The organism is Pseudomonas sp. F220, assembly GCF_057813935.1.
This window is the reverse complement of record NZ_JBVASJ010000005.1, coordinates 57672-113973: the sequence shown is the minus strand read 5'-3', so window position 1 is coordinate 113973 and position 56302 is coordinate 57672. Positions and strand designations below refer to the sequence as shown.

The following is a 56302-nucleotide window of genomic DNA, read 5'->3' as shown; positions in this document are numbered from 1 at the left end:
AGTATCGATAAATCCGGCAGTCTGAGTGGTGCAGCACGCCAACATTCGCTGGCAACCTCGACAGTCAGTGTTGCCTTGCAGCAGTTGGAGCAGAACGCAGGGGTGCGGCTGATCACGAGGTCCACTCGGCGACTGAGCTTCACTCACGAGGGCCGACAATTTCTGTGTGAGGCAAGAAAGATATTGGCCGTGTGGGACGCCACACTTGAGGGCGTCAAAGAGGGGCCGTTGACAGGACTCATCCGCTTCACGACCACTCAGGATTTTGGCAGCGAAGTGGTTGCTCCCTTGATCGACAGGTTTTTGGAGTTGCATCCCGGCATTCGTTTCGACCTGCTATTGGCCGAAGACGTGCTTGATCTGGTTCAGAACCATCTGGACTTCGCGCTACGTCACGGCCCCTTGTCCGATTCTTCGCTCAGGGCTCGACTACTGGTTTCAGGACGTCGAGTGATTTCTGCGGCTCCGACCTATTGGGCCGCTCATGGCAAACCGACTTGCCCTCAGGATTTGGCGCGTCACAACTGCTTAGTGATCTCGCGACCAGACCGCTCATTTTCAACCTGGTCATTTACCGAGGGCGGTAAACGGCTCAGGGTGAAGGTGTCGGGGAATCGGATGGCCAACAATGGCGGAGTGCTCCGACAGTGGGCCATCAAAGGCTACGGTGTTGTCATGAGTCCGTTATGGACTATCCGCAAAGACCTGCAAGCCGGTGTGCTGTCGACTGCCCTGGAGGGGTTTCTTCCCGATGAGGCTAACCTGTATGCCGTTACCGCTGAAGGTGTGGCGAGTCGTCGGGTCACCGCGTTCCTCGACTTTCTCGCGAGGGAATTGGCAGGGTTTGCGTAGCCCGGCTCATTCCAGTCCGTGGATTCCATTTCCATTTGCTCGGTACTTTTTCTCACCATCAAAACTGGTTTTATTTCTCGCAAATCGCGAAAGGTGATATCGATTTTCACCGGCTTATCGTCCCTCCAAAAACACCTGAAACTGTACCTCTTTAAATCGGGTTAGCTCGTAACCCTACTGAGGAACATGATCATGCCAGTTACCGCCAAAGCCGCCGTTATCCACGGATACGGTGCACCAGAAGCCCTGAAGTTTGAAGAGATCGAGATTGCCGAACCGGGCGACGATCAAGTACTGGTGCGCAACACCGTAATCGGCGTGAATTTCGTTGACGTCTACTTCCGTCGTGGCACGCTGCCTGTACCGCAGTTCCCTATAATTATCGGTGACGAGGCCGCTGGGATCGTCGAAGCCGTTGGCCGCAATGTCACCTCGGTCAAGGTCGGAGGCCGAGTGATTTATGGCGATAGCCATGTCAACTTCGGCGCCTATGCCAGCAAAAAGCTGCACCTGGCCGATCGGGTGATGGTCATCCCCGAAGGCGTCACCGACGAGCAGGCCGCAGCCAGTTTTCTCAAGGGCCTGACCGCGCGTTATCTGGTGAAAGAAGTCGTGGCACTCAAGCCGGGCGACACCATTCTTTACCACGCGGCCGCTGGCGGCGTTGGGCAGATCTTCGTGCAGTGGGCCAAGTCATTGGGGCTGCGCGTGTTCGGCACGGTGTCCACTGACAGCAAGGCTCAAGTCGCGCGCGATGCGGGTTGCGATGAGGTCATCAACTACACCACGGAAGACTTCGTTGCCCGTGTTCTCGAGCTGACTGGCGGCGTAGGTGTGAACGCGGTATTCGATTCCGTGGGCAAGGACACCTTTCTCGGCTCACTGGCCGTACTCAAGCCACGCGGTACGCTGGTGCAGTTTGGCAAGGCGTCTGGTTTCCCGGAACCGTTCGACCCTTTCTTGCTGATGCCAAAAGCACTGTACCTGACGTGGGCGATCCTGCCGCACTACACCTCGTCAGTGGAGGATTTCAAAATGGCTGCCGCCGACCTGCTGGGGGGCATTCAATCGGGCATCCTCAAAGTCGATCCGAGCCACGTCTATGCGTTTGAACAGGTCGTGCAAGCGCACCAGGATCTTGAAGAACGACGCACGACCGGTGCTGTGGTGATGCGCGTTTAGCCGATTACGGATCACCCGCCAGTAAAGATGTGCAAACGACGCGGCAGCCCCTACTCAATCATGAGGCTGCAGCTACACCTTGAGTTATCTCCCAGAGGCGCCCATGAACACCGAACTGAACCAACTGATTTCGCTGGAAGCCATCAGAGGTTTACGAGTCCTCTACTGCCACCATTTGGACAGTGGCCGGATCGACTCGCTCACCAAGCTGTTCACCGAAGATGGCATTCTCCAAGTGGATCGAGGCTGCTGGAGAGGTCGTGAAGAGATCCACGCCGGCCTGTCCATAGCCTTCGCCGAGTACGACGTCGAACAGCGCGGCGCCTACCCGTTCGTTCACCTGGTTTCCAACCAGTGGGTTGAACTACTGGACGAAAACCACGCCGAGGGACGGTGCCACATGCAGTTCTTGGCGACCGAACGAGCCGTCGAGGTAAACCCACTGATACTCATGGGCATCTATGCCGACGAGTACCGCCGGGTCGATGGTCAATGGCTGATCAGCCGCACACGCCTGGACGTCATCTGGCCAAAGCCCGACATCGCTGGTGGTGAACCTGGCAACGGCCTCGTGCTGCCGTCCTGACCCCCTCCACGCTGCCTTTGTTATTTGGTGATTGACATGTCTGCACTCTTTTCACCCGTTCACATCGGCCCCTATGCCGTCGCCCATCGCGTCGTGATGGCCCCGCTTACCCGCCTGCGTGCAACGCAAAGCGGTGTCCCGGGCGACCTGATGGTCGAACATTATGCACAACGCGCCAGCCAGGGCGGTCTGATCATTGCCGAATCCACAGCGGTGTCGATTCGCGGTCGATCCTATCTGGGCGCGCCCGGCATCTATACCGACGAACAGGTCGCCGGCTGGAAGAACGTCGTTGATGCGGTTCATGCAAAAGGCGGCCGAATCTTCCTGCAAATGTGCCACTCAGGCCGTCAGTCGCACCGCGACCTCCAGCCCGGTGGCGATGAACCACTTGCACCTTCCGCCCTATCCTTTGACGGCATGGCTCTTACCAAGAGCGGCTGGCAGCCGGTTTCGATGCCTCGTGAGATGACCCTGGACGAAATCAGCGTCGCGATCGAAGAGTTTCGCCTGGGAGCCACGCGCGCGCTCGCTGCCGGCTTCGACGGCGTCGAGATCCACGGTGCGAACGGTTATCTGATTGATCAGTTCATCCAGGATGGTACGAACCTGCGTACCGACTCCTACGGTGGCCCGGTGGAAAACCGCGTCCGTTTCCTCCTCGACGTGACCAAGGCAGCCATCTCGGTGTTCGGTGCTGATCGCGTGGGTGTGCGTCTTTCGCCGGCCGGCGAATTCGGCGGCATGGCGGACAGCAATCCGATGGCGACCTTCGGCTATGCTGCCAGTCAACTCAACCCATTGGGCATCGCCTACCTGCACATTATCGAGCCCCGCATAAAAGGCGAGGTGGATATTCGCGAAGGCGGAGCGCCGGTGGCTGCACAGCATCTGCGAGTGATATTCAACGGCCCGATCATCGCCGCCGGTGGCTTTGATGCCGAGTCGGCTGCCGCTGCGGTCCGAGATGGAGACGCCGACCTGGTCGCCTTTGGCCGAGACTTCGTCGCCAACCCTGATCTGCCGCATCGCGTGCAGAACGGCCTGCCGCTAAATGCCTACGACCGCAGCACGTTCTACACCAGCGATCACCGCGGCTATAACGACTACCCGTTCGCTACGGTTTAAATCTTGCCTGCAGGCCGACTGACGCTGTGCAGGTCAGTCGGTAAGGGCATGACACTAGACCTGTAGATACCGTCTTGACCCTCATCGCGCAACAGCGATGTTTGGGTCAATTAAAGGTCAGCGTGTAGTCTCGCTGACTGCGCCTTTTTCCTGCTTCCATTACGTCCTCCTGAAAATAGATCAGAAGGTGTAAACCTTAATCAGGACGGCACCGTATCGATGGGTCTACTTGAGCATGCGCGCAGAACTTACGGCGTCACGGGTCATGTGCAGCTCTTCGCCCTTTAGCCACTGGCCGTAATAGTCCTTTAGCTCTTCTTCCCAGCCGGCCACCTCGTCCAGCAACTGCTCGGCTTGATCGCGGGAAAGCGCAAAGTGCGCGTGATGGCTGAGCAGATTAGAGCGGCTGATTTGGCTTCCGTCCCGCCCAACGGCCATGGCCAGGGTTTGAGCTGGCCCTTCGTCAAGCATCGGCAGCACGTCGTACATGGGCGAAAGACGCCACTGCCCTCCAACCCAAATCACGGCATGATTGCGCGGGTGGTCGTCGCCATTTCCCGCCAAGGCGTTGTAGCACATGCGCTTGAACAGCTCTTGCAAGTCATCGTCCGGAACACCGCGACGGCGCATTTCATCGGCCACAGCCGCGTACCTCCAATCACGGTGGTACTGCTCATTCCAATCCGAATCTAGCAAGGTCAATGCACTGAGCATGGGGATGCGCCTCGCGCCTTCAGCAAGGGGAGTACGGTCGAAGCGTTCGACCAATAGCGTTGACGGATCCTCGGCATGCAAGGCGGTATTGGCCACGTTCAATCCCTTCGATGCTGCGAAGGTCATGCAAGCAAATTCAATCGACGGAAAGTCGTACTGATCAAACCGGTCACGTGGTTTGGCCAGGATCAGCATTCCGTTATCTTGCAGCGTCCGTTTTGGTCGCACACCGCCGAGGGCGGAACGCTGCTGGCGAATGTTGAGCGTTGTGACTGATTCCTCATCTAGCTGACCGTCGTATACCGCTTCGCACGCCTCAACGAATTTTGCCAAACCCTTCAACGTTGGAATTTTACAGTCTCCCAAACCTGGTGTGGGTGCTGTCGCTGTCCCAGCCATGAGATTCCCAATGCGGTCGCTGTTTGGCGACTTGAGCAAATAGTCGATGGGCGCCAGCTCTTTGCCGTATGCGCGATGGAGCAAGCGTTCACCCCAGCCGTCCGGCATGGCGTCATTGATAAAGCCCGGTACTCCACGGTTCTTGACGATGCCGGTATAGGCTTCGGCGCGCAATGGGTAGTTAATGGGATCAGGCACCCACCCACCGCGCTCTACGTGGTCTGGAGCATAAATAAACTCGCCGAACTTACCCTTCAGGGTCAGCCTGCCAAGGGTCAGAACCTCTCCCGTGTCGGGATGTTCCATGTAGATGTATGCACGAGACATCAGAATTCCCCAGGCTTAGGTTTCGACAGCCGCACCCGCTTTGATGCGATGCTCTGGTGTGAGTTCTCATCGTTGGCATAGCGCGTGATTTCCGATGTGTTTTCGATCCCCTCCAAAGAGGTGAAAACCGTTTCGGTGATGCCCAGGCGCCACAGCACCAGCATGAAAGATCGAAGGTCTACGAGTTCCGACCCGCCCTCAATCTTGCGAAGTGTGTGTGCGGAGACGCCAAGTGTTAACTTCAAGTCGGCTTGACGCAAACCTAGAGCAAGGCGTCTTGCTTTGACCAGAAGCCCTATTTTGCTGAGTTTGTCGGAACAGGCGACAGGGAAAAAGCTATTCATAATACTCACCGGCATGAGCTTTAAATCAGATAAGGTTAACCATAGCACGCATTAAATCTGCGCTTAAAATTTTTAATACGCGAAGCGGTGAACATTAAGTGTCTTAAGGTTCACATGGATGAGTCTTATGATTTATGTCGCACAGAAAAATTAACGTTTACGCGAAGCCATGCTGCAGCTATCGTTGAAGGCAGCAGTTCACCGGTCAGCGCCTGCTGAAGGCCAGGACGACCACAACTGATTAGGGGTAAATCGAGAAGTGATTAGCCTAAGCGCATACCTCTCGGCGCCGGCTTAAGCCTGGAGAGAGAGAGCTGTAACGACTCTCATGTGGATCGTCTCTATTGTGACACCTGGCGTACCGAACACTGTCACCACCCGTGCCAATGCGGTTTAGGGTCACGCGAGATAGGCGCCAAATACAGAAGCACCTGTAGGAAGAAAAATTTGGACACAACCTCCCCCCTCACCGCCCGCGAGGTCTACCAAGTGCTAAAAGACGTCGCGCTCGGCACACGCATCATGACAAGACCTGCAGTCAGTCCTGGAACGAAACCTATAACGGCCTCATGCCCGTTGAGATCGATGGCTTGCGGCTCACGCGTTTCAATGACTGCAACACCCTAGATGTGGGTGGGCGCCGCTCAAGGCATGTACCAGGACAACCCGCAGTTTCAACGCGACGAAGCGATTCGCTCAGGCTCGCTGGCGGCAATGACCCTGATGCTGGCCGCGAAGGGCCAAGGACTGGTTTCGGCGCCCATGATCGGGTTCGACCAGTTGGCAGTGGCGCAAGCGTTTGGTCTCTCCGCGACGGAGATTCCAGTGATGTTGATCACCGTTGGCTATCCTGGCTCGGCCAACTGGCCACAAAAACCTCGTAAAGCCGTTAACGACGTTCTGCAGTTCGTGTAAGCGAATGCTGCCAGCGATAGCCAGGCAAGTCCCGCCTTCGCTGGCGGTTGCTGATCAACTCACAACCACGACATGCCTGGGGCTGTGAAGTAGTGAGCGCTATATCCAAATCATCCTCATCGTTACTCGCGATTCTGACCGCTGCCTGTTTGGGGTTTCTTGTCGTTCAACTTGACGTCAGCGTCGTTAACGTCGGCCTTGGCGCCCTTAAGAGCGCGTTCGGCACCGACCTCACAGGCCTTCAGTGGGTCATCAACAGTTATGCGCTACCTTTTTCTGCCTTGCTTATCCTGGGAGGCGCATGGGGTGACAAATGGGGAGCAAAATCCGTCTTTGCCGCGGGTTTCGCTATCTTTACCCTCGCCTCTATCGGTTGTGGTCTCGCCGACAGCATGACCATGCTGATCACGATGCGGGTCATGCAGGGCATCGGCGCGGCCTTCCTGATACCGACATCACTTACCCTGATTCGCGTGTCATTTCATGATCCCGATGCACGTCGTGCCGCTGTTGCGCTCTGGGGTGCCTGTGGGGGTATCGCACTGGCAGCCGGTCCGGTGATCGGTGGCCTGATGATCGAGTACTTCGGCTGGCGAAGCGTATTTCTGCTGAATATTCCGATCGGCCTGCTGGCTATCGGGCTGATCCTGCGCTACGCCCCCGCCTCCCCTCGGGTTGATAAGCAGGTCGATATTTCAGGCCAGATCAGTATTGCGATTTGCCTTGCTTCGCTGACCTATGGCTTGACCGAATCCAGTGAGGAAGGTTGGGTAATCGAAACACTCACCGCGATGGCAATTGCCGCAATCTGTGCGCTGGCATTTGTTCTGATCGAATGTCGGGTAAAACATCCGATGCTGCCCGCTCACCTGGCGAAAAACAAAGTGCTGGGGAGCATGGCGCTCGCAGGCGCCGCGATCAATTTGACATTTTATGGAACGGTCTTTGTTTTCAGCATTTATTTTCAAACATTCCTGCATTACGACGCGTTCAAAACAGGGTTGTCATTTATCCCGCTGACGGCGGTGCTGACACTTTCTACGATGCTCTCGTCAAGGTTCGCCAAGCGGTTCAGTGCCACTCGTATTATCACGACGGGTTTCACGATTCAGATCGTTGGATTCATCGCGCTGTCGCAAACCACGTCCAATACCTCGCTGTGGTTGCTCAATGGTGCGCTGATGCTGGTAGGAATTGGCAGCGCCATGTCAGTACCGTCCATTACCAACTCGATGCTGTCTTCGGTCACACAGCACGACGCGGGCATCGCCTCCGGCCTGATGGCCTCCACGCGGCAACTGGGTGGCGTGATCGGCGTCGCGGTCTTCGGCACGATGATCGCCCATTCGGATAAGGTAGCTTTTTCCGCTGGACTATCCACCGCGATGCTGTTTTCAGCGCTGGTCTTGGCACTCTGCATCGCCGTAAACCTGTACGCAGCCTCCGCTCGGCATCAATAAATGCCGGCATGGATGAAGAGCCGCTCCCTCGCGCCCTGAATCAACTGCACCATTTCTTCAACTGAATGGGATTGCACTTTGAAATACCCACTGAACAGTCAATCGCTTCTCTCGCTGCTCGGCGAAGACTTTCACTTTCCCCATGAAATCCCTGGCCAAGCCGCTCGGGTTTCTGACTTTGAAGGCCTGAAACTCAACAGCTTTATCACCAGCGACCAGGTTAACCTCGCCTATTGGGAAGCCGGTGCAGGCAAGCCGCTGATTTTTATCCCGGGTTGGTCAGCCAACGGCGCGCTGTACTTTCACCTCATGCACATCCTCAGCCAGCATTATCACGTGTACGTCCTGGATGTCAGGAACCAAGGGTTCTCCGAAAAGGTAGCCTTCGGCAACCGGATTTCCCGATATGCCATGGACGTAAAAGAATTTGCAGATCACCTGGGCGTGTCCCACGCAGATTACTGCGGATGGTCGATGGGCGCATCGATCCTGTGGGCCTATATCGACTTGTTCGGTACACAAGGCATCCGCACGCTGAGCATCATTGACCAGGCACCCTCGGTTTATTGTCATGCAGACTGGACGGAACAGGAGCGACTGCAAGCCGGGGCGTTCACCACCTCACCAGAGCGCATGATTGCGTCCTACACCAAAGGGGAGTCCACCAACCAATTGATCAGCGCGACTCGTGTGCTGGAACGGGCCGTGGCCCTGGACTCGCCCTACTTTCACAACGTCATCAGCCTGGCACAGGCCGTTGTGAAGGATGACATGGCGTTCCTGGAGCGCGTGCTATTCGATCACGTCACCAACGATTGGCGCGATGTCATCCAGACAAAGATTAACGTTCCAACCGCCATTTTCACCGGCGAATACAGCGACTGGCTGGACAGCCAACGCTGGATGAATTCGGTCATTGCGGGCTCTGTGCTGCAGGTGTACACCAAGGCCGAACAGGGCGATCACTTCCTGGCGTTGAAGAATCCGGAAAAATTCGCGACCGACCTGCGAGCTTTTCTGGATAAGTACTGAGTCAGACTCTATTCGGCGAAATCCCCTCTACTGTTCCCATTGTGGGTGGGCAAATCGCTCAGCCAGAAAATTGATCAGCACCCGGACTTTGGTCGCCAGGTGCTTGCGGGTGGGATAGACCACGTAGATGCCCAGTTCGACCGACTGGTACTCAGGCAGGATTTGCACCAGGCCCCCTGTCCGCAAATCCTCGGCCACCATGAAGCTGGGCTGCAAGGCAATACCGCCCCCCGCCAAGGCAATACTGCGGCAGGTATCGCCATTGTTGCAGCGAACGATCGAGCGGGTGCGCACACTTTCGCTGCCGTCAGGGCCCTGAAACTGCCATTCATTGCCGCTGGCGAAGTTGGTGTAGGCAATCACTCCGTGTTCTGTCAGGTCAGACAAAGTGCGCACTTGAGGGTGGCTGGCCAGATAATCGGGTGAAGCACACAGACACATCCGCGTGCCCGCCAGACGGCGACCTATCAGGGAAGAGCTTTCCATGCGGGCAATACGAACAGCGGCATCGAAGCCCTCCTCCACCAGATCCACCAACCGGTCGTTCAAGCTGATGTCCAACTCGACGTTGGGGTAGGCCTTCATGAAGTCGCCCCATATCGGCGCCAAGTGCAGCACACCGAAACTAACCGGTGCATTCACCCTTAAAACCCCACTGGGTTCCGGTGCGGTGGCCGATACGGCCTCCTCCGCCTGATTCATCAGCGCCAGAACCTCCCGCGCCTGGTGATAGAACTGCCGCCCCTCATCCGTCAACGACAGTCGGCGAGTCGTGCGGTGGAGGAGCCGTGCGCCCAGCCGTTCTTCAAGACTGCTCACATAGCGCGAAATGGCTGCCTTAGACATCTCCAGGGGCTCGGCCGCGCCGATGAAGGTGCCCTTATCGACAACCGTGCAGAAGACCTGCATCTCCAGCGCCCTATCCATTACTGTCTCACTTAGTGGAACTGTTCATCGCATTTGGCCTTATTTATCTCAAATTAACAACCTATAAGCTGACCCCATCGAAACGCAAATCAATGCAAATGAGGTAGCTATGAAAATAACAGTAGTTGGTACCGGAAACATGGGCTCGGCGTTCGCAAAACAGTTGTCCAGTGCTGGACATATCGTTCGCATCACTGGCCGTGACATCGAAAAGGCCAAAGCTGTGGCCGCTCAGTTTGAAAATGTCAGCGCCTATCCTGCTGCTCAAGCATTGGGTGACAGCGAAGTGGTTGTCGTTGCGACAGCCTACGCAGACGCCATAGCGGCACTGCAAAGCCTGGGAGATCTGGCGGGTAAAGTTGTCGTCGACATCACCAACCCACTGAGCGCCGACTACATGTCGTTGACCATCGGTCACGTGACAAGTGCTTCTGAAGAAATTGCCAAGGCGGTTCCACAAGCGCACGTGGTTAAAGCGTTCAACACCCTGTTCGCACAGGTACTCGCAGATGGCCCTCAATTCGCTGATAACCAACGTGGCAGCGTGTTTGTCGCCGGTGACAGTGAACGTGCCAAACAGACCGCGATCTCGCTTGCACAGAGCCTGGGCTGGAACACAGTGGACGCTGGTGGCTTGATCAATGCCCGTTACCTCGAGCCACTGGCAGGCCTGAACATTTATCTCGGCTATGGCGCAGGCCTGGGCACTTCCATCGCCCCCGTCTGGCTTAACAAGTAATTATTTCGGAGCACTCACCATGAACACTTCGTTCCCCCTGTTATTTGTGTCTCATGGTGCTCCGATGTTTGCCATCGAGCCCGGTCTGGCGGGTCAACGTCTGGCCGAGCTCGGTCGCGAACTGCCGCGACCTGATGCCATCGTCATCCTCTCCCCGCATTGGATGACCCGCGGCGAAATCAGCGTTACGGCGAGCACCGCCCCCGAAACCATTCACGATTTTGGTGGTTTCCCCGACGCGTTGTACCAGTTGCGCTACCCCGCACCGGGCGCTCCGGCCCTCGCCGCTCATATCGTGGGTCTGCTGCAGAATGCGGGATGGAAGTCCCGGCTTGACGACCGTCGAGGCCTGGACCACGGCGCCTGGGTGCCTCTGCTGTATCTGGCCCCTGAAGCAGACATACCCGTCGTTCAGGTATCGATGCCTGCCGGCCTCGATACCCACCAGGCCTGGAAACTGGGTGAAGCACTCAAGCCACTTCGGGATATGAATGTGCTGATCGTGGCCTCTGGAAGCCTCACTCATAACTTGTATGAGTTTCGTGGAGCGACCAGCCATGGGGCTGAGTACGTGAAAGAGTTTGCTGCCTGGACAGCCCAAACACTGCAGGCGGGTAACACCGATCACCTGCTGGACTACAAGCAAAACGCGCCTTCAGCTGAGCGCGCCCATCCAACCGATGAGCATTTCTTACCACTGCTTATCGCCTTGGGCGCGGCCGGCGAAAGCTATGAAACACGCGTCTTGGAGGGCGGTGTGACCTACGGGGTATTGGCAATGGACAGCTACCTTTTTTCCTCGACCAACAATGATGGATTCGAGTCAACTCAACCCAGCCAAGGCGTTGCATACCATGCGTGACATTACTTTTTCTGAACCGGTCCGGGAGCCGGAGTCGGGCCTGTTTTTCCGTAAGTCGAGCACCTCGGCCCCCAAGGCCCGTCTGCTTCTGCTGCATGGCGTAGGCTCGAATGAAGCGAACCTCGCGGCTCTGGCTGGATCCCTGCCTCAGGAGCTGGAGGTGATTCTGCTCCGCGGACCGCTGCAGGTTGGCCCACAAGGCTTCGCCTGGTATCAGGTGAACTTCACCAGTAATGGCCCCTCGTTCAATCAAGAGCAGGCGGAATCCAGTCGGAAACTCTTGCACAGTTTTATTGAAGCGCTGCCCAAGCTGCCGACAGTGATCGCAGGTTTCAGTCAGGGCGGCATCATGAGTGCGAGCCTAGGGGTCACCGAGCCGGAACAGGTAGCAGGCTTCGCGATATTGAGTGGACGGATGCTGCGGGAAATTGCTCCCCAGATCGCAACACCCGATCGGCTCAAGTCGATCGCGGCTTTCATCGCCCACGGTCATCAGGACAACGTCTTGCCTGTGGACTGGGCGAAAGAGGCTGACGCTTGGCTGGATCGAATTGGCGTCCCACACGAAACACATTTCTACAACATGGCCCACGAGATTGTCGCTGAAGAGCTGGCCGATTTTTCGCAATGGCTGACAAACACGCTGTCACTTTCTAACTAAACAAAAAGGAACCTCACCATGATTGACTCACGTACCGCTCCATATGCCGCATTCGTAATGCGCCTGGCATTAGGCATCATGTTCATCGCTCACGGTCTGACCAAGGTGTTCGTGTTCACCCCTGCAGGCACAGCCGGCTTTTTTGAATCCATCGGCTTCCCAGGCTTCCTGGCCTACCCGGTCATGGCATTTGAAGTGATGGGTGGATTGATGCTGGTACTGGGTATCTATGCGCGCTGGGTGGCCGCTCTGGCAGTGGTTCAGCTGTTCGTGGCCGCGACCGTCCACTTCGGCAATGGCTGGAGCTTCACCAACGCCAATGGCGGCTGGGAATATCCTGTCTACCTGTCCGTAACGGCACTGGTCGTCGCGTTGCTGGGTGACGGCGCCTTTGCGGCAAAGGCATCCAACAAAGCGTAAGTCACTGCAAAGTTAAGGCCTGTCGACGCTCTGAAAAACTCCAGCGCGTCGGCAGTTTGCGTTTGGGTCAACCGTAACGGTTCACGTGAGGCGCAATGTCATAAAGCTCACAAAGGCCTTTATCTTGGGTAACGGATGACGACTGGATGGCCAGAGAATGCTGAAGGTACGGTGGTCGCGAACGTAGCGATCCAACACAGGCACCAATCGTCCGTCAGCGATGGCGTCCTCGACAAAAAAAATCAGGGAGACAGGCTATTCCTTGCCCCGCCTCAGCCATTGCCAACAACGGTTCAATCGCGTTGGGGGTAGCTGACTGTCCCGGTTCAACACTGTCCTGCCCCTTTTTTGACACCAGAGGCCAAGGGTCGAGTTTACCGCTGGTGGGGTATCGGTAACGCAGGCATGAATGGCTGGACAGTTCCGATGGCCGTGAAGGTACACCTCGGGTTGAAAGGTAGTGTGGCGACGCGACCAGGCTTGAACCGATAGTCTGCCCCTTCCCTCCACCAACATCGTCCAAATGAGCAAGTCTAGAACCATTCTCCCAGAACTCGGAACGGCAATCAGAGATCAGCTAGAATTCACAGAGGGGCCACTGCAACACATCCCTCACATCAGGAGATCTGTATGAACAGAGTATCTTGGCTGGCGTTGGTGGTTGCGGTTGGGTGGATTTCGGGTTGCGCAACAAGACCTGATCAAATCGTCGATGTCCCCCTGACTGCTACACCGTACAATGCCGGGCATATTGCCCGGGCCGCATTTACCCCGGCCGGCAATGAGACCGACATCTCGCTGGTCGTCAGTGGTGTGCCGAGCGGAACCGTACTGCCCGTCCATCTGTACACCTATATCTACCCTGGCTCTTGCCAGCAGCTTGGCCCGCAACCGGCTTATTCGATGAACCAGACAGTGCTCACGGACTTCCTCATGAAGCGTCCACCCCCTTGGCAAATGTGGAAACGAGCACCCGTACCATTGGCCGAACTGCGCGCTGGCTCTTATGCCCTTGTGGTACGCGCAGCCCCGATGGACGGGAACATGGACCTCTTTTGCGGCAATATCATATGATTGCCGCAGGCTGGGCATTGAGCTCAGCATCAGCGAAGCCCAACAAATTACGCACAAACGAAAACGCCGCTCAAATGAGCGGCGTTTTTGCGTATGGATCGGGAAACGAGACTCGCATCTAGTGCCCTACCCATTGAAGTCTAAGGGTTTACATTAATTCCTGCCGTAGGAATGGACTCAACTCTGGACTTGCTCGAAGGGTACATCAAGAACGAAGTTTCGTTTCACTGTGTATTTGATGATGTCTTAGCGTTCGTTCCACACGAGGTGCCCAATCGGGCCCCACAGTCTGCCAGGCCAAGTAGCCATTCGTGAGCTATGCGCGACTATCAGCCAACGTATATGCAGCGCTCTTGGACCGAGCCAACTGCCACAGCAACAGAGACAATCCCAATCCAGAAACGATGGCTCCCACCAAACCGGTGTATGAGAGGCCTACCGTGCTGATGGTTGCTCCACCGAAAAATGAACCCAGTGCAATGCCCGAATTGAAGCCGGCAATATTCAAACCAGCCGCTACGCTATGCGCTCCAGGCGCATGAACTTCAGCCAGACCAATCAGGCGGGCCTGCAACGCCGGTACGGCGGCGAAGCTCAACAGACCGAGCAACGCGACCAGAATAGCCATGCTGATGGGTGAACTAACCAGTAACCACATAGCCAACAGCACCACTACGATTGCGCTGATTATTATAAGGCTCGTCCGATCCACACCGAGACGGTCAGACATTTTTCCGCCGATGATGTTGCCAATCGCCGCCGCCACACCGTAGATCATCATGAAAATGCTGACGGTATACATGCTGAGTTCAGTCAGCTGAATCAAGATCGGTGCGATATAGGTGTACAGGATGAACGTGCCTCCGTAAGCCATGACTGTAACCAGGGTACCGGCCAGCAGCTTTGTATTGAACAGGGCGCGCAGTCCCTGCCGTGCACTATTGAGAAGATGTAGAACAGACTCTTGGGGCGGCTCTTTCATGCCCAATAGAAGGCCGAAAAAGCCGAACACACCAAACGCTGAAATGGAGAGAAAAAGTGGCCGCCAGGAAACAAAACTGCCCAAGTAAGTGCTGATGGGGACACCGATGGCCATCGCCAGGGTGAAGCCGCCAAAAACCAACGCAACTGCACTGCCCGCCCGATGCGGACCGGCTAACCGCGCGGCGGTACTCGAGGCGACAGCGAGAAATAAACCGTGCCCCATCCCCGCAACGAACCGAGCACCCAGCATCGTCGTAATGTCACTCGATAGCGCGGCGACCAGGCTACCCAGGCTGAAGATGACCCCCGTCACCAACATTACGTTCTTGCGCGGCCAGCTTGCGGTGAGCGCACTCAAGATCGGGGCCGAGAACGTGGCGCCCAAGGCATAAGCAGTCACTGCCTTACCCACCTGCCCCACATCGACATTCAAACTGCTCGCCATGACGTCGGCAAGACCGATCGGTACAAACTCGGCCAGCCCCAGCGCGAACGCGCTGAGGGCGAATATGTAGATGACGAAAGGCATTTCAGGAAGCTCCTTATTCGGTGCCGGGCAACGCGCTCGACCCTTGATAAGGGCAGATCCTATTCATCCTCGATGCATTAATAAAATCAACAAAACAACCCATACATATAAAATATTTTATACATATTGGCGTCGCCTACCCCCAGGCTCCTGCCCCAAAACCGTATTCGAGTGCTATATGAAGCTTTGTTAGCCAAGACTCGATGCAAACACGCCTTGTTGGACAAGCTCAGCCAAATAATCACGAATAAAACCAATACGGGGATTACGAAGCGCACCTTTGTCCCACGCCAAGTAAAAAGAGTTCTCGGGTGACGGCAATGGAAAGGTGATCGGTACTAACGCCCCGGCAGCCAAGCTGGCGTGACAAAGATACCCCGGAAGGTCGTCCTCAGACGCAGCTTCTCTTCGTTGTCATATATCTTGAAAGCTATGGGCGCAGTCTGGGAGTAGAAGCGCGCTCCGTCCCGCATTCATCCCGTTTCCGTTGGGATTCGGCATCGTCCGGAACTACACGCTTGCGACGGCTCGAGCATGTGGCGAGCACCCGGAAGTAACGCGGATCCGTCAGCTACACTAAATCGGTACATTTCTGCACCGAGACTTCGACCATGGCGACCAAAACCGCAATCGTATTCGCTGGCGGCGGCAGTTTGGGTGCGGTGCAGGTGGGCATGTTGCGGGCCCTGGTTGAGGCCAATGTTCGATTCGACATGGTGGTTGGCGCTTCGGTAGGCGCTATCAACGGTGCCTACTTTGCCGCAAGGCCCGATTCAGATGGCGTCGAGGCGCTCGCCAGTTTCTGGCGCGGGCTAGGTAAAACTGACATCTTTCCCCTCTCCTGGCTCGATACCTGTAGGGGACTGATCAAACGGCGTGGCTTTCTGTTGCAGCCGGCGGCCTTGAACCGATTGCTGGATCAGGCACTGCCCATTCATCGCATTGAAGAGGCGACGCTGCCCCTCTACATCGTCACCACAGATCTACTCAGTGGTGCCGAGACTGTTCTGTCCAGTGGCGAACTCAAACAGGCGTTACTGGCCAGCGCTGCTATCCCGCTGGTGTTCCCCTGCGTACAAATCGCCGATCAGTTCCTGGTTGACGGCGGCGTGGCAAGCAATACACCTATTTCGACTGCCGTAGCCTTGGGAGCCACAAACGTCGTGGTAATCCCCACGGGCGTGAGTTGCGCCCTAACGCAACCGCCCCGAGGCTTGGTCGCCTTAGCACTGCACACCGTCAATCTAATGAGCATGCGCCAACTGGTGAGCGACATCGAACACTTCCGCGCTCTCACCAGTCTGCACATCGTGCCGCCCTTGTGCCCTGTGGATGTCTCGGTGTTCAACTTTGACCAGACCGAGTCTTTGCTGCTGCGTGCCTATGAGCAGACTCTCCGGTGGCTGGAACGTGGGGGGCTCGAACGCACCAAGGTACCTGGTGCCCTGACCATCCATTCACATGCCCATGAGCATTGATTGATGTGAATTACCTATAAAAGAGGCCCTCAACACTCCGTGCAATATTGCGAGAGTACCTGGAGAGGTTGAGCAGGCCCCGCTTCGATGTTGACCTATGCCGAGTGCCCCGTGAGCACTACATCACCGGGAAAGCCGCAATCAATTTTCCAGCCACTGGAGGCTCTACGGGTGGATGGCATTTCCTGTTGTACTTTGATCGAGAATCAGGCCAACCACTGCAATGTCGAGATCGCTGAGTGGTTCCCAGCGGAGATGGACAGACAGCGGTTGCTAGACCTCCTGGCCATTGGAAGGCCGAAGTTTTGCGAGCTGAGCACGCTGGAAAAGGTGGAAGCCTGGCTCCGCTCGCAGTCGGGCTACTAGCCGGGGTTATGCGGAGCTGAGCCGCTCAAATGCCAGTTCTGTAGCATCGCGTTTACTCACAATCCGTCCTACATACGCGAGAAGGAAGGACAATTTTGAACACAACCTCCCCTCTCACCGCCCGCGAGGTCTATCAGGTTCTTAAGGACGTAGCGATTGGCACACGCACCATGCGAAGAGCGTGTAGCCAGTCATGGGATGACTGACTTCACCTTCCTCACCCGTCATTGGCCAGCCGGTTTCCCATGACTGGCGCTATGATTATGAACAAGTGGTTGTGTCGTTCGATGAGGTCATGCAGGGCCGCACTAGGGATTTGTACGTAACATTGCATAAGCCATGCGGTGAGCCAGAATAATCCGGGACGCGACCGTATTATCGTGACCACGGCGCTGAGCAATACAACATATCAGGAGTCCCATCATGAGCTATGGCAAAAACAAAGCGCAGGCCCTGGATGACCTGGAGGAAGCGACAGATGACATACGCCGAACTGACAATCATGCAGAGCGCCTGGAAGCGTTGTACAAGGCTCAGGGCATGCTGTACATGCTATGGCGTATTGATTGGGTGAACAGCGAAGACTTCGAAAAACTGAAGCTCAAACTTCTCCAAGCTGATGCGCAGGCGGTGCGGCAGATAGAGGAGAACGTGAAGCCTGCGTGAGCGCGAATGACGAATAGAAAGGTGTCCCGCCCGGCAACAGTCGCCACGCCGTATACAGCCGCGACAGCACCTCACGTGCACTTTCTTTGAATCCAGTATCTGCGAGCCCGAAGGACGACACATATGACAACAGCCTCAGCCCTCACTGCTCGAGAGGTTTACCAAGTTCTCAAAGATATCGCCATGGGTGTAATTACCATGCGGCGACTGAGCGCGCAGTCCTGGAGTGAAATCTACGCCGGCCACATGCCCGTTGAGGTTGACGGTTGGACGCTTATGCTTTTCAACGACTGCGGCTCCCTGGACTACTGTGAGGATGCTAGGTGTCCTGCTGGCAAAGTCGGAACGATTGAGGATTGGCAGCGTTACGGTACCAACCCTGTTGACCTACTCAGCGCATGGGAGCATCAACAGCTGGAATATAAGCTCGCAAGCCTTTGATCGCCCCCCCATACCGTCCACTAGAAACTGAGGCGATTCTGGCCTTGCTGAACGGTTATGCGGTTGGCCGTCAGGCCGACAACCTGGCCGGCAGAATCGGCACAACTCAAACCGCGCCGTTCCCACGAATTGATCTGCGTACCCGTGACCAGTACCTACAATTGCTGAAGCGATATCTGTCGTGGTGTGTCACCCGTTACATCCCGCGTGCCCGTCGCTGGTCCGACACCTCGATCATGCCACGTCGGTATGCGAGTCGGTATCTGGCCAAGTCTCCCTGGGCGCAGCAAGCAGTGGTCGCGACCACTATCAACTTTAGGGGTGTGGGCAATATTGCGCAGAAATGGCGCCAATCAGAATGCGAAAAAAACATGGGAATCACGCCAATGCTTACCGATACACATCAAGCTCCGGTAGTGGTCATCTCGAGCGCGCTCTCCCAGCTCTACAACCAGGACCTCGCCCCCACACAGCCGGAGGGACGAACCTGGGGGACGTTCAGCCTTTTCGCGATGTGGATGTCCGACGTTCACTCGGTAGGCGGCTATACATTTGCAGCCAGCCTGTTCTTTCTTGGGCTGGCAGGCTGGCAGGTGTTGCTCTCAATGATTGCAGGGATCACGATTGTCTACCTTTTGATGAACTTGATCGGCAGGCCGTCGCAAAAGTACGGCATTCCGTTTCCAGTGGTCGCGCGCATGTCTTTCGGCGTCATGGGCGCCAATCTCGCAGCGTCCGTGCGCGGGATCGTCGGCATCGTCTGGTACGGTGTGCAGACGTATTTCGCCTCCAAGGCCGTGCAGGTGCTGGTGATCACGTTGATACCCTCGGCTGTGGATTTTACCCACGCAAGCCTGCTGGGCCTTTCCACGCTGGGCTGGATCAGTTTTGCCTTCATGTGGTTTTTTCAGCTCGTGATCTTCCTGGCAGGGATGGAGACGATTCGCAAATTTATCGATTTTTGCGGTCCGATCATTTATCTGGTCATGTTCGTTTTGGCCGGCTGGATTATCTCGAAAACAGGCCTGGACAGCTTCTCGATGCAGCTGTCCGACCAACAGTTCACTGGCCTGGAGTCCATCGGCCTGATGGCTAACGCGGCGATGCTGATCGTGGCCTACTTCGCTGCACTGCTCCTGAATTTTGGCGACTTTGCACGCTTTGCCAAGAGCGAATCAGTGATGAAAAAGGGCAACTTCTGGGGCCTTCCGGTTAATTTCATCCTGTTTGCGTTAATCACGGTCATTGTCACTGGCGGTTCGATACAGGTGTTCGGCGAGGCCATAATGGACCCCGTTTTGATTGTTGAAAGAATCAATAACCCGCTCGTCTCGATCATCGGCGCCATTACTTTCATCGTCGCAACGATGGGTATCAACATCGTTGCCAACTTCGTCTCGCCAGCCTATGACATCGCCAATCTTGCGCCGCAGAAAATCAACTTCAGGATGGGTGGCTTGATCGCCTCAATCCTGTCGGTGCTGGTCTGCCCATGGCTGTTCGTGTCGAGTCCGCAAGCGATCACGATTTTCGTGAGTGTCTTCGGTGCCGTATTGGGACCGATGTTCGGCATCATGGTCTCGGACTACTATCTGGTGAAGCGGCAGATCATCAAGCTGGAGGATCTGTACACCCTGTCTCCCGATGGCTCGCTGTATTTCAAGGGTGGCTGGAACACCAAGGCCTTGTTCGCGCTGATTGTTTCGGGAAGCGTGTCGATCGGCTTGGCATTGCTGGGCGCATTTGGGTTGATTTTCAATATTGGCGACTGGGGGTGCCTGATAGGTGCAGTGAGCGGAGCGTTCATCCATGTGGCGGCAAGTCGCATGGGGGCGGATGTTTAGTCGCCAGATCGTGAAGCTGGCTCATGGTGGAACGGACGCGCAGTCAATCTTGAGGGCTTCATCGATTTAATCCCTGGCTTGGCGGGCCTCTTCCGTACCCTCGGCGACCTCGCGGGCCACTTGACCGATATTGGGCATGGCACATGCCGAATTGACCCAGGCGGCGTGGTGCCGGATACGTACCCTTCGCAAAGGGCTGCGGCTCACCGCAATCACTTTTTCCTCTCCCACGACCGCTGACTGGAAACGCCTGTCCGCACAGTGGAGCCAGGAGCTGGATGAGCGGGCCCCCACCTTTCCCTACAGCCCCTAAGAAAGCTCAGGACTCGACGCGGGATAGAGCTCGTCGAGCACCTGCATCAGCGCCCGCTTGCGTGGATTTTCCAGTCCGGTCCAGGCCACACCGATGCCGGCGCCGCTCATGGCCAGCGCCAGTGGTCGGGTCACGACTCCGATTGGCAGCGCCGATGCGGCACCGCTTGGCAAGATGCCGACGCCCAGGCCGGCGGCCACCAACGCCAACTGGGTGGTGAATTCGCCCATCTCCCGGGCAATCGTCAGGGTGATCTTGCGTCGGTGAAAACCCACCAGCATCTGGTCATACAGACCGGGGGCGAACTTACGCGCCAGTACCAGCACCGGACACCCAGCCAGATCCTGAGGCTGTATACGACGCTGGGCGCACAGCGGGTTGTCTTGCGGCAGCGCCACCACCAGCGATTCCTCGAAGAGCATGCGCGTGTGCACGCCAGGCACATTCAAGGGCAGGCGTACCAAGCCAAAATCCAGGGCATTGTCCAGCAAGGCCCGGGCCTGCGGCAGCGAAGGCATGTCCTTGAGCTCCAGTTCGATACGCGGGTAGCGCTCCTCCAGCGTACGCACGAGCACCGGCAACAATTGCGACAACGTTGAAGACACAAATGCCAGACGTAACACCCCGACCTCTCCGGCCGCGGCCTGCTGTAACACCTCACGGGCGCGCCCGGCCTGGCGCAGGGTCGCCAGGGCCTCGGGCAGAAACAGCGTCCCCTCCTCGGTCAACTCGACCCGGTGCCGGTCACGCTCGAACAACTGCGCCCCGACATCTTCCTCAAGGGCACGTATTTGCGCACTCAAGGCCGGCTGGACAATGTGCAGGCGCGCCGCCGCACGACCAAAGTGCAGCTCTTCGGCCAAGGCCGCAAAAGCCCGCAGATGTTTGAGTTCCACTTACCCTCCCAATTCGGTACAGCGTTTTTGGTGATCACGATCGGTGATCACGGCATCACCATAAACGATTGGCATGCCAGGGCGGTAGCGGTTGAAAGTGGCGTCATTGCCCCATTCATAAATCCAAGACAGGGAGAAACACATGATCGACAACTTTCGCCTGAACCGGCGTCGGGCGCTGATCACCGGCTCAGTGCGCGGCATTGGCCTGGCCCTGGCTCGTGGGCTGGCACAAGCTGGCGCTCAGGTGGTGCTCAATGGCCGCGATGCCGAACGCGCCCAAGGCGCCTGCGCGCTGTTGCGCGATGAAGGCCTGGACGCCGAATACTCGGTGTTCGACGTGACCGACCACGAGGCCGTCGCAACGGCCGTCGATGCTCTGGAAAACCGCCTGGGTCCAATAGACATTCTGATCAACAACGCCGGGTTGCAGCATCGTCAGGTGCTCCAGGACGTCAGTGCCGAAGACTGGCACCGCCTGATGAGCACCAACCTCGATGGCGTATTCAATGTGTCCAAGGCTGTGGCCCGACACATGATCGCTCGCCAGCGCGGCAAGATCATCAACATCGGCTCGGTGCAAAGCGAGCTGGCCCGCCCCTCTATCGCGCCCTACGCCGCCAGCAAGGGCGCCGTGCGCATGCTCACCCGTGGTATGTGTGCCGACTGGGCCGGCCATGGTCTACAGATCAACGCCCTGGCCCCCGGCTATTTCCAGACCGAGCTGAACCAGGCGCTGGTCGACGACCCGGCTTTCTCCGACTGGCTGGTGCAACGTACCCCCGCCGGGCGCTGGGGCAATGTCGAGGAACTGTGCGGCGCGGCAGTTTTCCTCGCCTCGTCAGCGTCCGACTTCGTTAACGGCCAGACCCTTTTCGTCGATGGTGGCTTGACCAGCGTCGTCTAACTCTCGCGCCAAGGACTCCAACATGCCTCAATCCCTGCCAACCCTCTGCGGCTCAATCATGGGTTCGCCGTTTTCGCTCTCTGCAAAGATCCACAACGCTGCGTACGCGGCCCTGGGCCTGGACTATACCTTTGTCTGTTTTGGCGTCGAAGATCCGGTTGCCGCCGTGGCGGCCATTCGCGCTCTGGGCGTGCGCGGCATGAATGTCTCCATGCCCTACAAAACTGCGGTGATGCCGCATCTGGATACGATCGACGAATCGGCCCGGGTGATTGGCGCGGTCAACACCATCAACAACGTCGACGGCGTACTGACCGGCTATAACACCGACTACCTGGGCGCGATACGCGCCCTGCAGGAAGTCACCGAACTAAGCGACAAGCGTATCGCCGTGATCGGTGCCGGCGGCGCTGCTCGTGGGGTGGTCTACGGTTGCCTGCAAGCGGCGGCCCAGGTCACGGTATTCAACCGCAGTGTCGAACGCGGTGCCGCCCTGGCCGAGGATCTGGGTGCCCAGTGGGGCGGCAGCGTCGAGGCGTTCACGGCCAAGACCTTCGATATTGTCATCAACGCTACCTCCGTGGGCTTCAAGCAGCCGGACAGCAACCCGCTGGACGGCCGCCTGGCCAGCCACCTGATTGTCATGGATGTGGCGTTCATGCCGGTGCAGACCGCTCTGCTGCTGCAAGCCAAAGCTCTGGGTTGCAGCACCGTGGCCGGCACCCGCATGTTGGTGCACCAAGCTTGTCGGCAAATCGAGTTGTACACCGGGAAAGATGCGCCCATCGACATCATGGAGCAGGCCATGCTCCAGGAAATACGGCGGTTGAAACTGTAAGCAACCCAACGACCTGTCAATAACAAGATGCCGTAAAGGCACCTGGAGGTACCAACATGACTCACGATCATTCTCCATCCGACGTCGCCTTGATCCCCGACGCGCAAGAGCGTAAGAAAGACTTGCACCGTGCAGCCTGGGCCTGCTCCATTGGCAGTGCCCTGGAATACTACGACTTTGCTCTTTACACCCTGGCCTCGGCGCTGATCTTCGGGCCGCTGTTCTTTCCTGAACAGACCCGCGCCATGAGCCTGATCGCCAGTTTCGGCACCTACTTCCTGGGCTTTGCGATACGGCCACTGGGCGGCGTACTGTTCGGCATGATCGGTGACCGCGTCGGGCGTAAGGTCGTGCTGGCGTCGACGGTGCTGCTGATGGGCATTTCCAGCACTCTGATTGGTGCCCTGCCAACCTTTCATCAGGTCGGCTACCTGGCACCTGTACTGCTGGTGATCCTGCGTCTGCTCCAGGGCTTGGGCGCAGGTGCCGAACAGGCCGGTGCGGCGGTGATGATGACCGAATACGCTCCCGAGGGCCGGCGCGGTTTCTACGCCGCCCTGCCGTTCCTCGGCATCCAGTTGGGTACCATCCTCGCGGCGCTGGTGTATTTTCTGGTAGTCAGCGGCAATGACAACGTCATCGAGAGCGGGATGTGGCGCGTGCCGTTCTTCAGCAGCGTGGTGATCGTTGCTCTGGGCCTGTACATGCGTCTGTCACTCAAGGAGTCGCCGACCTTCATCCGCCTCAAGGCGCTCAAGCGCGTATGCGATAACCCGCTGAAAAGTGCGATGAAACACTCCAGGCCCACCTTGCTGATCGGCATCGGCCTGCGCCTGGGGGAAAACGGCGGTTCGTCGATTTATCAGGCCCTGGCTGTGAGCTACATCGTTGGCGTGGTGGGTCTGCAAGGGCCGGTCGGCGTTCTGACACTTATCTGCGCGGCCAGCCTCGGTGCGATGACCGTGCCGATTGCCGGCAAGCTCAGCGACCGTTTTGGTCGTGTGGTGGTCTACCGGGCCTTCGCGCTGCTGCAACTGGCACTGGCCTTCCCTGTATGGTGGGTACTTAGCCTGGGCAACGTGGTGGCGAGCATCCTTGCCATCTCCATCGCTCTGGGCATCGGTACCTGGGGCATGTTCGGCACCCAGGCGGCGCTGATGCCTGAACTGTTCGGCTCGCGTCACCGCTACATGGGTGTGTCGATCGCCCGGGAAGCGTCGGCAGTGATCGCGGGTGGCATTGCGCCGATGATCGGTGCCGGCATCATTGCCCTGGTCGTGGCGAGCCACGACGGCGACACCAGCGCCGGTATCGGTGCCTGGCTGCCGATTGCCTGCTACCTGACTCTGCTCACCCTGATCACCTTGTACACCACGTTCAAGACCCCGGAAACTCTCAACCGCGACTTGGACGAACCCCGTGATGCCTGGGAAATAGCCAACGCCGAAACAGCGATGCCTATCCAGTCCAGAGCCAGTACACGCACACGCACACGCACAGCGTGACGCCGCAGCCTCTACCGCACACGTGAACGGTGCGCGACCCTGCCAAGGTAATCTTAAAAGGCTTCGTCGCGCTGCCCACGCTGGTGGGCTTTTTTGCGTCTGGCGGTTACCAGTTTGGCAGCTGCTGGTCTACCGTTGACCCATCGGGTGGTTTGACGTGAAACCTTTGAGTCATAAAAAAATGGACGTAGCCATGACGGAACAACTGATCGAGGGGTTGTCGACGCTAGATCAATATGTGCTGGAACATTCACGTCACTGGTTGCTGACGGGTATCTACTTGCGCTGTACCGCCTGCGGTGCCGGACAGAAAGCCAGTGAGGGCAACCTGCCGTTTGTGCACGACCTCAACTGTTCTCGCGCCGGTACCTGTCACCACCCCTGGCACAATCTGGCCTATATCCTGCATTGGGTACCGGGCCAATATTCGGTGGCGGTCTAACCCCGTCCACCAGGAGTTTATCGATGCATCAGGGCATCCATTCCGGGTGCTACGCTTTTATATCCTCAAATAGAGTCGAAGCGATGCCCACCGAAAACTCACTCCCCAGACGCTTAAGGGTTCAGCCATGAAGCGGAGCCTGATGGGTGGTATCACCGTGGCGATTATCGGTACGATGATGTATGGACTATTCCACTGGGAAGCCGTCGAGAACCAGAAACGGGACGCTCTGTGTAGGGACGCTCAGCAGTCCCTGAAAGGAGTGGAAATCCGAGCGCGGGCGTTGGCTGCCGGATTGTCTTTAGACGCATACGACAAGGATGAGGAGGCCAAAGTGGCTGCTCTAATTAATGCTCTCGACGCCGCTACTAATGAAACTGAGGTTAATGCTGTCATAGAGGCGCACGCTTCCGCCATAGAGGCGCAGGGTGCTGCTATTGACGCTGAGGTTGACACTCGAGGCGATCAGCTATTCCTCGAACAACGACTAATGAAACAGCGGATACCTGCCGATGTTAAACAGGAACTCCAACGCGCCGCGAAGGCAGTAAGCGTTGCTTGTGGTTAGCGTTCAACGATGACAATCCGCTCTCCCCGGCCAAAGACACAGGGAGAGCAAAGGAAGTATCGATGTACTTATCGAACTTAACGCCTCGGCGGCGGCCAAGGTATGAATAGTCACCAGATAGTTGGCGATCAATTTCATCGCGACAGCGCACCCAAACTCACCGATGTGGAACTGAATGTCGGCGATCGCATCGAGCACTGGCTTGCAGTGCTCCACCAAGTCAGGGTCGCCGCCCAGAAACAAGGAAGCCTTGCGTTGGGAAACCATTGAAGGCTTCACGATCTCGACGTCGGTAACCGACAACGCGAAACCCGGCCGCAAGCAGGTTGGTTGCGATAGGAAGGCCAAATTGGCCGATTCCCACCATACCGATGGTTATCACAGGCATTTTTCGCCTCTCTTGTTGTTCTTTTACGCAAAGCTTGAAGCTCGGCTAGGCGCAGCCGAGTTTTGGAGCAAACAGCTCAGGTTATGAATAAGTAGAAGTAAGCGTTATACGACGCTCGATGCCTCAGCCAGTATGCTGATGTCCACTAGTTCTATCTCGTGTTCGAATTGCTGCGCAATCCGCTGAAAGTCGTCCATATGATTTTCATGCTAAATGCAGCTTGATCTTTTTTCGCCCTCCAAAAGCCTCGATGAATAGGCACACTCTTGTTTAAGCGCCTCCTTTGTAGATGCCAGCTTTTGTCTTATGTTTTGGCGCTCTGTAGCAAACTGAGATAGCGCTCTTTCTTTTTCTTTTGTTACCGGTGCTAAACACCGGTTAAAGGCAAAGCAACGCAGCACATGGACAACCGCTTGCATGGCCTATATCAGCGAGTTGCTCGACGAGGTAACGCCATTTTGCTCCTGCCGGTACTGATTAATCCAGCGCTGCAAAGCAGACGTGATCTCCTCAGCGACATACCGCTGGAGCACATCAGCCTTAGCCTCGGACAAGATTGCATTACAACTTTGTAATTGTTCTGTTCGTCAGCTGTTTGAGTTGCCTTGTTACCGTGAACTCACTGCCAAACAACAGGCAGGCCACCGTAAATAGGGAGATACTGCCATGAAACTGTTCATACTCGGGTTCGCCACCCTCCTCGCCACCGGTTCAGCCTTCGCCGATACCACCGATACCACCGACACCTCGGCGGTGATCCACGACAAGACCGGTTTCTTCGTTCACTTGGACGTTGCGAAAGTCAAATCCATGACTGACATCTCGGACCAATGCGGCGTCATTCCGGCCCGTCTCGATTACCTGGACCATCAGGGGCGGGAACATGTGCTGGACTATCCGGTTCAAGGACGTTGCACGAGCGAAAACTGATGAGATGCTTTATGCACATGACTGTCCGCGAGCAGGCGATACGCAACACAACCTGATGATTGGGCTACACTTGCGCTACCTGCTCGCGGCTTTCAGGTCCGTTTTTTGTGGATCGAATACCGAAACCGAACCAAGGTCATTTTCATGAACATCCTTGTAGTGGAAGACGAGCCCAAGGCGGGCAACTACTTACTCAACGGTCTTCAGGAGCAGGGATACTCCGTCAGCTTGGCCCGTGATGGCGTTGAGGGTTTATACCTGGCCCTGGAAACGCCTTTCGACGTCATCGTGCTGGATGTGATGATGCCGAAGATGGACGGCTGGGAAGTGCTGCGCCGCCTGCGCAAGGAAGCCGACACGCCAGTACTGTTCCTGACCGCGCGGGATGACATCGCCGACCGAATCAAAGGCCTGGAGTTGGGGGCCGACGACTACCTGATCAAACCCTTTTCTTTCGCCGAGCTGGTCGCACGCCTGCGCACCCTGACCCGCCGAGGTCCGACCCGGGAAGAAGAGCAACTGCAGATCGCTGACCTGCAGATTGATGTAGTCAAACGCCGCGTCACCCGCGCCGGCGTGCGAGTGACGCTGACAAACAAGGAGTTTGCATTGTTGCACCTGTTCGCCACGCATCAGGATCAGGTGCTGTCTCGTTCACTGATCGCCTCCCGGGTCTGGGACATGAACTTTGACAGCGACACCAACGTGGTGGACGTCGCTGTGCGACGCCTGCGCCTGAAAATCGACGACCCTTTCCAGCTGAAGCTGATCCACAGTGTGCGGGGCATTGGCTACCGCTTTGATCCGCAACCATGAGCCGTCGCCATTACTCCCTGACGCTGCGCCTGGCTATGGTGTTTGCCTTGCTGGCCTTCGCCCTGCTGGCAACCACCGGCGTCGCACTGTACCGCGATCTTGAACGCGAACTGATACAACGCGACGAGTCCACCCTGGTCTACCGCGTAGATCAGCTGCGTAATTTTCTCAATGGCAGCAATACACTGGAACTGATCAGGACCAAACCTGTGCTGTTTCAGAACATGCTGGGCAATCGCGAGTACGTACTCACTATTGGCGTTTCAGGGGAAGCCCCTTTACTACAGGTCAATCCCAGAGATATCGATATTCCCGACCTCACTCCCGTGGCAATGGACCATTCCCTGGCACTGACAGATGTACAGCATCTACCCGCCGTGAACGGTACCCCCTTTGCGGCTATCTCCGCGAGTATCGACTCGGGCAAGCTGAAAGTGACCATTGGCTGCCTGATGACCGAACGAACCGCAGTGCTCGCCAGCTATCGTCTCAGCGTATACGTCCTCGCCGGTCTCGCGGCCATTGTCCTGGCGCTGGCTGGATATGTAGTGGTTCACCGCGGTTTGTTGCCCCTCAGACGCCTGGCGCATCAAGCCCACGGTATCGGCATTGGCAATCTGACAGAGCGACTGGACGGCCGAGGCGCCCCGAAGGAGTTGCGCCCGATGATCGACTCTTTCAACACCATGCTTGAGCGACTCGCCAAGGGTTTTGCGCAACTGAGCCAGGTCTCGACTGACATGGCCCACGAACTACGCACGCCCATCAACAACTTGCTGGGTGAAACCCAGGTCGCCATGCAGCAGAACCGCAGCGTGGAACATTACCAGCAGTTGCTCGCCTCCAACGTCGAAGAACTCGAACGCCTGACACGCATGCTCGACAACATGCTGTTCCTCGCTCGTACTGATCCCGGTAGCGCTCGTGATCAGCGCCAGGAGCTGGGCGCCGCCGACGAACTGGAACGCGTAGCCGATTACTTTGAAGGTCTGGCCGCGGACGTCGATATCACCATCCGCGTGGAGGGCGACGGCGTTATTTGGGCTGAGCCAACGCTGCTACGCCGCGCCTTGGCTAACCTGTGTGCCAATGCGATAAAATATGGTGCACCTCATTCCGAACTGTTGATCCAGGCCACACCGTCCGAGGGTGGCATCAGTCTGCGCGTGCGCAACTACGGAACAACCATCCCGGCGGAACACCTTCCGAAATTATTTGAGCGTTTCTACCGCGTTGATCAATCACGCGAGCGCTCGGCCCAGTCCAATGGCCTGGGGCTTTCGATCGTAGCTACTATCATGCAGCTGCATAGTGGCCGCTACAGCGTCACCAGCGAGAATGGCGTGACCTGTTTCGAGCTGTTTTTCCCCATGCGGGACCAGCAAGAGCGTCAGGCCGGCTTTCAAACCGGCCCAGACGCCCCTCGCCTCAGCATCGTCGAGAAGCGCCCGTCCCCCGGTTGACCTTCATCGAACTTCCACAGCACGCTCCGTGGAGTCCCATCTCCCACCGAGCGCTTTGACGAGGCCGACATTGGCGCTCGATACGCTACACTTCCTTGGCTCCGCCGCGGCACCTGAGGTGCCAAAACCCTGTCTCCTGATCTGGAGGTATCCAATGAGCGATAGCACCCAACTCACTTCCTTCACCGGCTGGGCCGCAACTGCGGCCGGCGCTCCACTGGAGCGCTATAGCTACGATCCCGGTCCATTGGGGGACGAGGAGGTGGAAGTCGCCGTGGAGTATTGCGGCGTCTGTCACTCCGACCAGTCGCTGATCGATAACGAATGGGGCATTAGCCACTACCCCTTTATCCCCGGCCACGAGGTGGTCGGCAGTATCGTGCGAGTGGGCGCGCAGGTACGCGGTCTCGAAGTGGGACAACGAGTGGGCATTGGTTGGTACAAGGGCAGTTGCATGCATTGCTCCTCGTGTATTGGAGGCTCCCATCACTTATGCGGCACAGCCCAACCCACCATCATCGGTAGCAACGGGGGCTTCGCCGACCGTCTGCGTTCGCACTGGGCCTGGGCTCTTGCGATACCGGACGGACTCGACCCGGCCAAGGCCGGCCCCCTGTTCTGCGCCGGCTCGACGGTGTTCAACTCACTTGTGGAATTCGACGTCAAACCCACTGACCGGGTCGGTGTGGTGGGCATCGGAGGCCTCGGTCATCTGGCACTACGCTTCCTCAACGCTTGGGGTTGCGAAGTCACGGCCTTTACCTCGTCGTTGAGCAAGCAGGACGAAGCCAGACGCCTGGGCGCACACAACGTAGTCGCCTCTACCGACAGTAACGCGCTGAAATCCATTGCCGGCACCCTGGATTTCCTCCTGGTCACAGCCAACGCTGACCTAGACTGGCCGGCCATGCTCGGAACGCTGCGCGGCAAGGGCCGCCTGCACTTTGTTGGCCTCGTCCCTGGCGCTATTCCAGTGCACGTGTTCGACCTGCTTCCCCAACAAAAGAGCTTGTCTGCCTCGCCGGTGGGTTCGCCCAGTACCACGGCGACCATGCTGGAATTCTGCGCTCGTCATCAGATTCTGCCGCAGGTCGAGCACTTTCCCATGAGCCGGGTCAACGAAGCCATCGATCACCTACGCAGCGGCAAGGCGCGTTACCGCGTCGTGCTGGACGCCAGCAAATGACAGACGCTTGCACCTGGCGGACACGAAAGACTGTTCAACGGATCGATAGATCCCACGGCAATCCGGGTATCACGTAATGATCTGGGTGAAGCCAACATGAAAACGGTCACGGCCCTTTTCACCTGTCTGCTCGCTGCCAGCGTGTGCGCGGCGACGAGCACCTGTGCGAATGCTGCGTCCCCTTCACGAATCTTCAAGACCAGCTTCGACTGCGCCAAGGCAAGGGCATCCGTCGAAAAGCTTATCTGTCGTGATCCGCAACTGGCGCAGATGGATATCGAACTGACGCGTCTTTATCGCCTGGCGCTCACGGATGAACATTCAGTACCGCCTCCAGACAAAGTCATGATCGACCAGCAGTTCTGGATCGAAGCCCGCAATCAGTGTGCCTCCGAGCCTGTGCCCAAGGCGTGCACGATCCGAAGTTATGCCGAACGCGCGCACCAGCTACGCCAAGGCTCGGCAATTGTGAGAACCAAGGATCCGAGCAGACTCACCGACGGCCCCCTGGCTTTTCGTTGTACAGGGTTTAGCGTGCTGATTGCTGCCACCTTTTTTACCACGCAGCCTGGTGTCGTGTACCTGAAATGGGCGAACACCTCGATCACCCTGAGCCAGGTGCAGAGTGATTCGGGAACCCAATACACTGGCAAGGATTACCAGGGGAACTACAGCTTCTGGCAAAACGGCAACGTGGTCCTTTTCCAGAAGCCAGGCTCAGGGGAAATGAGTTGTACGGCCGAGCCGGTCGGCTGACTGGCAATCAGAACGTCTTGCTGGCGCTGACCACCAAACCGAGTTGAGTCTATCGTTCGTCGTCCAGGAGGTAGCGCAAGAGCAGTATCTGACACTCTTGCGGCAGGGGTGCTGACAAAGCCGAAACATTCCACGCACGCCTCCAGGACGGAGAGTCGCTACAAAGCAGCCCCCTCCGTGATGCCCTCGCGCCACTCGTTCACTTCCTGATAATCAGCGCCACGCATTTATGCAAAATGCGGATATCGACGTGCCGATACCGGCTTTTTCGCCCCTCCCTCCCTTCCCTACACTGAGTACGACTTCAACGGCGAGCAGCGCTCGCCCCGTTCAGGAATCGTGTATGCCCAGCCTGTCTTTGCGTATCGAACGGATCGACCCGCTCACGCCCCATATCCGCCGCCTGATTCTGGTCGCTGAAGCCGATCAGCCCCTGCTCAGCTTCACCCCTGGCGCTCATATCGAAGTACAGATCCCGGGCAGCAAACCCATGTGGCGCGCTTACTCGCTGGTCAGCCTGCCCGACAACAATTACTACGAGATCGCCGTGCAGCTGGAAGACCAGAGCCACGGCGGTTCTCGCTGGATGCATGGAGTGCAGGTCGGTCAGCAGCTGGCAGTGCGGGGCCCGAAGAACCACTTCCCATTGGTGGACGAAGCCAGCGACTACCTGCTGATCGCCGGGGGGATCGGCATCACCCCCATGCTCGGCATGGCCCGTTCGCTCGCCGCTCATCAACGGCACTTCACCCTTCACTACGCCGGTCGCGACGCGTCCCGCATGGCTTACCTGGAAGAAGTCCAGGCGTTGGGCACGGCCCAATGCTGGATCAGCGGCGGCGACCCGGCTCGGCGCCTGCCGCTGGCCACGCTACTGGACTCGCACAGGGTGGGGCGCCAGCTCTACGTCTGCGGCCCCAAGCCGCTGATCGCCAACGTGCTGCAAACCGCTCGCGACCTGGGCTGGGACGACAGCCAACTGCACAGCGAATTGTTCGTCGGCACCCTCGACACCGAGACCGAAGCCGGTTTTGAAGTGGAGCTGCGCACCAGCGGCGTAACGCTCCAGGTACCCGCGGGCAAGAGCGTGCTGGAAGCAATGATCGAAGCTGATCTGGACCCGATGTTCGATTGCCGCCGTGGTGACTGCGGCGTGTGCGTGGCCCAGGTGCTCGAAGGCGACGCAGAACATCGCGACATCTGCCTCTCGGAACGCGAGCGGGCCAGCGGCAGTTTCTGCACCTGCGTGTCCCGCGCCAACGGCGCGCGACTGGTACTCGATTTGTAAGTGCGCCGCTGCAAAACGCGCTCATTGATAGCTGTTTAAAAGGAGACACCATGATTCCCTCGAATGAACAGATCGCTGACCTGATACGCGATGACAGCGTCCACAAGAGCGTCTACACCGACCCGCAATTGTTCGACCTGGAAATGCAGCGCATCTATGGTCAGGCGTGGATCTACGTCGGCCATGAAAGTCAGGTCAAGAACGTCGGCGATTACCACACCACCCGGATCGGCGATCAGGACGTGATTCTGGTTCGCGGCGCCGACAAGCGCGTCAACGTACTCTACAACCGCTGCCCGCACAAAGGCGCCAAGCTGGTGGCCGAAGGTGACGGTAACGTCGGAAAATTCTTCCGCTGCCCCTACCACGCCTGGACCTTCAAGCTCGACGGTCAGCACCTGTCGGCGCCCCTGAAGAACGCCTTCGAAGGCACCTGCTTCAACCCTCAGCACCCGGATTTCTCCATGGTCGGGCTGGCTCGGGTCGACAGCTATCGGGGCTTTGTGTTCGCCAGCCAGGCCGATCACGGTCCGGACCTGAAAACCTTTCTGGGCGGCGTCATCACCTCCATCGACAACCTGTGCGACCGCTCGCCGCTGGGCGAAGTCGAAGTCGCTGGCGGTATTTTTCGGGTCATGCAGCGCTCCAACTGGAAGGTCTTCTACGAAAACCTCCATGACACCATGCACGCCCGCGTCACCCACGAATCGTCAGTGGACGCGGCCCGCAGCGAAGCCGAAGTACTGGGCGAAATGCCTTTCGAACTGCTGATCATGGACGGCAACGGCGAGCCTTACGAGTTCTGGGAAAAACTTGAACTGCGGGCCTATAACAATGGCCACGGTTACATGGAGGCGATCTTCGACCCAACGGCGGCCGAGCGCGACGAGGTGTCCAAGGCCCACTTCGAGTGCCTGAGCGACGCCTATGGCGAAGACCGCGCCCGAAGCATCCTGGGAATGAACCGACACAACACGGTGATCTATGGCAGCGGCTCGCCGCACACCGTATTCATGCAATTCCGGGTGATCCGGCCGATGGCGGTCGACCGCACCCTGGTGGAAATCCAGACCTTCCGCTGCAAGGGCGCACCGGATGCGGTGTTCGACCGGGCGCTGACCTACGCCAATGTCATCAACTCCCCCTCCTCCAACGTCATGCCCGATGACGTCGAAGTCTATGCCCGCTGTCAGGAGGGCAACATGACCCGCGGCGGCGAGTGGATCAGCATGCACCGCTATGTCGGCACCGATCAGTTACTACCCGACGGCGCGGTCTCGACCAATGGCACGAGCGAGCTGCCGATGCGCAATCAGTTCGCCGCCTGGAAGCACTACATGACCGCCACCCTGATCGCCAAGGAGAGTACCCATGCTGCTTGATCGCACCTTCGACGTCTCGACCCGGGACCTGACCCCGGCTCAGGTCCCCACCGAAACCTTGCGCCAGATCGAGCAGTTTCTCTATCGCGAAGCGCGCCTGCTGGACGAGCGCCGTTTCTGGGAATGGGACCAACTGTTCACCGACACCGGCATGTACTGGGCGCCGCAAAAACACGGCCAGGACAACCCGTTCGACCATATCTCGCTGTTCTGGGAAAACCGCATGCTGCGCGAAGTGCGCATCCGCCGGGTAGAGAACGTGCGCAACTGGTCCCAGCAGCCGCCGACCCAGACCGCCCACCTGGTGGGCAACGTGATGATCGAAGGCCTCGACAGCCTGGGTTTGCTGGTGGTCAGCGCGACCTTCCAGGTCAGCGAATGGCGCCTGGAGCAACGCCAACTGGCAGGCCGCTACACCTACAAGCTGGCCAGCATGGACAGCGGCGAGTGGAAGATCCAGCTCAAGCGGGTCGACCTGATCAACTGCAACGACGTGTTCGCCAACCTTGAGGTATTTGTCTGATGGGGCGTCCGACCGTACTCGTCCTGCACTACCAGAACGACGTGCTGCACCCCGACGGGCGCATCCGGGTCGGGCTCAAGGCCGATGACTCGGCGCGCACAGCCCTGATGGACGCCGCTGTCAGGCTCCAGCAGGGCGCCCGCGCCCGGGGTTGGCCGATGATTCATGTGCGCGTGGCTTATCGTCCGGACTACGCCGATCTGGTACAGAACGCACCGATCCTGCGGGCCGTGGCGGCCAGCGGCGCAGTGCAGGATGGCACCTGGGGGGCGGAGTTCCACGAGTCCCTGCGGCCACTGGACAGCCCTGACGAATTCGTTGTCACCCACACCCGCATCAACGCGTTCTATGGCACCCCGCTGGACACCCTGCTGCGCCAGCTCAACGCGCGACAGTTGCTGATCGCCGGGGTCGCCACCCACTCGGTGGTGGAAAGCACGGTGCGTCATGCCGTCGATTGCGGTTTCGAGGTCACGGTGCTGGCTGATGCCTGCGCCGCCGCCCAACCGGCCACCCACCTGGCGGCCCTGGAAAGCATGCGCTTGATCGCCACCGTCAGTGACGTCGAGAGCGCCCTGGAGCAAACACAATGAAACCGATCCCCACCGCCAACCTGCAAGGCCAGGTGGCAATCGTCACCGGTAGCACCCAAGGCCTGGGCACCGACATTGCCCGCCAACTGTTGCAGGCCGGCGCCCGCGTCATGCTGGTAGGCCGCAACCGGGAAGCCGGTGCGGCACTCGCCGCCGAGCTGGGCGAGCACTGCCGCTTCAGCGCCTGCAATGTCGAACTGGACGAGGACATCGACGACTGCATCGAAGCGACCCTCGCCGCCTTTGGCCGCCTCGACATCCTGGTTAACAACGCCTGTGTCTACGACGACCAGGGGCTGTTGTCGGACCGGGCGCAATGGCTGCACACCCTCAACGTCAACCTGATCTCGGCGGCGATTTTCGTGCAGAAAGCCACGCCCTGGATGAACGACGGCGGCACCGTGATCAACATCGGCAGCACCGGCGGCAAATTCGGCGCGGCCGGACGCGCGCTGTACCCGGCGTCCAAGGCCGGGATGCTGCAACTGACCCGCAACCTCGCCGTGACCCTGGCGCCCGCTGCGATCCGGGTGATCAGCGTCTCGCCGGCCTGGACCTGGTCGCCCTCGGTGGAGAACCTGAGCGGAGGCGACCTCGCCGTGGCCGACCGTGTCGGTGCCGTCTTCCACCCGCTGGGGCGTGTCGGTCGCGGCGCGGAAGTCGGCCAGGTGGTCGCCTTCCTCTGCAGCCAGGGTGCGTCCTGGATCACCGGCGTAGATATCCCGGTGGACGGCGGTTTCTCGATCCTGGGTCCCGATCAGGGACTCTCGCCGCGGGTCTGGTTCGAGCGATTGCGTGACCAGGTCTGAGCAGACCGATAAGGTCCAGCGGTTAGCCGCCTTGAACACAAAAAATACGACCTACTGATAAGTCGATAACGAGGAAATGACATGGGCAAGATGATCGATGTAAAAGCCAGCGACGGCAGCGGCAGCTTCGCCGGCTACCTGGCACTTCCCGCCAGCGGCAAGGGCCCTGGCGTGGTAATCGGCCAGGAGATTTTCGGGGTCAACGCCAACATGCGCGAAGTGGCCGACTTCTATGCCGAGGAAGGTTACGTCGCCCTGGTGCCGGACCTGTTCTGGCGTCTGGAGCCGGGCGTGGTGCTGGGCTACACCGAGGCCGACTTCGCCCGTGCCATCGATCTGTTTCAGCGCATGGATATCAACAAGGCCGTCGACGATATCGACGCCAGCTTCAAGGCCCTGCGCAGCCTGCCCGAAGTCGAAGACGCCGGCCTGGGCTATGTCGGATTCTGCATGGGCGGCAAGCTCGCCTACCTGACCGCGACCCGCACCGATGTCGCCTGCTCCGTGGGTTACTACGGCATGGGCATCGAGCAACTGCTTGAAGAAGCCAACAACATCAAGGGCCGTCTGGTGCTGCACTTCGCCGAACAGGACGGCTACTGCGACGCCGATGCTCGCAGCCAAATCAGCCGGCGCCTGGCCGGGCGCAGCAACGTCGAGATCTACACCTACCCCGAGGTGGACCACGCCTTCGCCCGCAACGGCGGCATGCACTACAACAAACCCGCCGCGCTGATGGCGCATCAACGCAGCATCGCCGCCCTCAAGCAGGAAATCGGCCCGCACTACAATCTGTCCGGACTGTGGGAAAAGCACATCGAGTATGAGTTTGGCCTGCGTGATGTACCGGCAACCATGGCGACCATGGTGGCTGAACCCTACGTCAACCACATCCCGACCATGACCGGCGGCGTGGGTTACCGCGAGCTGAGCCGCTTCTACCAGAACCACTTCGTCCACGCCAACCCGCCGGACATGAAACTGGTGCCGATCTCGCGTACCGTCGGCGCCTCGCAGATCGTTGATGAGTTCGTGATGTGCTTCACCCACACCAGTGAAATCGACTGGATGCTGCCCAATGTCGCGCCGACCGGGAAGTACGTCGAAATCCCGATGCTGGGCGTGATCAAGTTCCGTGGCGACAAGCTCTGCCATGAGCACATTTATTGGGATCAGGCCAGCGTCCTGGTGCAGATCGGCCTGCTCGACCCCACCGGTCTGCCGGTGGCAGGCATCGAAACCGCAAAAAAACTGCTCGACGAACAACGGCCGTCCAACACCCTCATGGGCAAATGGCCCAGCAGCGCGCCGTAACCTTTCCCCCCGCAGACTGCGAAACCGCTATTCGCAGCCTGCGGCAGCTCCTACGGATCAAAGGATTGACCTCGTTCCTGTAGGCGCTGCCGCCAGGCTGCGATGACGGGTTAATGGGTTTAGAGGTATGGCCTGGTTACACCCGGGCGGTCTGGTGCGGCAATTCGCCGAAACGCTCGCGGTAGTAATTGGCAAAGCGGCCCAGATGGGCGAAACCATGCTCCAGGGCCACTTCGGTGATGCTCAGGTCGCGACGACCGAGCAAGCGTTCACGCACCGCTTCCAGCCGTAAATTGCGCAAGCGCTCCATGGGCGTTTGCCCGTAACAGCGCTGGCACAAGGTGTTGAGGCTGCGCACGCTCATCCCCCCCGCCGCTGCCAGTTCGCCCAGAGTCAGCGCTTCACCCAGGCGACTGCGCATCAAGCCTTCGATCTTGTTCAACTGACGCAAGGCCTGACGCTGTGCCGGGGACTCGACCAGCGCCGCCGGGGGCGTGTCGACTTTGGGTGGATGGGTCAGCAGGAACAGCGGCAGACTCTCTTCCAGGTGCCGCAGCCAATGCCCGTGCACCGGCTCGCCCGCGCTGGCACCCAGTTGTTCGAGCAAGTCGTCCACCAACCGCAGCCAGCCACGGGCCTGGCCGGTGTCGAGGCGATAGGCCGCAGGCAAACTGAAACCCGGTGCCAGCCCCCCTTCATCCACCAGCCGTTCTTGCATCACCCTCAACAGGCTGCGCGGTACCTTTAGCAGCAATTGTTCGCAGCCGCTGTGCCAGACCAGGCGGGCTTGGCAGTTGGGTGAGAGGACCGCCACCTGGCCCGCTTCCAGCTCCAGCGAAAGGCCATCGCATTCAATGCTCGCCCGGCCGCGCAAGGGCATCTGCATCAGCACGAAATCGGTAAAGGGTCGTGGCCGCACCTCGACCTCCGCGCCATAGCGCAACACGAACAATTGGCAGCGCCCCACTTCGGCTCGAAAGAATGCGGTATCGACACTGCCGCCGCGCCAGCTCAGGTCATGCTCGACGAGCTCACGAGCGAGCAGCCGGTGGCTCTCTTGCCGCGACCGGCTGGTGAATACGGGGGTCTGGCACAGCCGCGACAGATCGAGCCCGGCCCCAGCGCCAGAAGCCGGGTTGGCGAATAGCGAAGCCATGGTTCAAAACAACCGGTTACGGCGAGCTTCGTTGCGCTGCAAGGTCATGCTCGGTGTTTCATTGAACAGCTTGCGGTACTCGCTGGAAAAACGCCCCAGGTGGATAAAGCCCCAGCCCATGGCAATCACGGAGATATTGCGCGCCGAATTGTCCTCGAGAATTTCCTGGCGAACCGCCCCCAGGCGGTACTTCTTCAGATAAGCCATGGGCGACACGCCGAAGTACTTCTTGAAGCCCTCGAACAGCTTGAAGCGCGACACCCCCGACACCGCCTCGATATCTTCCAGGTGCAACACCTCCCGGGCGTTTTCGTGGATGTATTGCTTGGCCCGGATCAGGTAATGCGGCAGCTTCACGCCGAGCACATCGCGCAACTCATCGGAGTAGTTGTTCGGCTGGGCAAGGATCAGGCCCTTGATCAGCGAGCTCTCGATATCCCGGGTAAAAAAAGTCTGGTCATACAGCTCGCGACTACGCTCCAGCTCGCCGATAAAGTAGCGCGCCATCCGCCACCACGATGCTGACGAACCGTTGATAGCGTCCATCACCGGTTCGAAGCGCAGAGGGGTTTCCAGGGTCCGTTGCAGCATGTCCTCAAGGGATTTGCGCATGGCCGCTCGGGTGATGACCACCTGGGTCTTGCGGCAATCGCCGGTAATCGACAGCTCCTGGTTTTCGTGGGGAGACACGATGATCCCGTGATCGGGATCCGAGGTGACCTGGCAGCCGTTCTTGCTCAAATGCTGCTCGCCTGTGAGAGGCAGGCTGAGGCTGTAACTGCTCAGGTGTTCGGCGTCTTCGATGCCCACCGTGACGTCAGTGCCGTACTCGATGATCCCCAGGGTGGTGGACATCGACTTGAGCACATTGCCGCTGTGATGGAACTGAATTCGGTTGGGGGTACTGGTCTTCAGCAGGTGTGGCCCGCAAATACCAGTCATCCATTGGCGCGCGCCATTGAGGTCATAACGTTCGATACGAATGTCTCGAACATGTACATCTGGAGTTGTACTCATCACGGGGCACCCACGGCTATTTTATGGACGCGCTCTAACGGCACGCCTTTAACTGGAGAGAGCAAGCTTCATGCCGCTAACCGCACTTCAGCAGGTTGCCGAAATATGCGGATAACATCCACCGAATAAACGGACAGGAACGCTCCTACTCGAGAAACGCCCGAGTGCACATTCCACCTTCTCGCGCCGTAAACACGGGGGGACGCTGCAAAAAAGGGCACTCGCGATTCGGTCAGCAAAAAAGTCATGCACCGCCAGGCAAGCTTGATTGGGTATTACCTGCCCAGATGCACAGGCAGGTGTTACCCATGCGGGACTTTGTCGACCTACCAGAACTTCCAGGTGTAGGTCGTGATCAGGCGGTTTTCATCGAAGTTGTTGCCCTGGTGAAACTTGACGTTGATGTTGCGCAGTTCTACGCCGAGGTTCTTCAACGGCCCGTCCTGGATCACGTAGGACAGGTAAATATTGCGCTCCGATTCGCTGTTGTCGCTCAGCGCACCGCGATCGATTCCGGTGCCGCGCATGTAGCGCGTCATCAGTTTCAAACCGGGTAATCCGAGGCCAGCGAAGTCGTAGTCATAGCGCGCTTGCCAGGATTTCTCGTTGGGCTTGATGAAGGCAATGGCGGACCAGTTCACCAGATAGGGCTGCGGCGCGTAACCGTTGAGCGTTGGGAATACGCTGTCGCCGAGCATCCGCTGATAACCCAGGCCAAAGGAGTGGGCGCCTTTGCGCAAGGTCATCATAGCGCCGTAGGAACGGTTGTCGATGCGGCCGTAAAGAGCGTCGCCATCCTGCTTGTTGTTGAAGTAGCGAAAGTCGGTTTTCAGGCCGTAACCGGCACCCAGGTCGGAAAGGTAAGTGGCGCCCAGGTAATGCTGGCGGTAGATGTCTTCGAGTTGCCCGTAGAAGTAAGTGCCGGTCAGCGCCGGGGTAAACGCGTAGCTCGCCCCACCGAAGTTCAGGCCGTCGCTACGACGCTGTATGTCCGGCCCGTTGAACAGGTACATCTTTTCGCTATTGGACGATTCCCGGCCGCTGATTTCGGTGAATCGCCCGCCAGTGAGCGTCAGTTTATCGACCTCTTTGGACTCCACCAGCGTGCCGTGGTAAGTGGTGACCAACTGCCGCGAGTCGTCGGTGTAGGCCACCGGCAGCGTAGGTCGATGCTCGCCGTATTTCAGCTCGGTCTTGGAGTAACGTACTTTCGCCGTATAGCCACCGCGACCGTAGTCGGTCGCCTGCTCTTGCTTGCTGACGCTGTAAGGAATGATGCTGTCAGGGCCCCTGCCGCCACCGCCGTCGAGTCGGTAGGCGTACTGTGCCGAAGCATCGAGGCCAAACTGCACCGGGCCCTCGGTGTAACCCGAGATGAAGCGCAGATCGAAGCCCTGGGTCCAACTGCCGACGCGAGAGTTCTTCGGATTCTCGCCCCTGAAGTCGCGATCGATATAGAAGTTACGCAAGCCCAGGCCCAGGTGACTGTCTTCGATAAAGTCCGCCTGGGCCATCAGCGGGGTGAACATTCCGGCCAGGCTGGCCGCCTGCACGCAACGGGTTAACCAACTCGCTTGAAACATAACTTATCCCTCTTATTTAATGTGCGAACACATTAACTGGCGGCGCGATCAAGACGATCACTCCAATAGTTGATAGTTGTTTCTTTATTAAAATATTCAGCGCTAGTCGTTATAGGCAACATCCGCCCCGAGAATTACTGCAAGACTTCGCCAGTGATTAGGCCGCATCTGCGCCAGACTCTCTAGCCTGTTAATTCGATACTCATAGCCGATTAATTGGCACTCGCCATCCAGCGCCAAGTCCAACAGGGCCTGGCTCTTCAAGGTTTCCAGTCAGCGCCGTGAACGGCCTGATTTTATGGACTGTGTTTGCCGACAAAGCGGATAGACCCCGAAGCGGGAAACTTATTTAATGCCAACACGAGAAACTTACTAAGTGCACGAACTAGCCCGATGCAAAGAGGTATCGATTAATGAGCAGCGCAAAAAGCGTCGAACAATGGAAAGGCTTTATTGAGAGCTGCCTGGACTTTCGTCCGGCAGAAGGCGTGTTCCGGATTTCCCGGGATATGTTTACCGAGCCGGAACTTTTCGATCTGGAAATGGAGCTAATCTTCGAAAAGAACTGGATCTACGCCTGTCACGAAAGCGAGATCGCCAACAAGCACGATTTCATGACCATGCGTGCGGGCCGCCAGCCGATGATCATCACCCGGGACGGCGACGGTCAGCTCAACGCGTTGATCAATGCCTGCCAACATCGCGGCACGACATTGACCCGCGTCGGCAAGGGCAATCAGTCGACGTTCACCTGCCCGTTCCACGCCTGGTGCTACAAAAGTGACGGACGCCTGGTCAAGGTCAAGGCTCCCGGCGAATACCCGGAAGGTTTCGACAAAGCCACGCGAGGCCTGAAGAAGGCCCGCATCCAGAGCTACAAGGGGTTCGTGTTCATCAGCCTGGACGTGCACGGCGATAACAGCCTCGAAGACTTCCTCGGCGATGCCAAAGTATTCTTCGACATGATGGTCGCCCAGTCGCCGACCGGTGAGCTGGAAGTGCTGCCCGGCAAGTCGGCCTACACCTACGACGGCAACTGGAAACTGCAGAACGAAAACGGCCTCGACGGCTATCACGTCAGCACCGTCCACTATAACTACGTGGCCACCGTGCAGCACCGCCAGCAGGTCAACAGCGAGAACGGCACCAGCACCAGCGGTAGCCTCGACTACAGCAAGCTGGGAGCGGGCGATGCCAATACCGATGACGGTTGGTTCGCCTTCGATAACGGCCATAGCGTGTTGTTCAGTGACATGCCCAACCCGGCGGTGCGTTCCGGTTACGCCACGATCATGCCGCGTTTGATCGAAGAGCATGGCCAGGAAAAAGCCGAATGGATGATGCATCGCCTGCGCAACCTGAACATCTATCCGAGCCTGTTTTTCCTCGATCAGATCAGCTCGCAACTGCGCATCATCCGCCCGATCGCCTGGAACAAGACCGAAATCATCAGCCAATGCCTGGGCGTCAAAAATGAGTCGGACGCGGATCGGGAGAACCGGATTCGTCAGTTCGAAGACTTCTTCAACGTGTCCGGACTTGGCACCCCGGATGACCTGGTGGAGTTTCGCGAAGCCCAGCGTGGTTTCCAGGCGCGCCTGGAGCCCTGGAGCGATATTTCTCGCGGCAGTCATCAATGGGCGACCGGCGCCACACCCAACAGCGAGTCGATTGGCATCATGCCGGCAATGACTGGCACCGAATTCACCCACGAAGGGCTTTACGTCAACCAGCACAGCCACTGGCAGAAATTTCTGCTCAATGGCCTGGAAGCGAAATCCCTGAAGCTGCGTGAGGTGTGAACATGAATCCGCAATTGCAGTACCAGATCGAGCAATTTTTCTATCGCAAGTCCGAACTGTGCGACGCCCAGGATTGGGACGCCTACATCACGCTGTTCGACGAGCACAGTGAGTTCCACCTGCCGCAATGGGACTCGGAACACGTCTACACCCGCGACCCCAAGCGCGAAATGTCGCTGATCTACTACCCCAACCGTTCGGGTCTGGAAGACCGAGTGTTCCGCCTGCGCACCGGCAAAGCTGCTTCCGCGACCCCGATGCCGCGCACCCTGCACCTGATCAACAACGTGCGCATCGATGAGCTCGAGGGCGGCGACCTGGAGGTGCGTCTGAACTGGCACACCCTGTTCTATCGCCAGGCCACTTCTGAGCAGTTCTACGGTCGCGCCACCTACCAGCTCAAGCCGGTCGGCGACAGCTGGAAGATAACCCGCAAGCATGTGCTGCTGCTCAACGACACCATCAACTCGGTGCTCGATTTTTATCACCTCTGATTGGCGGAGTTCTGGATCATGAGTCACAAGGTCGCGTTCAGTTTTGCCGATGGGAAAACCTTGTTCTTCCCGGTACAGAACAATGAAATACTGCTCGACGCCGCCCTGCGCAATGGCATCAATATTCCCCTGGATTGCCGCGAGGGCGTCTGTGGAACCTGCCAGGGCCGCTGCGAATCGGGCGACTACAGCCAGGATTATGTGGACGAGGAAGCCCTCTCCAGTCAGGACCTGCAGCAACGCAAAATGCTCACCTGCCAGACCCGAGTGAAGTCCGACGCGGCGTTTTATTTCGACTTCGCCTCCAGCCGGTGCAATGCCTCAGGGCCAGACCGGCTAAAGGGCATCGTGCGGGCCGTCGAGCAGGTCTCGCCCAACACGGCGATCCTGCATCTGGACGCCGGTGCCGATGGCCAGCAACTGGACTTCCTGCCCGGGCAGTACGCCCGACTGCAAGTACCGGGTACGGACGGCAAGCGCTCCTACTCATTCGCCAACCGCCCCAACAACGGCAACCAACTGCAATTTCTCATCCGCCTGCTGCCCGACGGGGTGATGAGCAATTACATCCGCGAACGCAGCTTGATCGGCGATGAGATCATGCTGGAGGCGCCGCTCGGTGCCTTCTACCTGCGCCACGTCGACAAGCCGCTGGTGTTCGTGGCCGGTGGCACCGGGCTCTCGGCGTTCCTCGGTATGCTCGACGAGATCGCCGAACGTGGCGGCTGCGGTCATCCGGTCCACCTGTACTACGGCGTGCGTAACGCCGCCGACCTCTGCAAAACCGCGCACATCGCGGCCTACGCGGCGCGGATCCCCGGCTTTCGCTTCACCGAGGTGGTCAGTGACCCGACGCCGGACTGGAGCGGCAAGCGCGGCTACATCAACGAGCATTTCGACCTCGCAGCGTTTCGCGACCAGGCCCTGGATATGTACCTCTGCGGCCCACCGCCCATGGTCGAGTCGATCAAGCAGTGGCTGGCGGAACAAGCCCTGGACCAGATCCACCTGTATTACGAGAAATTCACCGAAAGCAACACCTGACACTGGAGTCGGCAACAAAATCAATTTTCCAGGCACCCGGACACTTTTTTCTGCCCTCAAATAACAACTACGTCACGCGCGATGCGGACACCACTAAAGGCGGCACTATGAAAAAACAACTCGTGGGTACACTGCTGGCGGCCAGCTGCTTAGCCAGTCTCATGGCCGAGGCCCAAGACCCGGTGCGCATCGGTTTTATCACCACCCTCTCGACCCCCGCTGGCTACCTGGGCGAAGACTCGCGCGACGGTTTTCAGTTGGCCATCGACCAGGAAAGCGGCAAGCTTGGCGGCGTGCCGGTGAGCTTGCTGGTAGAGGACGACGGTCTGCAACCGGCGCGGGCCAAGCAGATTGTCGACCGCATGAGCCTGGACGGCATTTCACTGTACACCGGGGTGATCTTCTCCAACGTGCTGGCCGCCGTGGTCAATACCGCGACCAAGGACGGCTTCTACATCAGCAACAACACCGGCCCCTCCAGCCTGGCCGGCAAGCAATGCAAGCCCAACTACTTCGTGGCCTCGTACCAGAACGACACGATCCATGAGATGGCCGGTATCGCGGCTAACGACCTGGGTTACAAGAAGATGGTCATCCTGGCCCCCAACTACCAGGGCGGACGCGATGCCCTGGAAGGGTTCAAACGCACCTACAAAGGCGAAGTCACCGAGATCTACACCAAGCTCAACCAACTGGACTTCTCGGTCGAACTGGCACGGATCCGCTCCCTGGCACCAGACGCGATCTTTGAGTTCCATCCCGGCGGCGCCGGCATCAACTTTGCCAAGCAGTACGGCAGCTCAGGGCTGAACAAAACCATCCCCATGGTCGTGCCCGTGTTCTCAATGGACGAACGCATGCTCGCGGCCACCGGGGACGTCGCCAAAGGCATGAACATCGTGACCCTGTGGAACCCGCAGTCGAACAACCCGGCCAACCAGGCGTTCGTCAAAGCCTTCAGCGAAAAATACAAACGCGTGCCGACTGTGTATGCCGCCCAGACCTATGACACGGCCCTTCTGATCGGTGCCGCACTCAAGACTGTGGGCGGCGACATGAAAGACCCCGAGGCGTTTCGCAACGCCCTGCGCAACGTGAAGTTCGACTCAATCCGCGGTGATTTCGCCTTCGGCAAGAACCAGCATGCGGTCATCGACTGGTACTTGCTGCGCGTAGAGGCCGACGCCAACGGCAAGCTGGTCCAGGTGCCGGTGCAGACCATCGCCAAATCACAAGTGGACAGCTTCGCCGCCGAATGCGCCCTGTGATCCAACCTGTCGGTCTCGTGCCTGCCTGCGTGAGCGGCAGGCACTTTTCGTAGGATTCCCCAGCATGCTGCTACTCGAACAATTGCTTAACAGCTTGCAATACAGCGCCCTGCTGTTTTTGCTTGCGTCCGGCCTGACGCTGATCTTTGGCATCATGGGCGTCATCAATCTGGCCCACGGCGCCTTTTACATGGTCGGGGCCTTCTGCGCCGCCTACACCGCTTCGGCCAGTGGCTCGTTCTGGCTCGCCGGGCTGGCCGCCGTGGTTGGCTCCGCGCTCTACGGGTTGCTGATCGAAACCAGCATCATGCGCCGCCTCTACAACCGCGATCACCTGGACCAGGTGCTGGCAACCCTGGCCGTGGTGTTTTTCACCAACGAGCTGATCACGGTGCTATTCGGCCGCAGCCCGCCCGCCATGCCGACACCGGAGTGGTACGGCGCCTTCGTCGAAGTGCTGCCGGGTTTGATGTACCCGGTCAGCCGCCTGCTGTTCATCGCCGCCGGGGCGCTGGTCGCGATTGCCATGTGGCTGCTGATCAACCACACCCGCTTGGGGATGCTGATCCGCGCCGGGGCCGACGACCACGAGATGGTCGGCGCCCTGGGGGTGAACATCGCGCGTATCTACACCCTGGTCTTCGTCTTCGGCTGCGTGCTCTGCGGACTCGCCGGCTTCATGGCTGCACCGCTGCTGTCGGTGGAAATCGGCATGGGCGAAAAGGTCCTGATTACCACCTTCGTGGTCATCGTCGTCGGCGGCGTCGGCTCGGTTCGCGGCGCCCTGGCCGGTGCCCTGCTGATCGGCATGGTCGACGGCCTGGGCCGGGCCTATATCCCGCAACTGCTCGACCAATTGTTGCCCGCCGAAGTCAGCGGGACCTTAAGTGGCGGGCTGATTTCCGCCAGCGCTTACATCGTCATGGCGGTGGTTCTGCTGGTCCGCCCACGCGGCCTTTTACCCGCGCGCGCCTGAGGAGAAAAAACATGTCCCGCCGAGTCATAATCGATCTGCTTTGCCTGGCAACGTTCGCCCTCCTGCCGCTGCTCGCCTCGTTGTTGCACGAACCCTTTCTGGTCAGCCTGTTCACGCGCCTGGCGATCTACGGCATGGCCGCCGCGAGTCTCGACCTGCTGATCGGCTATGGCGCGATGATCAGCTTCGGCCATGCGGCCTTCTTCGGCCTGGGTGGCTATGTGGTCGGGGTCATTGGCTTCCATACCTCCCAGGTCATGCCGTTGTGGGGCTGGGAAGGTTCCAACAGCGCGCTGATCGTCTGGCCGCTGTCGCTTCTGGTCTGTGCGCTGTTCGCTCTGGTGGTCGGCTATCTGTCCCTGCGTACCAGCGGCGTGCAGTTCATCATGATTACCCTGGCGTTTGGCCAGATGCTGTATTTCGTCCTCAGCTCGTTGTCACTGTACGGCGGCGACGACGGCATCCTGCTCCGCGAGCGCAATACGCTGCCGGGCCTGGATATGGAGAATTCGGTGCAGTTCTACTACCTGTGCCTGGGGCTGTTGGTTGCCTGGTTGCTGTTCTGCCGGCGACTGGTGAACTCACGCTTCGGCTTTGTCCTGCGCGGCCTCAAGCAAAGCGAACGGCGCAGCATCAGCCTGGGACTGCATCCGCTGCGCTATCGACTGAGCGCGTTCGTCATCGCCGGCGTCGGCGGCGGCCTGGCCGGTATTCTGTGGGCCAACTACGCGATGTTCGTCAGCCCCGACATGGGCGCCTGGCATAAGTCTGGCGAGTTGATGGCGATGGTCATTCTGGGCGGCGTCGGCACCCTGCTCGGACCGGTGCTCGGCGCGGCGGTGTACCTGGGGCTGGAGCAGGTGTTGAGCCTGTGGACCGAACACTGGTTATTGATCTTCGGCCCGTTGCTGCTGGTGGTGGTGCTGTTCGGCAAAAAAGGCCTGTACGGCCTGCTGCTCAGTCCATGGCCGCGCTGGCGCAAGACGCCGGCAACGCAAAGCCCGTCCCCTATCGCCAACGGCGAGATCAGTGAGGTACGTCCATGAAACCGCAACTCTCGATCCAGGGTCTGGAAAAGGCCTTTGGTGCGATCAAGGCCACCAACGGCGCGAGCTTTGACATCGCCCCGGGCGAACTGCACGCCATCATCGGCCCCAACGGAGCCGGCAAGTCCACGCTGATCTCCCAGATTGCCGGGGAGATCCGTCCGGACAAAGGGCGGATCTTCCTCGCAGGGCAAGACATCACTGACGTGCCCGCCCATCAGCGCCCGCGCCTCGGCCTGGCGCGGGCCTTTCAGGTTAGCCAGCTGTACCCGGATTTCACCCTGCTGGAAAACGTCGCCCTGGCGATTGCCGCCCGCGACGGCCAGACCTTCGGCCTTTGGGAGCCGCTGGCAAGCGACCGCCGCCTGTTGGAGCCCGCCGGCGGTTATCTGGATCGCGTCGGCCTCGGCGCTCGTGGCCAAGCCCTGGTCAGCGAGTTGTCCCATGGCGAACGGCGGCAACTGGAGATCGCCCTCGCCCTGGCCCAGGAAGCCTCGGTGCTGCTGCTCGACGAACCGATGGCCGGGATGGGCGCCGAGGAGTCGGCGCGCATGACCCAACTGTTGCTCGAACTCAAGGGTCGCTACGCCATCCTGCTGGTGGAACACGACATGGACGCGGTCTTTGCCCTGGCCGACCGCATTACCGTGCTGGTGTACGGCCAGACCATCCGGACCGGCAGCGTTGAGCAGATTCGCAACGACCCGCAAGTACGCGCCGCCTACCTGGGAGAAGAACATGCTTGAAGTCAGTGGATTGCAGGCCGGCTACGGCCTGAGCCAGGTGCTGTTCGACATGCACCTGAAAATCGAACAGGGCCAGGTGGTGTCGCTGATCGGGCGCAATGGCATGGGCAAGACCACCACGGTCAAATCGATCATGGGCCTGCTCAAGCCCAGCGCCGGCAGCGTATTAATCCACGGCAGGGAAATGCGCGGCGCGGCGCCTTACCGGATCGCCCAGGCCGGGCTGGGACTGGTGCCCGAAGGCCGACGGGGCTTTGGCAGCCTGAGCGTGCGGGAAAACCTGCTGGCCACCGCCACCCGGGGCAAGTGGGACCTGGCGCGGGTCTACCAGTTGTTTCCGCGCTTGCAGGAACGCCAGGACCAGTTGTCCAAAACCCTCTCCGGTGGCGAACAGCAAATGATGGTGGTCGCCCGGGCCCTGCTCACCAACCCGCAGCTGTTGATTCTCGACGAAGCCACCGAAGGCCTGGCACCGATTATTCGCGAAACCATCTGGAGTTGCCTGGCGAGCTTGAAAGCCGAGGGCGAGACCATCCTGCTCATCGACAAAAACCTCAAGGAAATGGCCCGCGTGGTCGATTGCCACCACATCATCGAAAAAGGCCGCCAGGTCTGGCACGGTACCCCGGCGCAACTGGCCGAAACACCGGAATTGTCCCAGCGCTACCTGGGCGTCTGACCCGCGCCGTTTGTAGGCGCTGGCGCAGGTTGGGAAAAGGCCCGAAGCACCTTCCTGCGGGGGCAAAACTCACGCTCCTGCAGGTTTAGGCGCTGGCGGTCATTGCAGCGGTGAAAAGCTCGCCGGCAGATAGATCGTCGAGCGCATATCGCGCAGTTGCGGGCCGGAGTTCTCCGGCGGCCAGACGCCGTCTTGCACCGCTCGGGTGCGTACGTCCAGGCGCTGTTCGAGCGTGGCGTAAGGCCAGATGTGCAGGTAGCGCGGCAACTGGCCGTCGGTGGCGTAGAACGCTCCATATACCGGCGAGTATTGCTCCGTGCTTCTTGGCCCCACGGCCTTTTCCCAGCCCTTGAGCGTCGGCACCAGGCCCGACGGCACCAGGTCGTAGACCCGAAGCTCGTAGAACGGCCCATGCCGGCCAGCGGGCAGCGGTTCGATAAAGGGAAACAGCGTGTAGTTCTCCACCCGCATATCCGTCATGCACGCCTCGATGCCGAACGCATCGGCGCTCGACAGATAGCGTTCGCGCTCGGTCTGGCGCGAGGCCTCATCGACAAAACCTCGCAGTACTGCGATCTGGTTCAACGGGCCGATCTCGGACGCCCAGCAGCCCATCAATTTCACGTTGGCGTCATCGCTGGCCAGGCGCTGCTCCAGGCAGGCCATTGCGGTGGCGACCGTGCGCACGCGCACCGTGAACGTGATCAGTTCGTACAGTTTCATGACAACCTCGACTCAGGATCAAACAAGTGCGTGGATGACTTGCACCCACAACGAAAAAACCGACGCAGCCGTTCCGGTGCGCCGTTTGTGTGACAAGGAAGCGAAGCTCTCACGAACAACACATGTCGCCCCGCGCTCAGGACGTTGTCACGCCACCGTTGAAGACCGGCGACAGCCCCATCAACTCGAGCTTGCGGGTGAACTCCCCCAGCCTCTGCAGTTTGTAGGCTTGCAGATCAACGTCCTGGTAATCGTAAAATCCCTGACCTTCACGCAAACCGTTGCGCCCCTGGGCCATGTTCTCGGCTATCACCCGGGGTGGCAGGAAGCGTTGGTCGATGGCCTTGGCCAGGTAATGGGAGGCATAGAACAGGATGTCGCCGCCGCCCCAGTCGATGAATTCGAGCATTCCCAGGACCGAGAAGCGCAGGCCGAAACCCACGCGGATTGCGGTATCGATATCCTCGGCGCTGGCCACGCCCTCCTCGACCATCCGCGCCGCTTCATTCATCGCCAGCGCCTGGATCCGCGGCACGATGTAACCCGCCGCCGGGGAGCATTGCACAGGCACTTTGCCGATCCGTTTGAGCAGCGCCATCAGGCGCTGCACCACCTTCGGACAGGTGGTCTCGCTGCGGCTGACTTCGACCAGCGGCATCAGGAACGCCGGATTCAGCCAATGGGCATTGACGAAGCGTTCCGGGTGCGTGATCAGTGCCGCCAGCTCGGTCACCAGGAAGGTCGAGGTGGTGGAAGCAATCACGGTTTCACTGCCGCAGGCGGCGCTGAGCCAGGCGAAGGTTTCGGCCTTTAGTTCGAGCACCTCGGGCGCCGCCTCGAACACCACGGCAGCGCCTTGCAAATCGTCGCCACTGCGCTCGCGGTCACTCAGCCGCAGATGGGTCATGACGTGCTCAGCCTGGGCGGTATCGAGGGAGCCCAGGTGCGCGAGGGTCGCCAGTTCGCCCCGCAAATGGAGCTCAACCTGTTGGAAGTAGTGATCCCGAGCCGCCTCGTCGCGTTGCTTGATATCGATCAGGGTCACCGGCAGTCCGGCGTACATGAACGCCAAGGCAATGCCTTCGCCCATGCGACCCGCGCCCACGATGCAGATACGTCCCAGGCCGGCGCTCATGCCTGCAATCCCTGGGTCAGACGTTCAGCCATTTCACTTCGGGTCAGTTGGTCGAGCCCAAGGTTTTCCAGGGTGCGGCCCTGGGCGTAAAGGTCGATCCCGCTGACCACCGTGGCCAGGCTCAACAAGCCCTGAGCGACCGGCGTCGGCACCCCGGCCCAGCGCCCGACCGACACCAGGAACGACAAGCCCAGACGCGTGTCTTCGAGCATGTAGCGATGTTTTTGCAGGTCGATGTCTTCGCGCCAGTCGCCGCTGTCGGTCAGCTTGCCGTGGGCGCCACGACCATACATCCACTCATCGCCGTCGGTGGCGTAGTGATCGCTCAGGGGGAAATGCGGTGCGCCATAACCCAGGGCTTCACGCACGGCAATACGTTCGGCGTCGAGGGCATTGGTTACGCGGCGGATCGAAGGCACGGTGCCTTCGTTGTGAATGTCCCAGGTGTCGAAATGTTCGAGGGGGCCGGCGTTCATCAAAATCAACGGCGGATGAATGATCGGCCCAGCATTCATCAGTGCGCCGCTTAGGGCATCCTCAATGGGTTCGACACTGGGGTAAGCCTCGCGCAACACGGCGAACGCCGACTCGCTCAAGCGACTCGGAAAAACCCCGGTCGGCAGACGGGTCGCATAGCCGCTGATGACCACCTGGTTATCGCCATGCTTGCGCGCCAGATAGGGCAAAGTGCCTGTTTCGGCGAACGCCACCTGGCTGCGGTTATCCGCCTTCGCCATGGCTTGGGCGAAGACCATGCTGCCGAACGTGCCCGGCGGCAGGAACACCACCTGACCGTCCCGCAACAGCGGCGCTAACTCGACGGCCAGGGCTTCGTGGGAAGTCGACGGCAAGGCAATGACCAACAACTGTGCATCGGCCACGGCTTGCGCCAGGTCGGCGGTCAGGGTCAGGGCATCGCCAGGCTGGCCGAGGCTCAGGGTGCGTTCGCCGCGAAAGTCGCGCACAGCCAAATGACCGAGGTTTTGCAGTTTTTCCAGGGCGGCACTGTCCCGGCGCCACAGGCGCACTGAATGGCCTTTTTCCGCCAACTCGATCGCTGCCGCATAGCAACCGTGACCACCGCCAATAACACTGATATTCATGAATGCACTCCTGTAGAAGAGCCTCGATCCTAGCAATGCCCCCTCAGGCCCACTGCCCGAAACGCGCAAGCGCCGTCCCGATTCTGCAATCCAATGTTCCTGCTCGCCCTCTGTGGGCGCGGTGCTCGCCATGGAACGTTTGCCCCTCCACGCATCCAGGTGGTACGACCGCCGCAGGGCACTTTCAGGTCATGCGGCGCCGGAACAACGTGTCGCGGTCAAGGTAGTTGAGGTGGGTGCAACCCATGAGATTCATTGTCAGTTTCAATTCGTCGGTCAGCAGGTCCAACGCCCGGCCGGCACCGGCTTCGCCTGCCACCGCCACGCCGTAAAGGGTCGAGCGGCCCAGCAGGACAGCGTCGGCGCCAAGCGCAACGGCTTTGACGATGTCGCTGCCACGGCGGATCCCGCCATCGAGCAGCAGGCTGAGTTTGCCCCTCGCTTCGGGCGCAATGGCCGCCAGTGCGTCGAGGCTGCTGAGAGCGCCGTCCAGTTGGCGACCTCCATGGTTGGACACCACCACACCATCGAGCCCCAAGACGATGGCGCGCTCGACATCCGCCGGATGCAACACACCCTTGAGCAGCAACCGCTCGCCCCATTGATCACGTAAACGCGCCAGCATGTCCCAGTCGAGCAAGGTGTCCATCTGTTTACCGATAAACGCCATTGAACCCAGCGGATTACGTTCACTTGGCGGCAAATAAGGTTCGAGATTGCCCATGCCGGGCAGCCCCGACGGCCACATCACCTGCTTCAGCCAGCGCGGGTGGCGCGCCACGTCGAATTTGTTGCGCCATGACAATTGCCGAGGTCTGGCGAAGTTGCGCCGGTCCCACTCACGATTGCCCAGCACCATCGCATCGCAGGTCAACACAAGAGTCCTGCTTCCCACAGCAGCGGCCCGACGCAACAGGTCGCCTTGCACCTGAGGGTCGCGCATGGCGTAAAGCTGGAACCACAAGTCAACTCCAGGCACTGCCGCGACAAGGTCCTCCAGGGAGGTATTGGACGCGGTACTCAGGCTGAATGGCAGCCCGCGCGCGGTCGCGGCCCGGGCCAGGTGAATGTCGGCGTCGCGATGCAGCAGGCCGTTGTAGCCGGTCGGCCCGATCAGCATTGGTGACGGCAGCACCCGCCCGAACAGGGCTCGATGGGTGTCCGGCGCATGACACGGGACCATGGCCCTGGCGTGCAGGCCATAGCCGCAGAAAGCATCAAGATTGTCCCCAAGCGTCAATTCGGCTTCGGCCCCGCCGTTGAGGTATTCCCAGGCGAAATAAGGCAAGCGCCGTCGGGCCATGTCGGCCAGTTCGGCAATGCTGTGAACGCGGCTCAAGTCAGTGCCGGTATGGAAATGACGCATGAGCGATCCTCAAAAAGAACTGCAAAAAAAACCCGGAGGGAGCGATCCGGGCGAAGAAAATCGAGTATCTGGAAACCGAAAGTGTCCGGATGCGCGGGCAGATTCGGGAGCCGCGAACGGCTCACCAGTACGTCAGAACTTCCAGGTGTAAGTGGTGATCAGGCGATTTTCCTGATAATCAGGACCCGAAGCGCCGCCATTGCCAAAACGGGTCTTGACGTCGATCCGGCGCCATTCGAAGCCCACGTCCTTGAGCGCCCCGCTTTGCACCACGTAACCCAGCACGATGTTACGTTCGCTTTCAACGTTTTGCTCGAGGGCATTGCTGCCACGGTCGATGCCGGTGCCGTGTATGTAACGCGTCATGAGCTTCAACCCCGGCAAGCCGATGCCCGCAAAGTTGTAGTCATAGCGCAGTTGCCAGGAGCTTTCGTTCGGCTTGATGAATGCCACGGTCGACCAGTTCACCAGGTACGGTTGCGGGGCATAACCGTTGAGCGTCGGAAACGACGATTCGCCGATCATGCGCTGGTAGCCGAGACCGAAGGCATGAGCACCTTTTTTCAGGGTGGTCATAATCCCATAGGATCTGTTATCGATATCGCCGTACATCGCTTTGCCATCTTCACTGTTATTGAAGTAGCGAAGGTCTGTTTTCAACCCGTAACCGGCACCAAGGTCATGATTGTAAGTCAGCCCAAAATAGTGTTGCTTATAGATATCTTCCAACTGACCAAAGAAGTAAGTAGCGGACAAATTCGGTGTAAAGGCATAGGTCGCACCCCCAAAATTCAAACCGTCACTGGGGTGTCTAATGTTGGGACCATTAAACAAATACATCTTCTCGGTATTGGACGACTCCCGGGAGCTTATTTCGGTAAAGCGGCCAGCGGTCAGCGTGAGGTTGTCCACGTCCTTTGATTCGATCTGAACACCATGGTAAGTGGTAATCAGCTGCCGCGAGTCGTCTATGTAGGCCACTGGCAACGTCGGGCGCAGTTCACCGATCTTGAGTTCAGTCTTGTTGTACCGAACCTTCCCGGTCAGCGCCGCACGTCCATAGTCCCGGACCTGTTCGCGCTTGCCGTAATCGTAGGGAATGATGGTATCCGGGCCCCGGCCTCCACCGCCGTCAAGGCGATAGGCATACTGGCCCGAGAAGTCCAGACCAAACTGCAAGGTGCCTTCGGTGTAACCCGAGATGGCGCGAAAATCGAACCCTTGGGTCCAACTGCCAACTCTCGACTGCGGCGCATCGGACTGCTTGAAATCGCGGTCGATGTAGAAGTTTCGCGTCCCCAGGCTAATCTGGCGATCGTTGATGAAGTCAGCGTACGCAACCAGCGGTGTGAAGATCCCTATCACAGCCGCAGTGGTGACGCCACGGCTTACCCAGCTCTTCTGAAACATCAAACTTTCCTTCTTTTTTGCCTGCACAAAGGCACGGCTAGTGGAAGCAGATCAAATCAGCAAAAGTGCAACTTTGGCAGTCAATCCGCAGTATTGTTTTTATAACCACTTACTGCAAAAAAAGTCGTGACACAGCCATTCGCCAACACAGCGACAACTGCTTTTTTAGTTGTATTTAACTCTTCAACGAACCTGGAACGTTTTAACCGCTTACGGGTAGTTGAACCCTCAGGATGTTGATTTCGATGCAGTACCCAAATGGTGGTAAGCGCGATTGAAATACACCAGGCCTTCCTGGCTTTCGCCATTGCGAATACCCAGTACTTCGCAATAGAAAATGGTGTGTGAACCCACCTCATGAGCCTGGGCGATGCGGCAATCGAAACTCACCAGTGCCTCGTCAAGCAAAGGCGCCCCGCTTTCCAGCGTGGTCCAGGATGCGCAGGAAAAACGCTGTTCGGTATCGAGGTTGCGATTGGCAAACGCCCCCGACACTTCCAGGTGACCGGGCGTCAGCACGTTCACGCTCAGCACGCCGTTGCTCTTGAAATGCACGTTGGAAAACGACGAGCGATTCATGCACACCAACAACGTCGGTGGCTGGTCGGTCACGCTGCATACCGCCGAGGCGGTGAAGCCGAAACGACCCGCAGGACCATCGGTGGTGATGATCGAAACTGCGCCACCGAGCATTGCCATTGAGTTACGAAATCCAGTTGTATCGACCATGGTCTTACCCTCCGGTCTATCAGATATCCAGTACCAGTTTTTTGGACTTGGCTCGGGAGCAGCACACCAGAATCTGGTCATTAGCGGCTTTTTCATCGTCCGTCAGATAGACGTCGCGGTGATCCGGTTCGCCTTCGATGACGTCGCACAAACACGTACCGCAAACGCCCTGCTCACAGGACACTTCAATCTTGATGCCCGCGGCGGTCAGCGCATCGACGATGCTCTGGCCTTCAGCGACCTGCACCGTTTTGCCGCTGCGCTGGGCGACCACTTCGAAACCGGCACCGCCAGTGTCGACTTCAACCTGGAAGTATTCGCGGTGCACATGATCATCGGCATAACCCAGTTTCAGGGCCTCGGCGATGACCCAATCCATGAAACCCGCTGGGCCGCAGACATACACATGCACACCGGCCTGTGGAATGCCCAACACCTGTTGCAGGTCGAGTTTCTGTTCGGCCGCTTCGTCATCGAAATGAGTGCGCAACCGGGAGGCAAACGCAGCGTTACCCAGCTCTTGGAGAAAGGCGCTACGGCTACGGGAGCGGCCGCAATAATGCAGTTCGAAATCGCTGTCGCGGGCATTCAGCTCGTAGGCCATGGCGACCATCGGGGTGATGCCGATACCGCCGCCGATCAGGATCGACCGCTTGGCATCACTGGCCAGTGGAAAGTGGTTGCGCGGCAGGCTGATCTCGATTTCGCGACCTTCCTGCAGCAATTCATGCACCGCCACCGAACCGCCCCGCGAGGCCGGATCCTTGAGTACGCCCAAGCGATAGGCGTCGGCGTTGGCCGGGTCGCCACACAGCGAATACTGGCGAACCAGACCGGTCTTGAGGTGGATATCGACATGCGCACCCGCCTCGAAGGCGGGCAACGGCTGCCCCGACGGATCGCTCAGATCTAGTACGACGACACCTTCGCCCTGCTCTTCGCGCTTGCGCACGACGACTTTCAATAATTGATCACTCATACAGGATCATCCCGAATTCGTTGTAAGGGGGGGCGCACCTGGGCGCCCCCCGCTGCTTTTCTGAAAACGTGAGACTGAAAGGCTCAGCGCATGAAAATCCCGCCGTTCACATCCCAGGTCGCCCCGGTGGTGAAGTAGGCGTCTTCGCTGGCCAGTTGCACGATCAGCTTGCCGATGAACGCAGCGTTGCCCAGCTGCT

General features: G+C 58.8%; 57 protein-coding genes and 3 pseudogenes (2 of these 60 only partly in view). 41 read left to right on the top strand and 19 right to left on the bottom strand.

The genetic code is table 11. The features are described 5' to 3' along the window. The 4 genes from ACZYSM_RS07210 to ACZYSM_RS07195 form a co-directional block, all read left to right on the top strand. On the top strand, window positions 1–852 hold the 3' portion of the coding sequence (locus ACZYSM_RS07210; RefSeq protein WP_489070225.1) for a LysR family transcriptional regulator. 33 nt of this gene lie to the left of the window's left edge; only the last 852 of its 885 coding nucleotides appear in the window; its start codon lies off the left edge, out of view; its stop codon occupies window positions 850–852. A 192-nt stretch (window positions 853–1044) separates the two neighbouring features. Further along, window positions 1045–2034 carry a quinone oxidoreductase family protein gene (locus ACZYSM_RS07205; RefSeq protein ID WP_489070223.1) on the top strand — a complete coding sequence of 330 codons (990 nt, stop codon included), beginning with the start codon at window positions 1045–1047 and terminating at the stop codon, window positions 2032–2034. Window positions 2035–2137: 103 nt separating this feature from the next. Beyond that, on the top strand, window positions 2138–2620 hold the full coding sequence (locus ACZYSM_RS07200; protein ID WP_489070221.1) for a nuclear transport factor 2 family protein: 483 nt from the start codon (window positions 2138–2140) through the stop codon (window positions 2618–2620). Between the two features lie 36 nt (window positions 2621–2656). After that, window positions 2657–3748 (top strand): alkene reductase, encoded by a 1092-nt coding sequence (locus tag ACZYSM_RS07195; protein WP_489070220.1) that lies wholly within the window; start codon window positions 2657–2659, stop codon window positions 3746–3748. Between the two features lie 225 nt (window positions 3749–3973). Here the strand turns inward: ACZYSM_RS07195 and ACZYSM_RS07190 are convergent, their stop codons facing one another. Next, on the bottom strand, window positions 3974–5188 hold the full coding sequence (locus ACZYSM_RS07190; protein ID WP_489070219.1) for a type II toxin-antitoxin system HipA family toxin: 1215 nt from the start codon (window positions 5186–5188) through the stop codon (window positions 3974–3976). Then, window positions 5188–5532, bottom strand: a complete 345-nt coding sequence (locus tag ACZYSM_RS07185; RefSeq protein WP_489070218.1) for a helix-turn-helix domain-containing protein — start codon at window positions 5530–5532, stop codon at window positions 5188–5190. Before ACZYSM_RS07185 ends, ACZYSM_RS07190 begins: the two co-directional genes overlap by 1 nt. Before the next feature lie 627 nt (window positions 5533–6159). Between ACZYSM_RS07185 and ACZYSM_RS07180 the strand changes: the two are divergent. The 3 genes and pseudogenes from ACZYSM_RS07180 to ACZYSM_RS07170 form a co-directional block, all read left to right on the top strand. After that, a pseudogene (locus ACZYSM_RS07180) lies at window positions 6160–6447 on the top strand (nitroreductase family protein); the annotation flags it as partial. Between the two features lie 92 nt (window positions 6448–6539). Continuing rightward, window positions 6540–7907 carry an MFS transporter gene (locus tag ACZYSM_RS07175; protein WP_489070217.1) on the top strand — a complete coding sequence of 456 codons (1368 nt, stop codon included), beginning with the start codon at window positions 6540–6542 and terminating at the stop codon, window positions 7905–7907. 78 nt (window positions 7908–7985) lie between these two features. After that, window positions 7986–8939 (top strand): alpha/beta fold hydrolase, encoded by a 954-nt coding sequence (locus ACZYSM_RS07170; RefSeq protein WP_489070216.1) that lies wholly within the window; start codon window positions 7986–7988, stop codon window positions 8937–8939. 27 nt (window positions 8940–8966) lie between these two features. Here ACZYSM_RS07170 and ACZYSM_RS07165 read toward each other — a convergent pair whose 3' ends face one another. Beyond that, on the bottom strand, window positions 8967–9866 hold the full coding sequence (locus ACZYSM_RS07165; RefSeq protein ID WP_489070215.1) for a LysR family transcriptional regulator: 900 nt from the start codon (window positions 9864–9866) through the stop codon (window positions 8967–8969). Window positions 9867–9975: 109 nt separating this feature from the next. On the opposite strand from ACZYSM_RS07165, the gene ACZYSM_RS07160 reads away from it, so the two are divergent. From ACZYSM_RS07160 to ACZYSM_RS07145, 4 genes are read left to right on the top strand one after another with little or no spacing between them, the layout of a single operon-like run. After that, window positions 9976–10605 (top strand): NADPH-dependent F420 reductase, encoded by a 630-nt coding sequence (locus ACZYSM_RS07160; RefSeq protein WP_489070214.1) that lies wholly within the window; start codon window positions 9976–9978, stop codon window positions 10603–10605. Between the two features lie 19 nt (window positions 10606–10624). Next, on the top strand, window positions 10625–11467 hold the full coding sequence (locus ACZYSM_RS07155) for a DODA-type extradiol aromatic ring-opening family dioxygenase (RefSeq protein WP_489070213.1): 843 nt from the start codon (window positions 10625–10627) through the stop codon (window positions 11465–11467). Further along, the gene (locus tag ACZYSM_RS07150) at window positions 11460–12128 is read left to right on the top strand and encodes an alpha/beta hydrolase (protein ID WP_489070453.1); all 669 of its coding nucleotides are present in this window, start codon (window positions 11460–11462) and stop codon (window positions 12126–12128) included. Before ACZYSM_RS07155 ends, ACZYSM_RS07150 begins: the two co-directional genes overlap by 8 nt. A gap of 18 nt (window positions 12129–12146) precedes the next feature. After that, window positions 12147–12548, top strand: a complete 402-nt coding sequence (locus ACZYSM_RS07145) for a DoxX family protein (RefSeq protein WP_489070212.1) — start codon at window positions 12147–12149, stop codon at window positions 12546–12548. Between the two features lie 214 nt (window positions 12549–12762). Here the strand turns inward: ACZYSM_RS07145 and ACZYSM_RS07140 are convergent, their stop codons facing one another. Then, complete coding sequence (locus ACZYSM_RS07140; RefSeq protein ID WP_489070211.1) at window positions 12763–13071, bottom strand: LysR substrate-binding domain-containing protein; 309 nt, start codon at window positions 13069–13071, stop codon at window positions 12763–12765. A gap of 107 nt (window positions 13072–13178) precedes the next feature. Between ACZYSM_RS07140 and ACZYSM_RS07135 the strand changes: the two genes are divergently transcribed. After that, the gene (locus ACZYSM_RS07135) at window positions 13179–13622 is read left to right on the top strand and encodes a hypothetical protein (RefSeq protein ID WP_489070210.1); all 444 of its coding nucleotides are present in this window, start codon (window positions 13179–13181) and stop codon (window positions 13620–13622) included. Between the two features lie 316 nt (window positions 13623–13938). On the opposite strand, the gene ACZYSM_RS07130 is transcribed toward ACZYSM_RS07135, so the two are convergent. Continuing rightward, window positions 13939–15135, bottom strand: coding sequence for an MFS transporter (locus ACZYSM_RS07130; RefSeq protein WP_489070209.1), 1197 nt, complete (start codon window positions 15133–15135; stop codon window positions 13939–13941). Between the two features lie 611 nt (window positions 15136–15746). Here ACZYSM_RS07130 and ACZYSM_RS07125 point away from each other — a divergent pair. From ACZYSM_RS07125 to ACZYSM_RS07105, 5 genes and pseudogenes are all read left to right on the top strand, one after another. Continuing rightward, window positions 15747–16613 carry a patatin-like phospholipase family protein gene (locus tag ACZYSM_RS07125; RefSeq protein WP_489070208.1) on the top strand — a complete coding sequence of 289 codons (867 nt, stop codon included), beginning with the start codon at window positions 15747–15749 and terminating at the stop codon, window positions 16611–16613. A 461-nt stretch (window positions 16614–17074) separates the two neighbouring features. After that, a pseudogene (locus tag ACZYSM_RS07120) lies at window positions 17075–17173 on the top strand (DUF7693 family protein); the annotation flags it as partial. 229 nt (window positions 17174–17402) lie between these two features. Then, entirely contained in the window at window positions 17403–17645 is a 243-nt protein-coding gene (locus ACZYSM_RS07115) for a hypothetical protein (protein WP_489070207.1), read from the top strand. A 123-nt stretch (window positions 17646–17768) separates the two neighbouring features. Next, window positions 17769–18086 carry a DUF7693 family protein gene (locus tag ACZYSM_RS07110; RefSeq protein ID WP_489070206.1) on the top strand — a complete coding sequence of 106 codons (318 nt, stop codon included), beginning with the start codon at window positions 17769–17771 and terminating at the stop codon, window positions 18084–18086. A 44-nt stretch (window positions 18087–18130) separates the two neighbouring features. Then, window positions 18131–19930: an NCS1 family nucleobase:cation symporter-1 gene (locus ACZYSM_RS07105; RefSeq protein ID WP_489070205.1), complete on the top strand. Its 1800-nt coding sequence runs from the start codon at window positions 18131–18133 to the stop codon at window positions 19928–19930. 309 nt (window positions 19931–20239) lie between these two features. On the opposite strand, the gene ACZYSM_RS07100 is transcribed toward ACZYSM_RS07105, so the two are convergent. Then, the gene (locus ACZYSM_RS07100; protein WP_489070204.1) at window positions 20240–21139 is read right to left on the bottom strand and encodes a LysR substrate-binding domain-containing protein; all 900 of its coding nucleotides are present in this window, start codon (window positions 21137–21139) and stop codon (window positions 20240–20242) included. Window positions 21140–21281: 142 nt separating this feature from the next. Here ACZYSM_RS07100 and ACZYSM_RS07095 point away from each other — a divergent pair, with 142 nt between their 5' ends. The 5 genes from ACZYSM_RS07095 to ACZYSM_RS07075 all read left to right on the top strand — a co-directional run bounded on the left by ACZYSM_RS07095 (window position 21282) and on the right by ACZYSM_RS07075 (window position 25399). Continuing rightward, window positions 21282–22046, top strand: coding sequence for an SDR family oxidoreductase (locus ACZYSM_RS07095; protein WP_489070203.1), 765 nt, complete (start codon window positions 21282–21284; stop codon window positions 22044–22046). A 22-nt stretch (window positions 22047–22068) separates the two neighbouring features. Further along, window positions 22069–22884 (top strand): shikimate dehydrogenase, encoded by an 816-nt coding sequence (gene aroE / locus ACZYSM_RS07090; RefSeq protein WP_489070202.1) that lies wholly within the window; start codon window positions 22069–22071, stop codon window positions 22882–22884. A 56-nt stretch (window positions 22885–22940) separates the two neighbouring features. Further along, window positions 22941–24389 (top strand): MFS transporter, encoded by a 1449-nt coding sequence (locus tag ACZYSM_RS07085; protein ID WP_489070201.1) that lies wholly within the window; start codon window positions 22941–22943, stop codon window positions 24387–24389. Between the two features lie 193 nt (window positions 24390–24582). Further along, the gene (locus tag ACZYSM_RS07080) at window positions 24583–24831 is read left to right on the top strand and encodes a hypothetical protein (RefSeq protein ID WP_489070200.1); all 249 of its coding nucleotides are present in this window, start codon (window positions 24583–24585) and stop codon (window positions 24829–24831) included. A 127-nt stretch (window positions 24832–24958) separates the two neighbouring features. After that, on the top strand, window positions 24959–25399 hold the full coding sequence (locus ACZYSM_RS07075) for a hypothetical protein (RefSeq protein WP_489070199.1): 441 nt from the start codon (window positions 24959–24961) through the stop codon (window positions 25397–25399). Between the two features lie 3 nt (window positions 25400–25402). Here the strand turns inward: ACZYSM_RS07075 and ACZYSM_RS07070 are convergent, their stop codons facing one another. Then, window positions 25403–25702: a hypothetical protein gene (locus ACZYSM_RS07070; RefSeq protein WP_489070459.1), complete on the bottom strand. Its 300-nt coding sequence runs from the start codon at window positions 25700–25702 to the stop codon at window positions 25403–25405. 13 nt (window positions 25703–25715) lie between these two features. Beyond that, window positions 25716–25766: pseudogene (locus ACZYSM_RS07065) on the bottom strand (hypothetical protein); the annotation flags it as partial. A gap of 687 nt (window positions 25767–26453) precedes the next feature. On the opposite strand from ACZYSM_RS07065, the gene ACZYSM_RS07060 reads away from it, so the two are divergent. From ACZYSM_RS07060 to ACZYSM_RS07010, 11 genes are all read left to right on the top strand, one after another. Continuing rightward, the gene (locus ACZYSM_RS07060) at window positions 26454–26717 is read left to right on the top strand and encodes a DUF2790 domain-containing protein (RefSeq protein WP_489070198.1); all 264 of its coding nucleotides are present in this window, start codon (window positions 26454–26456) and stop codon (window positions 26715–26717) included. Window positions 26718–26861: 144 nt separating this feature from the next. Then, complete coding sequence (locus tag ACZYSM_RS07055) at window positions 26862–27533, top strand: heavy metal response regulator transcription factor (protein ID WP_489070196.1); 672 nt, start codon at window positions 26862–26864, stop codon at window positions 27531–27533. Further along, the gene (locus ACZYSM_RS07050) at window positions 27530–28996 is read left to right on the top strand and encodes a heavy metal sensor histidine kinase (RefSeq protein ID WP_489070195.1); all 1467 of its coding nucleotides are present in this window, start codon (window positions 27530–27532) and stop codon (window positions 28994–28996) included. The genes ACZYSM_RS07055 and ACZYSM_RS07050 overlap by 4 nt, the downstream gene beginning before the upstream one ends. Window positions 28997–29150: 154 nt before the next feature. Next, complete coding sequence (ahr, locus tag ACZYSM_RS07045) at window positions 29151–30182, top strand: NADPH-dependent aldehyde reductase Ahr (protein WP_489070193.1); 1032 nt, start codon at window positions 29151–29153, stop codon at window positions 30180–30182. A gap of 96 nt (window positions 30183–30278) precedes the next feature. Continuing rightward, window positions 30279–30938, top strand: a complete 660-nt coding sequence (locus tag ACZYSM_RS07040) for an MliC family protein (RefSeq protein WP_489070191.1) — start codon at window positions 30279–30281, stop codon at window positions 30936–30938. 343 nt (window positions 30939–31281) lie between these two features. Next, window positions 31282–32226: a PDR/VanB family oxidoreductase gene (locus ACZYSM_RS07035; protein ID WP_489070189.1), complete on the top strand. Its 945-nt coding sequence runs from the start codon at window positions 31282–31284 to the stop codon at window positions 32224–32226. Window positions 32227–32276: 50 nt separating this feature from the next. Then, complete coding sequence (locus ACZYSM_RS07030; RefSeq protein ID WP_489070187.1) at window positions 32277–33608, top strand: aromatic ring-hydroxylating dioxygenase subunit alpha; 1332 nt, start codon at window positions 32277–32279, stop codon at window positions 33606–33608. Beyond that, window positions 33598–34131, top strand: a complete 534-nt coding sequence (locus tag ACZYSM_RS07025; protein ID WP_489070185.1) for an aromatic-ring-hydroxylating dioxygenase subunit beta — start codon at window positions 33598–33600, stop codon at window positions 34129–34131. Before ACZYSM_RS07030 ends, ACZYSM_RS07025 begins: the two co-directional genes overlap by 11 nt. Then, a complete protein-coding gene (locus ACZYSM_RS07020; RefSeq protein WP_489070183.1) occupies window positions 34131–34724 on the top strand; it encodes a cysteine hydrolase family protein in 594 nt (197 codons plus the stop codon). The genes ACZYSM_RS07025 and ACZYSM_RS07020 overlap by 1 nt, the downstream gene beginning before the upstream one ends. Further along, on the top strand, window positions 34721–35533 hold the full coding sequence (locus ACZYSM_RS07015) for an SDR family oxidoreductase (protein ID WP_489070181.1): 813 nt from the start codon (window positions 34721–34723) through the stop codon (window positions 35531–35533). Before ACZYSM_RS07020 ends, ACZYSM_RS07015 begins: the two co-directional genes overlap by 4 nt. A gap of 81 nt (window positions 35534–35614) precedes the next feature. After that, window positions 35615–36847, top strand: a complete 1233-nt coding sequence (locus tag ACZYSM_RS07010; protein ID WP_489070179.1) for a dienelactone hydrolase family protein — start codon at window positions 35615–35617, stop codon at window positions 36845–36847. A 136-nt stretch (window positions 36848–36983) separates the two neighbouring features. On the opposite strand, the gene ACZYSM_RS07005 is transcribed toward ACZYSM_RS07010, so the two are convergent. The 3 genes from ACZYSM_RS07005 to ACZYSM_RS06995 all read right to left on the bottom strand — a co-directional run bounded on the left by ACZYSM_RS07005 (window position 36984) and on the right by ACZYSM_RS06995 (window position 40603). Continuing rightward, the gene (locus ACZYSM_RS07005; protein WP_489070177.1) at window positions 36984–38003 is read right to left on the bottom strand and encodes an AraC family transcriptional regulator; all 1020 of its coding nucleotides are present in this window, start codon (window positions 38001–38003) and stop codon (window positions 36984–36986) included. Window positions 38004–38006: 3 nt separating this feature from the next. Continuing rightward, on the bottom strand, window positions 38007–39020 hold the full coding sequence (locus tag ACZYSM_RS07000) for an AraC family transcriptional regulator (RefSeq protein ID WP_489070175.1): 1014 nt from the start codon (window positions 39018–39020) through the stop codon (window positions 38007–38009). 326 nt (window positions 39021–39346) lie between these two features. Then, window positions 39347–40603 carry an OprD family porin gene (locus tag ACZYSM_RS06995; RefSeq protein ID WP_489070173.1) on the bottom strand — a complete coding sequence of 419 codons (1257 nt, stop codon included), beginning with the start codon at window positions 40601–40603 and terminating at the stop codon, window positions 39347–39349. A 413-nt stretch (window positions 40604–41016) separates the two neighbouring features. On the opposite strand from ACZYSM_RS06995, the gene antA reads away from it, so the two are divergent. The 8 genes from antA to ACZYSM_RS06955 all read left to right on the top strand — a co-directional run bounded on the left by antA (window position 41017) and on the right by ACZYSM_RS06955 (window position 48658). Then, window positions 41017–42405, top strand: coding sequence for an anthranilate 1,2-dioxygenase large subunit (antA, locus tag ACZYSM_RS06990; RefSeq protein WP_489070171.1), 1389 nt, complete (start codon window positions 41017–41019; stop codon window positions 42403–42405). Window positions 42406–42407: 2 nt separating this feature from the next. Next, complete coding sequence (gene antB, locus ACZYSM_RS06985) at window positions 42408–42899, top strand: anthranilate 1,2-dioxygenase small subunit (RefSeq protein WP_489070169.1); 492 nt, start codon at window positions 42408–42410, stop codon at window positions 42897–42899. An 18-nt stretch (window positions 42900–42917) separates the two neighbouring features. Beyond that, a complete protein-coding gene (gene antC, locus ACZYSM_RS06980; protein WP_489070167.1) occupies window positions 42918–43943 on the top strand; it encodes an anthranilate 1,2-dioxygenase electron transfer component AntC in 1026 nt (341 codons plus the stop codon). A gap of 107 nt (window positions 43944–44050) precedes the next feature. Next, the gene (locus tag ACZYSM_RS06975; RefSeq protein WP_489070165.1) at window positions 44051–45211 is read left to right on the top strand and encodes an ABC transporter substrate-binding protein; all 1161 of its coding nucleotides are present in this window, start codon (window positions 44051–44053) and stop codon (window positions 45209–45211) included. A 64-nt stretch (window positions 45212–45275) separates the two neighbouring features. Next, complete coding sequence (locus ACZYSM_RS06970; RefSeq protein WP_489070163.1) at window positions 45276–46187, top strand: branched-chain amino acid ABC transporter permease; 912 nt, start codon at window positions 45276–45278, stop codon at window positions 46185–46187. Between the two features lie 11 nt (window positions 46188–46198). Beyond that, a complete protein-coding gene (locus tag ACZYSM_RS06965; RefSeq protein ID WP_489070161.1) occupies window positions 46199–47233 on the top strand; it encodes a branched-chain amino acid ABC transporter permease in 1035 nt (344 codons plus the stop codon). Next, window positions 47230–47979: an ABC transporter ATP-binding protein gene (locus ACZYSM_RS06960; RefSeq protein ID WP_489070159.1), complete on the top strand. Its 750-nt coding sequence runs from the start codon at window positions 47230–47232 to the stop codon at window positions 47977–47979. Before ACZYSM_RS06965 ends, ACZYSM_RS06960 begins: the two co-directional genes overlap by 4 nt. Then, a complete protein-coding gene (locus tag ACZYSM_RS06955) occupies window positions 47972–48658 on the top strand; it encodes an ABC transporter ATP-binding protein (protein WP_489070157.1) in 687 nt (228 codons plus the stop codon). The genes ACZYSM_RS06960 and ACZYSM_RS06955 overlap by 8 nt, the downstream gene beginning before the upstream one ends. Window positions 48659–48757: 99 nt before the next feature. On the opposite strand, the gene ACZYSM_RS06950 is transcribed toward ACZYSM_RS06955, so the two are convergent. The 8 genes from ACZYSM_RS06950 to ACZYSM_RS06915 all read right to left on the bottom strand — a co-directional run. Continuing rightward, a complete protein-coding gene (locus ACZYSM_RS06950) occupies window positions 48758–49381 on the bottom strand; it encodes an NIPSNAP family protein (RefSeq protein ID WP_489070155.1) in 624 nt (207 codons plus the stop codon). A 136-nt stretch (window positions 49382–49517) separates the two neighbouring features. After that, the gene (locus ACZYSM_RS06945; protein ID WP_489070153.1) at window positions 49518–50516 is read right to left on the bottom strand and encodes a 3-hydroxybutyryl-CoA dehydrogenase; all 999 of its coding nucleotides are present in this window, start codon (window positions 50514–50516) and stop codon (window positions 49518–49520) included. After that, entirely contained in the window at window positions 50513–51619 is a 1107-nt protein-coding gene (locus tag ACZYSM_RS06940; protein ID WP_489070151.1) for an NAD/NADP octopine/nopaline dehydrogenase family protein, read from the bottom strand. The genes ACZYSM_RS06945 and ACZYSM_RS06940 overlap by 4 nt, the downstream gene beginning before the upstream one ends. A 184-nt stretch (window positions 51620–51803) precedes the next feature. Further along, complete coding sequence (locus ACZYSM_RS06935) at window positions 51804–52985, bottom strand: alpha-hydroxy acid oxidase (RefSeq protein WP_489070149.1); 1182 nt, start codon at window positions 52983–52985, stop codon at window positions 51804–51806. A 132-nt stretch (window positions 52986–53117) separates the two neighbouring features. Further along, window positions 53118–54395 carry an OprD family porin gene (locus tag ACZYSM_RS06930; RefSeq protein WP_489070147.1) on the bottom strand — a complete coding sequence of 426 codons (1278 nt, stop codon included), beginning with the start codon at window positions 54393–54395 and terminating at the stop codon, window positions 53118–53120. 228 nt (window positions 54396–54623) lie between these two features. Next, window positions 54624–55124 carry a flavin reductase gene (locus tag ACZYSM_RS06925; RefSeq protein ID WP_489070145.1) on the bottom strand — a complete coding sequence of 167 codons (501 nt, stop codon included), beginning with the start codon at window positions 55122–55124 and terminating at the stop codon, window positions 54624–54626. Window positions 55125–55143: 19 nt separating this feature from the next. Continuing rightward, the gene (locus tag ACZYSM_RS06920) at window positions 55144–56103 is read right to left on the bottom strand and encodes a PDR/VanB family oxidoreductase (protein WP_489070143.1); all 960 of its coding nucleotides are present in this window, start codon (window positions 56101–56103) and stop codon (window positions 55144–55146) included. An 83-nt stretch (window positions 56104–56186) separates the two neighbouring features. Beyond that, a protein-coding gene (locus ACZYSM_RS06915) for an SDR family NAD(P)-dependent oxidoreductase (RefSeq protein ID WP_489070141.1) crosses the window boundary here: on the bottom strand, window positions 56187–56302 show its 3' portion. The gene runs 625 nt beyond the window's last position; only the last 116 of its 741 coding nucleotides appear in the window; its start codon lies beyond the right edge, outside the window — the gene reads right to left on this strand; its stop codon occupies window positions 56187–56189.

Bases quoted from the DNA above. Each gene is read 5' to 3' on its own strand.
- ACZYSM_RS07205 (WP_489070223.1), top strand. From the start codon at position 1,045: ATGCCAGTTACCGCCAAAGCCGCCGTTATCCACGGATACGGTGCACCA.
- ACZYSM_RS07200 (WP_489070221.1), top strand. From the start codon at position 2,138: ATGAACACCGAACTGAACCAACTGATTTCGCTGGAAGCCATCAGAGGT.
- ACZYSM_RS07195 (WP_489070220.1), top strand. From the start codon at position 2,657: ATGTCTGCACTCTTTTCACCCGTTCACATCGGCCCCTATGCCGTCGCC.
- ACZYSM_RS07190 (WP_489070219.1), bottom strand. From the start codon at position 5,188: ATGTCTCGTGCATACATCTACATGGAACATCCCGACACGGGAGAGGTT.
- ACZYSM_RS07185 (WP_489070218.1), bottom strand. From the start codon at position 5,532: ATGAATAGCTTTTTCCCTGTCGCCTGTTCCGACAAACTCAGCAAAATA.
- ACZYSM_RS07165 (WP_489070215.1), bottom strand. From the start codon at position 9,866: ATGGATAGGGCGCTGGAGATGCAGGTCTTCTGCACGGTTGTCGATAAG.
- ACZYSM_RS07160 (WP_489070214.1), top strand. From the start codon at position 9,976: ATGAAAATAACAGTAGTTGGTACCGGAAACATGGGCTCGGCGTTCGCA.
- ACZYSM_RS07155 (WP_489070213.1), top strand. From the start codon at position 10,625: ATGAACACTTCGTTCCCCCTGTTATTTGTGTCTCATGGTGCTCCGATG.
- ACZYSM_RS07150 (WP_489070453.1), top strand. From the start codon at position 11,460: ATGCGTGACATTACTTTTTCTGAACCGGTCCGGGAGCCGGAGTCGGGC.
- ACZYSM_RS07145 (WP_489070212.1), top strand. From the start codon at position 12,147: ATGATTGACTCACGTACCGCTCCATATGCCGCATTCGTAATGCGCCTG.
- ACZYSM_RS07135 (WP_489070210.1), top strand. From the start codon at position 13,179: ATGAACAGAGTATCTTGGCTGGCGTTGGTGGTTGCGGTTGGGTGGATT.
- ACZYSM_RS07130 (WP_489070209.1), bottom strand. From the start codon at position 15,135: ATGCCTTTCGTCATCTACATATTCGCCCTCAGCGCGTTCGCGCTGGGG.
- ACZYSM_RS07125 (WP_489070208.1), top strand. From the start codon at position 15,747: ATGGCGACCAAAACCGCAATCGTATTCGCTGGCGGCGGCAGTTTGGGT.
- ACZYSM_RS07115 (WP_489070207.1), top strand. From the start codon at position 17,403: ATGAGCTATGGCAAAAACAAAGCGCAGGCCCTGGATGACCTGGAGGAA.
- ACZYSM_RS07110 (WP_489070206.1), top strand. From the start codon at position 17,769: ATGACAACAGCCTCAGCCCTCACTGCTCGAGAGGTTTACCAAGTTCTC.
- ACZYSM_RS07095 (WP_489070203.1), top strand. From the start codon at position 21,282: ATGATCGACAACTTTCGCCTGAACCGGCGTCGGGCGCTGATCACCGGC.
- aroE (WP_489070202.1), top strand. From the start codon at position 22,069: ATGCCTCAATCCCTGCCAACCCTCTGCGGCTCAATCATGGGTTCGCCG.
- ACZYSM_RS07085 (WP_489070201.1), top strand. From the start codon at position 22,941: ATGACTCACGATCATTCTCCATCCGACGTCGCCTTGATCCCCGACGCG.
- ACZYSM_RS07080 (WP_489070200.1), top strand. From the start codon at position 24,583: ATGACGGAACAACTGATCGAGGGGTTGTCGACGCTAGATCAATATGTG.
- ACZYSM_RS07075 (WP_489070199.1), top strand. From the start codon at position 24,959: ATGAAGCGGAGCCTGATGGGTGGTATCACCGTGGCGATTATCGGTACG.
- ACZYSM_RS07060 (WP_489070198.1), top strand. From the start codon at position 26,454: ATGAAACTGTTCATACTCGGGTTCGCCACCCTCCTCGCCACCGGTTCA.
- ACZYSM_RS07055 (WP_489070196.1), top strand. From the start codon at position 26,862: ATGAACATCCTTGTAGTGGAAGACGAGCCCAAGGCGGGCAACTACTTA.
- ACZYSM_RS07050 (WP_489070195.1), top strand. From the start codon at position 27,530: ATGAGCCGTCGCCATTACTCCCTGACGCTGCGCCTGGCTATGGTGTTT.
- ahr (WP_489070193.1), top strand. From the start codon at position 29,151: ATGAGCGATAGCACCCAACTCACTTCCTTCACCGGCTGGGCCGCAACT.
- ACZYSM_RS07040 (WP_489070191.1), top strand. From the start codon at position 30,279: ATGAAAACGGTCACGGCCCTTTTCACCTGTCTGCTCGCTGCCAGCGTG.
- ACZYSM_RS07035 (WP_489070189.1), top strand. From the start codon at position 31,282: ATGCCCAGCCTGTCTTTGCGTATCGAACGGATCGACCCGCTCACGCCC.
- ACZYSM_RS07030 (WP_489070187.1), top strand. From the start codon at position 32,277: ATGATTCCCTCGAATGAACAGATCGCTGACCTGATACGCGATGACAGC.
- ACZYSM_RS07025 (WP_489070185.1), top strand. From the start codon at position 33,598: ATGCTGCTTGATCGCACCTTCGACGTCTCGACCCGGGACCTGACCCCG.
- ACZYSM_RS07020 (WP_489070183.1), top strand. From the start codon at position 34,131: ATGGGGCGTCCGACCGTACTCGTCCTGCACTACCAGAACGACGTGCTG.
- ACZYSM_RS07015 (WP_489070181.1), top strand. From the start codon at position 34,721: ATGAAACCGATCCCCACCGCCAACCTGCAAGGCCAGGTGGCAATCGTC.
- ACZYSM_RS07010 (WP_489070179.1), top strand. From the start codon at position 35,615: ATGGGCAAGATGATCGATGTAAAAGCCAGCGACGGCAGCGGCAGCTTC.
- ACZYSM_RS07005 (WP_489070177.1), bottom strand. From the start codon at position 38,003: ATGGCTTCGCTATTCGCCAACCCGGCTTCTGGCGCTGGGGCCGGGCTC.
- ACZYSM_RS07000 (WP_489070175.1), bottom strand. From the start codon at position 39,020: ATGAGTACAACTCCAGATGTACATGTTCGAGACATTCGTATCGAACGT.
- ACZYSM_RS06995 (WP_489070173.1), bottom strand. From the start codon at position 40,603: ATGTTTCAAGCGAGTTGGTTAACCCGTTGCGTGCAGGCGGCCAGCCTG.
- antA (WP_489070171.1), top strand. From the start codon at position 41,017: ATGAGCAGCGCAAAAAGCGTCGAACAATGGAAAGGCTTTATTGAGAGC.
- antB (WP_489070169.1), top strand. From the start codon at position 42,408: ATGAATCCGCAATTGCAGTACCAGATCGAGCAATTTTTCTATCGCAAG.
- antC (WP_489070167.1), top strand. From the start codon at position 42,918: ATGAGTCACAAGGTCGCGTTCAGTTTTGCCGATGGGAAAACCTTGTTC.
- ACZYSM_RS06975 (WP_489070165.1), top strand. From the start codon at position 44,051: ATGAAAAAACAACTCGTGGGTACACTGCTGGCGGCCAGCTGCTTAGCC.
- ACZYSM_RS06970 (WP_489070163.1), top strand. From the start codon at position 45,276: ATGCTGCTACTCGAACAATTGCTTAACAGCTTGCAATACAGCGCCCTG.
- ACZYSM_RS06965 (WP_489070161.1), top strand. From the start codon at position 46,199: ATGTCCCGCCGAGTCATAATCGATCTGCTTTGCCTGGCAACGTTCGCC.
- ACZYSM_RS06960 (WP_489070159.1), top strand. From the start codon at position 47,230: ATGAAACCGCAACTCTCGATCCAGGGTCTGGAAAAGGCCTTTGGTGCG.
- ACZYSM_RS06955 (WP_489070157.1), top strand. From the start codon at position 47,972: ATGCTTGAAGTCAGTGGATTGCAGGCCGGCTACGGCCTGAGCCAGGTG.
- ACZYSM_RS06950 (WP_489070155.1), bottom strand. From the start codon at position 49,381: ATGAAACTGTACGAACTGATCACGTTCACGGTGCGCGTGCGCACGGTC.
- ACZYSM_RS06945 (WP_489070153.1), bottom strand. From the start codon at position 50,516: ATGAGCGCCGGCCTGGGACGTATCTGCATCGTGGGCGCGGGTCGCATG.
- ACZYSM_RS06940 (WP_489070151.1), bottom strand. From the start codon at position 51,619: ATGAATATCAGTGTTATTGGCGGTGGTCACGGTTGCTATGCGGCAGCG.
- ACZYSM_RS06935 (WP_489070149.1), bottom strand. From the start codon at position 52,985: ATGCGTCATTTCCATACCGGCACTGACTTGAGCCGCGTTCACAGCATT.
- ACZYSM_RS06930 (WP_489070147.1), bottom strand. From the start codon at position 54,395: ATGTTTCAGAAGAGCTGGGTAAGCCGTGGCGTCACCACTGCGGCTGTG.
- ACZYSM_RS06925 (WP_489070145.1), bottom strand. From the start codon at position 55,124: ATGGTCGATACAACTGGATTTCGTAACTCAATGGCAATGCTCGGTGGC.
- ACZYSM_RS06920 (WP_489070143.1), bottom strand. From the start codon at position 56,103: ATGAGTGATCAATTATTGAAAGTCGTCGTGCGCAAGCGCGAAGAGCAG.